This window comes from Methylomonas sp. DH-1 (assembly GCF_046097555.1).
GTDB lineage: Bacteria > Pseudomonadota > Gammaproteobacteria > Methylococcales > Methylomonadaceae > Methylomonas > Methylomonas koyamae.
Window position 1 is genome coordinate 796,577 of the sequence record NZ_CP143089.1, and the last position, 57,671, is coordinate 854,247.

Annotated in this window: 48 protein-coding genes, 2 rRNA genes and 1 pseudogene (2 of these 51 running past the window's edge); 37 read left to right on the forward strand and 14 right to left on the reverse strand. The window is 56.7% G+C overall.

The window, feature by feature from the left end; genetic code table 11:
- A 23S ribosomal RNA gene (locus VXJ35_RS03770) occupies positions 1–2,200 on the forward strand (it extends 694 nt beyond the left edge of the window).
- Between the two features lie 194 nt (positions 2,201–2,394).
- Positions 2,395–2,510 (forward strand): 5S ribosomal RNA (gene rrf, locus VXJ35_RS03775).
- 307 nt (positions 2,511–2,817) lie between these two features.
- On the opposite strand, the gene VXJ35_RS03780 is transcribed toward rrf, so the two are convergent.
- Positions 2,818–3,306: a TlpA disulfide reductase family protein gene (locus tag VXJ35_RS03780; protein ID WP_064020543.1), complete on the reverse strand. Its 489-nt coding sequence runs from the start codon at positions 3,304–3,306 to the stop codon at positions 2,818–2,820.
- A 93-nt stretch (positions 3,307–3,399) separates the two neighbouring features.
- Between VXJ35_RS03780 and serA the strand changes: the two genes are divergently transcribed.
- The 21 genes from serA to VXJ35_RS03885 all read left to right on the forward strand — a co-directional run bounded on the left by serA (position 3,400) and on the right by VXJ35_RS03885 (position 20,994).
- A complete protein-coding gene (gene serA, locus VXJ35_RS03785; RefSeq protein ID WP_064020544.1) occupies positions 3,400–4,983 on the forward strand; it encodes a phosphoglycerate dehydrogenase in 1,584 nt (527 codons plus the stop codon).
- Positions 4,980–5,621 carry an HAD-IB family phosphatase gene (locus tag VXJ35_RS03790; protein ID WP_064020545.1) on the forward strand — a complete coding sequence of 214 codons (642 nt, stop codon included), beginning with the start codon at positions 4,980–4,982 and terminating at the stop codon, positions 5,619–5,621. The genes serA and VXJ35_RS03790 overlap by 4 nt, the downstream gene beginning before the upstream one ends.
- Before the next feature lie 68 nt (positions 5,622–5,689).
- Positions 5,690–6,439, forward strand: a complete 750-nt coding sequence (locus VXJ35_RS03795) for a YebC/PmpR family DNA-binding transcriptional regulator (protein ID WP_064020546.1) — start codon at positions 5,690–5,692, stop codon at positions 6,437–6,439.
- 26 nt (positions 6,440–6,465) lie between these two features.
- Positions 6,466–6,963 (forward strand): crossover junction endodeoxyribonuclease RuvC, encoded by a 498-nt coding sequence (ruvC, locus tag VXJ35_RS03800; RefSeq protein WP_054763221.1) that lies wholly within the window; start codon positions 6,466–6,468, stop codon positions 6,961–6,963.
- Positions 6,960–7,562: a Holliday junction branch migration protein RuvA gene (gene ruvA / locus VXJ35_RS03805; protein WP_054763220.1), complete on the forward strand. Its 603-nt coding sequence runs from the start codon at positions 6,960–6,962 to the stop codon at positions 7,560–7,562. Before ruvC ends, ruvA begins: the two co-directional genes overlap by 4 nt.
- The gene (ruvB, locus tag VXJ35_RS03810) at positions 7,559–8,596 is read left to right on the forward strand and encodes a Holliday junction branch migration DNA helicase RuvB (RefSeq protein WP_064020547.1); all 1,038 of its coding nucleotides are present in this window, start codon (positions 7,559–7,561) and stop codon (positions 8,594–8,596) included. Before ruvA ends, ruvB begins: the two co-directional genes overlap by 4 nt.
- Complete coding sequence (ybgC, locus tag VXJ35_RS03815) at positions 8,593–9,009, forward strand: tol-pal system-associated acyl-CoA thioesterase (protein WP_054763218.1); 417 nt, start codon at positions 8,593–8,595, stop codon at positions 9,007–9,009. Before ruvB ends, ybgC begins: the two co-directional genes overlap by 4 nt.
- Positions 9,009–9,686, forward strand: coding sequence for a protein TolQ (tolQ, locus tag VXJ35_RS03820; RefSeq protein ID WP_064020548.1), 678 nt, complete (start codon positions 9,009–9,011; stop codon positions 9,684–9,686). The genes ybgC and tolQ overlap by 1 nt, the downstream gene beginning before the upstream one ends.
- Before the next feature lie 44 nt (positions 9,687–9,730).
- On the forward strand, positions 9,731–10,141 hold the full coding sequence (gene tolR, locus VXJ35_RS03825; protein WP_231879366.1) for a protein TolR: 411 nt from the start codon (positions 9,731–9,733) through the stop codon (positions 10,139–10,141).
- Between the two features lie 10 nt (positions 10,142–10,151).
- A complete protein-coding gene (gene tolA, locus VXJ35_RS03830) occupies positions 10,152–11,681 on the forward strand; it encodes a cell envelope integrity protein TolA (RefSeq protein WP_064020549.1) in 1,530 nt (509 codons plus the stop codon).
- Between the two features lie 17 nt (positions 11,682–11,698).
- Entirely contained in the window at positions 11,699–12,982 is a 1,284-nt protein-coding gene (gene tolB / locus VXJ35_RS03835; protein ID WP_064020550.1) for a Tol-Pal system beta propeller repeat protein TolB, read from the forward strand.
- 63 nt (positions 12,983–13,045) lie between these two features.
- Positions 13,046–13,609 carry a peptidoglycan-associated lipoprotein Pal gene (gene pal, locus VXJ35_RS03840; RefSeq protein ID WP_064020551.1) on the forward strand — a complete coding sequence of 188 codons (564 nt, stop codon included), beginning with the start codon at positions 13,046–13,048 and terminating at the stop codon, positions 13,607–13,609.
- Positions 13,609–14,445, forward strand: coding sequence for a tol-pal system protein YbgF (gene ybgF / locus VXJ35_RS03845; protein WP_064020552.1), 837 nt, complete (start codon positions 13,609–13,611; stop codon positions 14,443–14,445). The genes pal and ybgF overlap by 1 nt, the downstream gene beginning before the upstream one ends.
- Positions 14,446–14,456: 11 nt before the next feature.
- Positions 14,457–15,101, forward strand: a complete 645-nt coding sequence (gene queE / locus VXJ35_RS03850) for a 7-carboxy-7-deazaguanine synthase QueE (protein ID WP_064020553.1) — start codon at positions 14,457–14,459, stop codon at positions 15,099–15,101.
- Entirely contained in the window at positions 15,085–15,783 is a 699-nt protein-coding gene (gene queC / locus VXJ35_RS03855; protein ID WP_064020554.1) for a 7-cyano-7-deazaguanine synthase QueC, read from the forward strand. The genes queE and queC overlap by 17 nt, the downstream gene beginning before the upstream one ends.
- A gap of 101 nt (positions 15,784–15,884) precedes the next feature.
- On the forward strand, positions 15,885–16,499 hold the full coding sequence (locus tag VXJ35_RS03860) for a hypothetical protein (RefSeq protein ID WP_064020555.1): 615 nt from the start codon (positions 15,885–15,887) through the stop codon (positions 16,497–16,499).
- Between the two features lie 28 nt (positions 16,500–16,527).
- Positions 16,528–17,256, forward strand: coding sequence for an MBL fold metallo-hydrolase (locus VXJ35_RS03865; protein ID WP_064020556.1), 729 nt, complete (start codon positions 16,528–16,530; stop codon positions 17,254–17,256).
- 105 nt (positions 17,257–17,361) lie between these two features.
- Positions 17,362–18,717: a tRNA (N6-isopentenyl adenosine(37)-C2)-methylthiotransferase MiaB gene (miaB, locus tag VXJ35_RS03870; RefSeq protein WP_064020557.1), complete on the forward strand. Its 1,356-nt coding sequence runs from the start codon at positions 17,362–17,364 to the stop codon at positions 18,715–18,717.
- Positions 18,717–19,703 carry a PhoH family protein gene (locus VXJ35_RS03875; protein ID WP_064020558.1) on the forward strand — a complete coding sequence of 329 codons (987 nt, stop codon included), beginning with the start codon at positions 18,717–18,719 and terminating at the stop codon, positions 19,701–19,703. Before miaB ends, VXJ35_RS03875 begins: the two co-directional genes overlap by 1 nt.
- On the forward strand, positions 19,700–20,158 hold the full coding sequence (ybeY, locus tag VXJ35_RS03880; protein ID WP_064020559.1) for an rRNA maturation RNase YbeY: 459 nt from the start codon (positions 19,700–19,702) through the stop codon (positions 20,156–20,158). The genes VXJ35_RS03875 and ybeY overlap by 4 nt, the downstream gene beginning before the upstream one ends.
- Complete coding sequence (locus tag VXJ35_RS03885) at positions 20,155–20,994, forward strand: HlyC/CorC family transporter (protein WP_054761594.1); 840 nt, start codon at positions 20,155–20,157, stop codon at positions 20,992–20,994. Before ybeY ends, VXJ35_RS03885 begins: the two co-directional genes overlap by 4 nt.
- A gap of 4 nt (positions 20,995–20,998) precedes the next feature.
- Here the strand turns inward: VXJ35_RS03885 and VXJ35_RS03890 are convergent, their stop codons facing one another.
- The 6 genes and pseudogenes from VXJ35_RS03890 to glgB all read right to left on the reverse strand — a co-directional run bounded on the left by VXJ35_RS03890 (position 20,999) and on the right by glgB (position 30,300).
- Positions 20,999–23,119 (reverse strand): putative bifunctional diguanylate cyclase/phosphodiesterase, encoded by a 2,121-nt coding sequence (locus VXJ35_RS03890; protein ID WP_408953941.1) that lies wholly within the window; start codon positions 23,117–23,119, stop codon positions 20,999–21,001.
- Positions 23,120–23,194: 75 nt separating this feature from the next.
- Positions 23,195–24,742 (reverse strand): annotated as a pseudogene (locus tag VXJ35_RS03895) (PAS domain-containing protein); the annotation flags it as partial.
- The gene (locus VXJ35_RS03900; protein WP_064020560.1) at positions 24,742–25,779 is read right to left on the reverse strand and encodes an extracellular solute-binding protein; all 1,038 of its coding nucleotides are present in this window, start codon (positions 25,777–25,779) and stop codon (positions 24,742–24,744) included. The pseudogene VXJ35_RS03895 and the gene VXJ35_RS03900, both read right to left, overlap by 1 nt.
- A gap of 120 nt (positions 25,780–25,899) precedes the next feature.
- Positions 25,900–26,688: a secretin N-terminal domain-containing protein gene (locus tag VXJ35_RS03905; protein WP_064020561.1), complete on the reverse strand. Its 789-nt coding sequence runs from the start codon at positions 26,686–26,688 to the stop codon at positions 25,900–25,902.
- Entirely contained in the window at positions 26,678–28,111 is a 1,434-nt protein-coding gene (gene glgA, locus VXJ35_RS03910) for a glycogen synthase GlgA (protein ID WP_064020562.1), read from the reverse strand. The genes VXJ35_RS03905 and glgA overlap by 11 nt, the downstream gene beginning before the upstream one ends.
- 8 nt (positions 28,112–28,119) lie before the next feature.
- Positions 28,120–30,300, reverse strand: a complete 2,181-nt coding sequence (gene glgB, locus VXJ35_RS03915) for a 1,4-alpha-glucan branching protein GlgB (protein ID WP_064020563.1) — start codon at positions 30,298–30,300, stop codon at positions 28,120–28,122.
- Positions 30,301–30,518: 218 nt separating this feature from the next.
- On the opposite strand from glgB, the gene glgC reads away from it, so the two are divergent.
- From glgC to malQ, 3 genes are read left to right on the forward strand one after another with little or no spacing between them, the layout of a single operon-like run.
- Positions 30,519–31,799 carry a glucose-1-phosphate adenylyltransferase gene (glgC, locus tag VXJ35_RS03920; protein ID WP_064020564.1) on the forward strand — a complete coding sequence of 427 codons (1,281 nt, stop codon included), beginning with the start codon at positions 30,519–30,521 and terminating at the stop codon, positions 31,797–31,799.
- A complete protein-coding gene (locus VXJ35_RS03925; protein ID WP_064020565.1) occupies positions 31,789–33,480 on the forward strand; it encodes a glycoside hydrolase family 57 protein in 1,692 nt (563 codons plus the stop codon). Before glgC ends, VXJ35_RS03925 begins: the two co-directional genes overlap by 11 nt.
- A 17-nt stretch (positions 33,481–33,497) precedes the next feature.
- A complete protein-coding gene (gene malQ / locus VXJ35_RS03930; protein ID WP_064020566.1) occupies positions 33,498–34,970 on the forward strand; it encodes a 4-alpha-glucanotransferase in 1,473 nt (490 codons plus the stop codon).
- 18 nt (positions 34,971–34,988) lie between these two features.
- Here malQ and VXJ35_RS03935 read toward each other — a convergent pair whose 3' ends face one another.
- The 3 genes from VXJ35_RS03935 to msrA form a co-directional block, all read right to left on the reverse strand.
- On the reverse strand, positions 34,989–35,849 hold the full coding sequence (locus tag VXJ35_RS03935; protein WP_054761615.1) for a quinoprotein dehydrogenase-associated putative ABC transporter substrate-binding protein: 861 nt from the start codon (positions 35,847–35,849) through the stop codon (positions 34,989–34,991).
- Between the two features lie 91 nt (positions 35,850–35,940).
- The gene (locus tag VXJ35_RS03940) at positions 35,941–37,794 is read right to left on the reverse strand and encodes a methanol/ethanol family PQQ-dependent dehydrogenase (protein WP_064020567.1); all 1,854 of its coding nucleotides are present in this window, start codon (positions 37,792–37,794) and stop codon (positions 35,941–35,943) included.
- 256 nt (positions 37,795–38,050) lie between these two features.
- Positions 38,051–38,686 carry a peptide-methionine (S)-S-oxide reductase MsrA gene (gene msrA / locus VXJ35_RS03945; RefSeq protein WP_064020568.1) on the reverse strand — a complete coding sequence of 212 codons (636 nt, stop codon included), beginning with the start codon at positions 38,684–38,686 and terminating at the stop codon, positions 38,051–38,053.
- A gap of 76 nt (positions 38,687–38,762) precedes the next feature.
- On the opposite strand from msrA, the gene hslO reads away from it, so the two are divergent.
- Both hslO and VXJ35_RS03955 read left to right on the forward strand, forming a co-directional pair.
- Positions 38,763–39,644 carry an Hsp33 family molecular chaperone HslO gene (hslO, locus tag VXJ35_RS03950; RefSeq protein ID WP_064020569.1) on the forward strand — a complete coding sequence of 294 codons (882 nt, stop codon included), beginning with the start codon at positions 38,763–38,765 and terminating at the stop codon, positions 39,642–39,644.
- Between the two features lie 7 nt (positions 39,645–39,651).
- Positions 39,652–40,425 carry a hypothetical protein gene (locus VXJ35_RS03955; RefSeq protein ID WP_064020570.1) on the forward strand — a complete coding sequence of 258 codons (774 nt, stop codon included), beginning with the start codon at positions 39,652–39,654 and terminating at the stop codon, positions 40,423–40,425.
- 48 nt (positions 40,426–40,473) lie between these two features.
- On the opposite strand, the gene VXJ35_RS03960 is transcribed toward VXJ35_RS03955, so the two are convergent.
- Positions 40,474–41,646: a phosphoglycerate kinase gene (locus VXJ35_RS03960; RefSeq protein ID WP_064020571.1), complete on the reverse strand. Its 1,173-nt coding sequence runs from the start codon at positions 41,644–41,646 to the stop codon at positions 40,474–40,476.
- Positions 41,647–41,778: 132 nt separating this feature from the next.
- On the opposite strand from VXJ35_RS03960, the gene VXJ35_RS03965 reads away from it, so the two are divergent.
- From VXJ35_RS03965 to VXJ35_RS03975, 3 genes are read left to right on the forward strand one after another with little or no spacing between them, the layout of a single operon-like run.
- Positions 41,779–43,614, forward strand: a complete 1,836-nt coding sequence (locus VXJ35_RS03965) for a vWA domain-containing protein (RefSeq protein ID WP_064020572.1) — start codon at positions 41,779–41,781, stop codon at positions 43,612–43,614.
- Complete coding sequence (locus VXJ35_RS03970; protein WP_064020573.1) at positions 43,611–44,252, forward strand: hypothetical protein; 642 nt, start codon at positions 43,611–43,613, stop codon at positions 44,250–44,252. The genes VXJ35_RS03965 and VXJ35_RS03970 overlap by 4 nt, the downstream gene beginning before the upstream one ends.
- A complete protein-coding gene (locus VXJ35_RS03975; protein WP_064020574.1) occupies positions 44,249–44,737 on the forward strand; it encodes a hypothetical protein in 489 nt (162 codons plus the stop codon). The genes VXJ35_RS03970 and VXJ35_RS03975 overlap by 4 nt, the downstream gene beginning before the upstream one ends.
- Before the next feature lie 3 nt (positions 44,738–44,740).
- Here VXJ35_RS03975 and glgX read toward each other — a convergent pair whose 3' ends face one another.
- Positions 44,741–46,918 (reverse strand): glycogen debranching protein GlgX, encoded by a 2,178-nt coding sequence (gene glgX / locus VXJ35_RS03980; protein ID WP_064020575.1) that lies wholly within the window; start codon positions 46,916–46,918, stop codon positions 44,741–44,743.
- Between the two features lie 235 nt (positions 46,919–47,153).
- Here glgX and VXJ35_RS03985 point away from each other — a divergent pair, with 235 nt between their 5' ends.
- The 6 genes from VXJ35_RS03985 to radA all read left to right on the forward strand — a co-directional run bounded on the left by VXJ35_RS03985 (position 47,154) and on the right by radA (position 55,233).
- Entirely contained in the window at positions 47,154–47,807 is a 654-nt protein-coding gene (locus tag VXJ35_RS03985) for a DUF4912 domain-containing protein (RefSeq protein ID WP_064020576.1), read from the forward strand.
- The gene (locus VXJ35_RS03990) at positions 47,800–49,386 is read left to right on the forward strand and encodes a glycoside hydrolase family 57 protein (protein ID WP_064020577.1); all 1,587 of its coding nucleotides are present in this window, start codon (positions 47,800–47,802) and stop codon (positions 49,384–49,386) included. Before VXJ35_RS03985 ends, VXJ35_RS03990 begins: the two co-directional genes overlap by 8 nt.
- 65 nt (positions 49,387–49,451) lie before the next feature.
- The gene (locus tag VXJ35_RS03995) at positions 49,452–50,951 is read left to right on the forward strand and encodes an endonuclease/exonuclease/phosphatase family protein (RefSeq protein ID WP_064020578.1); all 1,500 of its coding nucleotides are present in this window, start codon (positions 49,452–49,454) and stop codon (positions 50,949–50,951) included.
- 52 nt (positions 50,952–51,003) lie between these two features.
- Entirely contained in the window at positions 51,004–52,596 is a 1,593-nt protein-coding gene (locus VXJ35_RS04000; protein ID WP_064020579.1) for a phosphatidylserine/phosphatidylglycerophosphate/cardiolipin synthase family protein, read from the forward strand.
- Positions 52,597–52,636: 40 nt separating this feature from the next.
- Positions 52,637–53,593, forward strand: coding sequence for a formylglycine-generating enzyme family protein (locus tag VXJ35_RS04005; protein ID WP_064020580.1), 957 nt, complete (start codon positions 52,637–52,639; stop codon positions 53,591–53,593).
- Positions 53,594–53,865: 272 nt separating this feature from the next.
- On the forward strand, positions 53,866–55,233 hold the full coding sequence (gene radA / locus VXJ35_RS04010; RefSeq protein ID WP_064020581.1) for a DNA repair protein RadA: 1,368 nt from the start codon (positions 53,866–53,868) through the stop codon (positions 55,231–55,233).
- Between the two features lie 69 nt (positions 55,234–55,302).
- On the opposite strand, the gene VXJ35_RS04015 is transcribed toward radA, so the two are convergent.
- Together VXJ35_RS04015 and VXJ35_RS04020 are read right to left on the reverse strand one after the other, a co-directional pair.
- The gene (locus VXJ35_RS04015) at positions 55,303–56,847 is read right to left on the reverse strand and encodes a fused MFS/spermidine synthase (RefSeq protein WP_064020582.1); all 1,545 of its coding nucleotides are present in this window, start codon (positions 56,845–56,847) and stop codon (positions 55,303–55,305) included.
- A gap of 408 nt (positions 56,848–57,255) precedes the next feature.
- Positions 57,256–57,671: the final stretch of a DUF3570 domain-containing protein gene (locus tag VXJ35_RS04020; protein WP_231914842.1), read on the reverse strand. It continues 2,242 nt past the right edge of the window; 416 of the gene's 2,658 nt are visible here — the last part of the coding sequence; its start codon lies beyond the right edge, outside the window — the gene reads right to left on this strand; it ends in the stop codon at positions 57,256–57,258.

Sequence of the window (57,671 nt, forward strand, 5' to 3'; positions counted from 1 at the left end):
AAGGTCAGGTAATACTGACTGGAGGACCGAACCCACTCCCGTTGAAAAGGTAGGGGATGAGTTGTGGATCGGAGTGAAAGGCTAATCAAGCTCGGAGATAGCTGGTTCTCCTCGAAAGCTATTTAGGTAGCGCCTCGTGTATCACTGCTGGGGGTAGAGCACTGTTTCGGCTAGGGGGTCATCCCGACTTACCAACCCGATGCAAACTCCGAATACCAGCAAGTGTCAGCACGGGAGACACACGGCGGGTGATAAGGTCCGTCGTGAAAAGGGAAACAGCCCAGACCGTCAGCTAAGGTCCCCAAATCTATGCTCAGTGGGAAACGATGTGGAAAGGCACAGACAGCCAGGAGGTTGGCTTAGAAGCAGCCACCCTTTAAAGAAAGCGTAATAGCTCACTGGTCGAGTCGGTCTGCGCGGAAGATTCACCGGGGCTAAGCATAGTACCGAAGCTACGGATTCACGCTTTGCGTGAGTGGTAGAGGAGCGTTCCGTACGCCTGCGAAGGTCGATTGAGAAGTCGGCTGGAGGTATCGGAAGTGCGAATGCTGACATAAGTAACGATAAAGGGGGTGAAAAACCCCCTCGCCGTAAACCCAAGGTTTCCTGCGCAACGTTAATCGACGCAGGGTTAGTCGGCACCTAAGGCGAGGCTGAAAAGCGTAGTCGATGGAAAACAGGTTAATATTCCTGTACCAGTATTAACTGCGATGGGGTGACGGAGAAGGCTATATCAGCGGTCGGTTGGAAGTGGCCGTTTAAGCAAGTAGGCAGGCATCTTAGGCAAATCCGGGGTGCTTTATGCTGAGATGTGATGACGAGTGTCTCGAAAGAAACGCGAAGTGATAGATGCCCTGCTTCCAAGAAAAACCTCTAAGCTTCAGGTTAATAGTGGCCGTACCCTAAACCGACACAGGTGGGTGGGATGAAAATTCTAAGGCGCTTGAGAGAACCCAGGTGAAGGAACTAGGCAAAATGATACCGTAACTTCGGGAGAAGGTATGCCCTTGGTACGTGTAAGCCCTCGCGGCTGAAGCGGAAGGGGGTTGCAAAAAATCGGTGGCTGCGACTGTTTAGCAAAAACATAGCACTCTGCAAACACGAAAGTGGACGTATAGGGTGTGACGCCTGCCCGGTGCTGGAAGGTTAATTGATGGGGTTATCTTCGGAGAAGCTCTTGATCGAAGCCCCAGTAAACGGCGGCCGTAACTATAACGGTCCTAAGGTAGCGAAATTCCTTGTCGGGTAAGTTCCGACCTGCACGAATGGCGTAACGATGGCCACACTGTCTCCACCTGGGACTCAGTGAAATTGAAATCGCTGTGAAGATGCAGTGTACCCGCGGCTAGACGGAAAGACCCCGTGCACCTTTACTATAGCTTGACACTGGACTTTGAACCTACTTGTGTAGGATAGGTGGGAGGCTGTGAAGCAGGAACGCCAGTTCTTGTGGAGCCATCCTTGAAATACCACCCTGGTATGTTTGGAGTTCTAACCTCGATCCATTATCTGGATTAGGGACAGTGTCTGGTGGGTAGTTTGACTGGGGCGGTCTCCTCCCAAAGAGTAACGGAGGAGCACGAAGGTACCCTCAGCCTGGTCGGAAATCAGGCAATGAGTGCAAAGGCATAAGGGTGCTTGACTGCGAGACGGACAAGTCGAGCAGGTACGAAAGTAGGTCTTAGTGATCCGGTGGTTCTGTATGGAAGGGCCATCGCTCAACGGATAAAAGGTACGCCGGGGATAACAGGCTGATACCGCCCAAGAGTTCATATCGACGGCGGTGTTTGGCACCTCGATGTCGGCTCATCACATCCTGGGGCTGAAGCAGGTCCCAAGGGTATGGCTGTTCGCCATTTAAAGTGGTACGCGAGCTGGGTTCAGAACGTCGTGAGACAGTTCGGTCCCTATCTGCCGTGGGCGTTTGAGATTTGAGGGAAGCTGCTTCTAGTACGAGAGGACCGAAGTGGACGAACCTCTGGTGTTCCGGTTGTCATGCCAATGGCATTGCCGGGTAGCCACGTTCGGACAGGATAACCGCTGAAAGCATCTAAGCGGGAAGCCCCTCCCAAGATGAGATCTCACTGGGACTATAAGTCCCCTGAAGGGCCGTTGGAGACGACGACGTTGATAGGCACGGTGTGGAAGTCCAGTAATGGGCGTAGCTAACGTGTACTAATTGCCCGTGAGGCTTGACCATATAACACCCAATGCGTTTGGGTTGTCACATGACAATCGCTGAGCCAAACCTGAGAACGATACAAATTCATACAGATTTCCATGAAAGCAGGTGAAAAGTACAAGGCACAACGTGTCAAACTACTTGAAATGTCTAGCAGAGACTAGATTAATCCCTGTGCATGACGGTTGGCTTAATCCAACCAAACCAGTTTGCTTGGTGAACATAGCAAGCGTGAACCACCCGATCCCATCCCGAACTCGGAAGTGAAACCGCTTAGCGCCGATGATAGTGTGGCAGGTTGCCATGTGAAAGTAGGTCATCGCCAAGCTCTTAAATATCAAGCCCGGCTAAGCACGGGCTTTTTTTTTGCCCCTCGCTTTGCCTCCTTCATAACGCCCCAACCACACGCCTCCCGCCGGCAAACCACGCCAACATCACCAAACACTTCACTTACCAGCACGGAGGAGCGAATCATCGCAATAGCGGCCTTTAGCAGCGGCTGCTATCTCGTGCCGGCCTTAAGCGTCTCCTGCCGAGCTTGCAGATTCAAAGCAGGCGCGAAGAATCTCCTCCAACTTCTTCATGCTCAAGCGCCTGTTGCAGCCACGGCGGTCAGTTCACTACGGCCGCGTCAGCTACAACGCGTCTATTTGCGCTCGCCAGTCTGCGAAATCAAATCGACCTACGACCCGAGAAACTACTCTTCCTTCCCGACTAAGCAAAAAACTGCTCGGCGTCAGGGATACGTTGCCATAGGCTTTCGCATGTGTTCCGTCGATATCCAAAGCCACTGCATACGGCAAACTGTGCTTTTCGCTTAACTGCTTGACTCGGCTGGGAATGTCGTAAGGCATCGCTACCGCAATTATTTGCAAACCTTTGCCGGCGAATTGCTTGTGCAAAGCGATTAAATCCGGAATTTCTTCGATACATATGCGGCAGTCGCTTGCCCAAAACGTAACCAATACCGGTTGGCCGCGCAATTCGAGGAGCTCTATCTGCTCGCCCGTTATCGTGATGAATGTAGAATCGGGGGCTTTTATCTCGAATTGAGTTTGTTGCCAAAAAACTATCGCCAACATGCACAAAGCGAAAATTACACCCAGTGCGGATTTTACTTGCATAGGCTTTGAAATCGGTAGGTCTTGATTGGTTTTGAGACGATTATAGCAAAGCTGTTAAAATGGCCGAATTGCCCATTAATCCTGGTTTCGGTTATGAAAAAAATTCTGATTTCCGACAAGCTCGCGGAAGACGGCGTCAATTTTTTGAATGCTCAGGAAGGCATTCAAATTCATATTCAGACCGGACTGGATGAGGATGAATTATGCGAATTGATTCCCGAATACGATGCGTTGTTGATCAGAAGCGATACCCAGGTCACCAGGCGAGTTTTGCAGTGCGCTACCAAGCTAAAAGTGGTTGGGAGAGCCGGCATCGGAGTCGATAACGTCGATTTAGAGGCCGCTACCGAACAGGGCGTTATCGTGATGAATACGCCGGATGCGAACGCGACCACCACGGCGGAATTGGCGATTGCTCACATGTTCTCGTTAAGCCGGAATTTACCCGTCGCCAATTTCTCGGTTCGGCAAGGAAAATGGGAGCGGGCCAAGCTGATGGGGGCTGAGATTGCCCACAAGACGTTATCTATTTTGGGTTTCGGCACTATCGGCCGAATCGTTGCCCAGCGGGGTCACGGTTTGGGTATGCGGGTAATCGCTTACGATCCGTACGTCGCTCCGGATGTGTTCGCTAAACACGGTGCCGAAATGGTCGATCTGGATACCCTGCTTAAACAGGCAGATTATTTGACGCTGCATTGCCCGCTATTGGAAAAGACTAAAAATATCATCGGCCGCCAGCAGTTGGCGATGATGAAAAAGACGGCAAGGTTGATTAATTGTGCCCGCGGCGGTTTGGTCGATGAAGCGGCGTTATACGATGCGCTAAAAGAAGGGCGTATTGCCGGGGCTGCGTTAGACGTTTACGAAAATGAGCCGCCGGCTGACTCGCCTTTGTTGGGATTGGAAAATATCGTATTTACCCCTCACCTTGGAGCCTCAACCAAGGAAGCGCAAATTGCAGTCAGCGTCGAAATTGCCCGCCAGGTGGTCAAATATTTGCAAACCGGTGAAGCGGTTAATGCCTTGAATCTGCCCAGGCTGTCAGCCGAAGAGCTGAACGAGGCGCAGCCCTTTATGAATTTGGCCAATATTCTGGGCAGAGTCTTGGTGGGTTTGATCGATCGGCCGATCGAAAAGCTGGAAGTTGCAGTCTTCGGTAAGGCAGCCCAAGTCAAAATCCGGCCGATCTCGGCGGAAGCCATGGTGGGCATGTTTAAAGGGCGGCTTTCGACTCCGGTTAACCGGGTCAACGTCGAAAATATCGCCAAGCGCCAGGGTATCGCACTGGTCGAGTCGCAAACCGAAGAAGCGGAAGGTTACCAGTCCCTGATTAAGATCACCGGATATTGCGCGGACAAAGAAGTATCGTTGTCCGGGACGTTGCTGGGCCATCAACATCCCCGGTTGGTCGGCATTAATCATTTCGAAATCGAAGTCGTGCCGGAAGGTACTTTGTTGATCACCCGGCATGACGATAAACCCGGTGTGATTGCGGCGATCAGTTCAATACTCGGTATGGCCAATATTAATATCACTCGGATGCAAGTCAGTATCGCCGACCAAAACCAGTTGGCGATGATGGTGATCAGCGTTTCCGACCCTTTAAACGAACAAGTGCTGCGAGGTGTATGCGAAGTGCCGGCAGTTCACACGGCGAGGCAAATCGTATTATGAGTTTTGATGTGGTCTGTTTTGATTGTGACAGTACCTTGAGCCGAATAGAGGGAATAGACGAGTTGGCCCGGCGCAATGGCATATTCGATGAAGTGGCCGCACTAACGGACGCGGCGATGAATGGCGAATTGGCGTTGGAAGAGGTCTATGCCAAACGTTTGGAATTGATAAAGCCGGATAAAGCCTCGATAGACTGGTTGGCCGCTTTGTACATTTCCGAGTTGGTCGACGGTGTTGTGGAAACCGTTGCCGCGTTGCGAGCCAATGCCAAACAAATCCATATTATCAGCGGCGGCTTGCGGCAAGCGATATTGCCCTTGGCGGAGCAGTTGGGTATTCCGGAGCAACATGTGCATGCGGTCGATGTCGAATTCGGCGCCGACGGCGGTTATTTGGATTTCGCCCGCCATTCGCCGCTAGCGGTCAGCGGCGGCAAGGCTAGGATTTGTAGAAGGCTGAGAATGCAGCATTCTTCCTTGGTCATGGTCGGCGATGGCAAGACGGATCTGGAGGCTAAACAGGCCGGAGCTTATATGATCGGATTTGGCGGCGTGGTCCGCCGGCCTTTGGTAGAAAACCAAGCGGATTGCTATGTCGCGGATGCGTCGTTAACGGCTATTTTGCCGCACGTACTGTAACGAGGCTCGATAAGCCGCGTTGGCGATGGTAAAATCAGCGAATTTTTCAGAGGATTCAGAGAGATACAATGGCAGGGCATAGTAAGTGGGCGAACATCAAACATCGTAAGGGTGCGCAAGACGCGAAACGAGGCAAGATTTTTACCAAACTGATCCGGGAAATTACTGTAGCGGCCAAAGGTCCGGGTGGCGGTGACGTGGCCAATAATCCCGCTTTGCGCGCGGCAATCGATAAGGCGCTCGGCGCCAACATGAAGCGCGATACCATTGATAACACCATCAAAAAAGCTATCGGAGCCCTGGATGGGGCTAACTACGAGCAGGTGCGCTACGAAGGTTACGGCCCGGGCGGTACCGCTGTCATGGTCAATTGCCTGACCGATAATCGCAACCGTACCGTCGCCGACGTGCGGCATGCCTTTTCCAAACACGGCGGTAACTTAGGTACCGACGGTTCCGTGGCATATCTGTTTCGCAAGGTAGGCATTATCAGTTTCTCCAACGAGGTGGACGAGGATGCGCTGATGGAAGCCGCAATGGAAGCAGGTGCCGAAGATGTTGTGACTAACGACGACGGTTCTATCGACGTGTTTACCACGCCCGAAGAGTACTTGAATGTCAAGGAGGCTATCGTCGCCGCCGGTTTTGAGCCGGAAAACGCGGAAATCACGATGCATGCCGATACCAAAACCGAGTTGGACGCCGAGGCTGCCGAGAAAATGCTGAAATTGATCGACCGGCTGGAGGATTTGGACGACGTTCAGGACGTTTATTCGAATGCCGACATCAGCGACGAGATCATGGCCGCAATCGGCTAAGTAGACGTTAAGCGACGGTTAAGCGATTGGTCAGGATACTGGGCATAGACCCCGGCTCGAGAATTACCGGTTACGGTGTCGTCGAGACGACACCGCGTGGCATCAAATACTTGGCTAGCGGTTGCATTCGGGTGCAGTCCGATAATTTTCCGGAGCGGTTGCAGCAAATCTTCGACGGCGTCAGTCAGATCATAGAGTTGTACCGCCCCGAGCAGATGGCGATTGAACAGGTTTTTATGCATAAGAACGCCGATTCGGCCTTGAAGCTCGGCCAAGCTCGCGGTGCCGCGATTTGTGCGACGATGAACCGGCGGCTACCGGTGTTCGAATACGCCGCGCGCCAAGTCAAGCAGGCGCTGGTCGGCAAAGGCAATGCGGACAAGCTGCAAGTGCAGCACATGGTGAAGATCTTATTGAATATTCAAGGCGAGTTACAAATTGATGCCAGCGACGCACTGGCAGTTGGCCTGTGTCATAGCCATTACCAGGAAACCGCGAAGCGTCTGCAGCAGGTGGGTTCGTGATCGGTTTCCTCCGCGGCAAACTGATCCACAAGGCGCCGCCGCAATTACTGCTCGACGTGCAAGGGGTCGGCTATGAAGTCGAAGCGCCGATGAATACCTTTTACGATTTGCCGGCTTTGGGCGAAGAAGTCCGATTACATACGCATTTAATCGTGCGGGAAGATGCGCATATTCTGTTCGGTTTCGTCAGCGAAGGCGAGAGAAGCCTATTCAGGACATTGATCAAAGTCAACGGCATCGGCCCCAAATTGGCGTTGACTATTTTGTCCGGCCAAACAACCGAAGAATTTTACCGCTGCATCGACGATAACGATGTCAAAGCTTTGGTGCGCTTGCCCGGAGTCGGACAAAAGACCGCCGAGCGTTTGATCGTGGAGATGCGCGGGCGTTTGCCTGAGCTGCATAAATTTTCCGCCCGCGAGCCGGGCGGTGGCCAAACAGAAGTTGCCAAAGGCTCTGCCAAGCAGGAGGCCGTCAGCGCGTTATGCGCGTTGGGCTACAAACCGCAGGATGCGGCGCGGATGGCGCAGGCGGTTGCCAGCGAGGATAGCAGTTGCGAAGACATCATTCGTGCGGCATTACGCGGAGCGGTTAGATGATCGAAAGCGACCGGTTGGTAACCGCATCCGGTACCAGCGAGGAAGAACGCGTCGACCGGGCAATTCGGCCGAAACGCTTGAAAGACTATGTCGGCCAGCGCGAATTGCGCCAGCAAATGGAAATATTCATCCAGGCGGCGGTCAGCCGTGCCGAAGCGTTGGATCATGTACTGATCTTCGGCCCGCCCGGATTGGGCAAAACCACATTGGCGAATATCGTTGCCACCGAAATGAACGTCAATATCCGGCAGACCTCCGGGCCGGTGCTGGATAAGGCCGGAGATTTAGCGGCGTTGCTGACCAATCTACAGGCTCACGACGTGCTGTTTATCGACGAGATCCACAGGCTCAGCCCGGCTGTCGAAGAGGTGCTGTATCCGGCTATGGAAGACTACCAAATTGATATTATAATAGGCGAAGGCCCTGCCGCCCGCTCTATCAAGCTGGATCTGCCGCCGTTTACGTTGATAGGCGCCACCACCCGGGCAGGGTTGCTGACCTCGCCTCTGCGCGACCGCTTCGGTATCGTCCAGCGACTGGAGTTTTATTCGGTCGAGGAGCTGTCCAGTATCGTCAAACGGTCGGCACAAATGTTGGGCATCGGGATGGACGGCGGTGGTGCGGATGAGATTGCCTGCCGTTCTCGCGGCACGCCGCGCATCGCCAATCGCTTGTTGCGCCGAGTGCGCGATTTTGCCGAGGTGAAAGGGAATGGCGTGGTGACCCGCGAGGTTGCTGCTCAGGCGCTGGAGATGCTGAAAATCGATCCGCAAGGTTTCGATATGCTGGATCGCAAGTTGTTGGCGGCGATGATCGAACATTTCCAGGGTGGCCCAGTGGGCTTGGATACATTGGCGGCCGCCATCAGCGAAGAGCGGGGTACGGTGGAAGATGTATTGGAGCCGTATTTGTTGCAGCAAGGATTCATCATGCGCACGCCGCGAGGGCGTGTCGCCACGCACAAGGCCTACAGCCATTTCGGTTTGCCTTTGCCCAAACGAGCGCCAGGTAGCGACGACATTTTTAGCCTATGACGTTAGAACTGTCCAATGCGGCGGCGTTCAACTGGCCGGTCAGGGTGTATTACGAGGACACCGATGCCGGTGGCGTCGTATTCTACGCAAACTACCTTAAATTTTTCGAACGGGCCAGAACCGAATTCTTGCGCAGCTACGGGTTCGAGCAAGACGTTTTGATGGCCGAGCAAGGCGTTATTTTTGTGGTTCGCTCGGTAAAGATCGATTATTTGAGGCCGGCTCGATTTAACGAGCAATTGGCGGTCAGCGCCAAAGTCATTGAAATTAAAAAAACAAACCTTACTTTTGAGCAGACCGTTACCCGCCAAGAACAAATTCTGTGTACCGGCGAGGTCAGGATCGCCTGTCTCGACGCCCAAACCATGAAACCCAAACCGATTCCCTCCGTTATTTTGGAACAATTAAACTGATGAATACCGATTTATCCATTCTGACACTGGTCAAAGAAGCCAGTTTTGTCGTGCAGTTTGTTATGTTCATTCTGTTGTCGGCGTCGATTGCTTCGTGGACTTTTATCTTCTCCAAGCGCAAAGAACTGAAACAGGCCATCGAAATCACCGACGATTTCGAGGACGAGTTTTGGTCCGGCGTCGGTCTGGCCGAGCTGTACAAAAAAATGTCCAGCGACCGCTTCGAGCCGGAAGGGATCGAAAAAATCTTTCTGGCCGGTTACCGCGAATTTGCCAGAATGCGGCAAAAAGGCGACGTCGAGCCGGTGGTTCAGGTCGAAAGCGCACAGCGGGCGATGCGTATCGAGTTGGCCCGAGAATTGGACCGGTTGGACGAAACCCTGCCGTTTTTGGCAACGGTCGGTTCGACCAGTCCTTACATCGGCTTATTCGGTACCGTGTGGGGCATCATGAATTCGTTTCGGGCTTTGGGCGAGATTAAAAACGCCACATTGGCTAACGTCGCACCGGGTATCTCCGAGGCGCTGATCGCCACGGCGATCGGTTTGTTTGCCGCGATTCCGGCGGTTATCGCCTACAACCGCTTCTCGACCCGGCTAGACCGTTTGGCCGGCCGCTACGAGTTGTTTATCGATGAGTTCGTAGTTCTTCTGCAAAGACAGGCACACAGCAAATGAACGTAGGCGGCAGCAACCGTAAATCGCGCAAACGGCGCGGGCCGATGGCCGAAATTAACGTCGTTCCTTATATCGACGTCACTTTCGTGCTGTTGATGATATTCATGATTACCGCACCGTTGGTACAAACCGGCGTCGACGTCGATTTGCCGCAAGCGGAAGCCGAATCGGTCGATTTGCAGGACCAGACACCGGTCATCGTTTCGATTAAAAAAGACGGCAGCCTTTACGTCGATATCGGTAACGGCGACGAAGACGCGGATACTCCGGTCGATGTCGACACCGTCAAAACCCGGGTGGCGGCGGTGTTCCGCAATAACCCGAAGGCGCAACTGTACGTGCGCGGCGACCACGAGGTCGACTACGGCAGTATTGTCAAGGTCATGGTGGAACTGAAAAAAACCGGTGCGCCGAAAGTGGGTTTGATGACTTCGCCGCCGCCCGAGAGCAAATAACGTCAGAATCATGAGAAATTTCAAACCTTCGTTTGTCTTGGCGGTGGCGCTGCACCTTTTGATTGTGCTGCTGTTCAGCATCAGTTTTCTGGCTGATCGCGATGAAGCGCAAACCGCGCCACCGGCCGAAATCATCGAAGCCACCGTACTCGACGGCGCGGCAATCGATGCCGAAGCCGAACGTTTGAAACAAAACGAAGAAAACAAACGTCAGGCTGAAACTGCACGCCAACAACAACTGGAAGACGCCCGCAAAGCCGAGGAGCAAGCCCTGCAGCAGGCAAAAAAGCAGCGGGTGTTGGAGGAGCAAAAGGCGTTAGAAGCCGCCGAGAAACGTAAGCAGGAGGCCTTGGCCGAACAAAAACGTCAGGAACAGTTGGACGCCAAGCGAAGGGAAGAGGAAAAAAAGTTAGAGGAAGCCAAGGAACGGCGGGTTCTGGAAGAGAAAAAAGCCAAGGAAGCCGCGGAAAAACAGAAGCAGGCGGAATTGGACAAGCAAAAGGAATTGGCCGAAAAACAGAAACAAGCCGAGCTGGAGAAACAAAAGGAATTGGCGGAAAAGCAGAAACAGGCCGAACAGGAAAGGCAGAAGGAAGCCGAGAAGCAAAAACAGGCGGAAAAACAAAAGCAACAGGAAGCGGAACGGGAAGCCAGGCTCAAGGAGCAAAAACTGGCGGAAGAAGCCAAACTGAAACAACAGGAAGCCGAAGCCAAAAAACTGGAGCAGGAAAAGAAACTTCAGGAACAAAAGGCCCTGGAACAGAAAAAACTACAGCAACAAAAGGCCGAGGAAGCCAAACGCGAGGAACTGGCGCAACAAGCCAAGGCGGAAAAAGAAAAGCAGTTGGCTGAAGAAAAAGCCAGGGCCGAGAAAGAAAAACAAGCGGCGCTGGCTGCTGAAAAAGCCAAACAAGCCGCGGAAGCCGAAGCCAGGGCAAAAGCGGAGAAGGAGCGCCAGGCCAAATTAGCGGCTGAAAAGGCCGAGAAGGAGCGGCAGGCGGCAGAAGCGGAAGCCAAGGCCAAGGCGGAAGCCGAGGCTAAAGCCAGGGCCGAAAAAGAACGGCAAGCCAAATTGGCTGCGGAAGCGGCAGCGAAGGCAAAAGCCGAGCAAGAACGCCAAGCGGCTGAGGCAGCCGCCAAAGCCAAAGCCGAACAGGAGCGGCAAGCCGCAATCGCCGCCGCGCAAAAAGCCGAGCAAGAGCGGCAGGCTGCTGAAGCAGCGGCAAAGGCCGAGCAGGAGCGCTTGGCTGCGGCTGCAGCCGAGGAGGCGCGCTTGAATAACTTGATTAAGAGTAAAACCGAAGGTGCCTGGATTCGGCCGATGGGCGCGGCGCAAGGCTTGAAATGCACAATTCAGGTAAAATTGCTGCCTAGCGGCGACGTGATGGATGCGGTCGTTGTCGGCAGTAGCGGCGACCCGATCTTCGACCGTTCGGCGGAAAATGCGGTCAGAAAGGCCTCGCCGTTGCCGGTGCCGCAAGACAAGATCTTGTTCAACCAGAAGTACAGAGTTTTCAATTTATCGTTTAAACCGGAATAAACCACGGAACCCATAGAATGCTTCTAATCAAAAGAGTTTTTATCGGCGGCTTCATAGCCTCATTGCTATCGGTGGCCCAGGCGGCCGGTTTGACTATCGAAATCACCAAGGGCTCGCAAACCGCAGTACCTATCGCGATCGTGCCGTTTGCCCAACAAGGCTCTATCGGTAACGTCAAGTTGTCCGATGTGGTCAGTTCCGACTTGGCCGGTAGCGGTTTTTTCAAAACCCTGGCCGAAGACGATATGTTGACCAAACCTAGCGAGCCGGAACGGGTTAATTTCAAGGATTGGCAGGTGTTGGGCCAAGACTACATGACTATCGGCCAAGTCGTCGGTAACGGCAACAGCTTCAATATCCAGTTTTACTTGTTCAACGTGCACAACGGCCAATTGCTGATGGGCTACCGGCTGACTGCCGGCGCCAACGAACTGCGCCGCGCCGCGCACCATATCAGCGATTTGATTTACGAAAAACTGACCGGCCGCAAAGGTGCTTTCAACACCCGTATCGCTTACGTGACCAGCCTTGCCCGCGGTAACGGCAAACAGTACATGCTGCAAGTCGCCGATGCCGACGGTTATAACCCACGCACGATAGCGGAATCGCCGGAACCGATCATGGCACCGGCGTGGTCGCCGGACGGCAGCAAAATCGCCTACGTTTCGTTCCACACCAAACGTTCCGAGATTTGGGTACAGACCCTGGCCACCGGCCAGCGCGAGAGCGTTTCCGCCTACCCCGGCATCAACGGCGCGCCGGCGTTTTCCCCGGACGGCAGCCGGTTGGCTATTACGTTGTCTAAAGACGGTAGTCCCGACGTTTACGTGCTGAACTTGGCTAACCGGGCCTTGACCCGCTTGACCAGCGGTTTGTCGATCGACACCGAGCCGACTTGGTCGCCCGACGGTTCGACGATCGTGTTTACCTCGGACATGGGCGGCAAGCCGCAACTCTACAGCATGCCGGCCTCCGGCGGCAAAGCCAGCCGCTTGACCTTTCAGGGTGATTACAACGCCAGAGGCCGGTTCTCGGCGGACGGCAGAAGTCTGGCCATGGTCACCGGCAATGGCGGCAGTTACCGGATAGCGGTTATGGATATGGCATCGCGTACCGTAAACGTGCTGAGCGAAGGCAACCTCGACGAATCGCCCAGTTTTGCCCCCAATGGCAGCATGATCCTGTTCGCGGCGACCCGCGGCGGCAAGTCGGCGTTGTCGGTGGTGTCGACCGACGGCGCGATGCAACAAAAATTGGCATTTGAGAGTGGCGGCGTGCGCGAACCGGCTTGGGCGCCTTGATTGCAAGGCCGATAACCCTCAAACTATAGCTACCTGATTTTTATTTATTTTTGGAGAAACTTGATGAGATTTAATAAAACCTATTTGGCTTTGGCGATGAGCGCCGTGTTGATTGCCAGCGGCTGCAGCTCGACCGACGAAGAAGGCAGCTTGGCCGATTCCACTCAAGGTACCGACGCTTCGACCAGCGGTTACAACGACGGCTCGATGGCCGGCAGCCAGTTCGGTTCCGGAAACGGCTACAGTTCCGGCTCCGGTTCGCATCTGGGCCCCGAGTTCAGCGACCCGAACAATCCGTTGTCCAAACAAATCATTTATTTCGAGTTGGACAGCAGCCAAGTCAAACAAGAGTACGTGCCGGTTGTCGCCGCCCACGCCCGTTATCTGGCTTCCCATCCTAACCAACACGTGATTCTGTCCGGCCATGCCGACGAGCGCGGCTCCAGCGAATACAACATCGCGCTGGGTGAGCAACGTGCCAAATCGGTGGAAAGAATGATGCGCTCGCAAGGCGTCACAGCGTCGCAACTGGAAGTCGTCAGTTACGGCGAAGAAAAACCGGCGGTATCTGGTCACGACGAATCCGCTTGGCAAATGAACCGCCGGGTCGAAGTCGGTTACCAATAATGGCAAAGCGCGCACTTCTGGCAATGGGATTGGGGCTGGGGTTGGTCACCTCGGCGTCGGCGGCGCCGGTCAACAACCCCGGTGCTTACCCGGCCGCACCCGGCGATAATGCCATATTCGAAGTACTGGGACGGCTCGAGCAGTTACAGTCGGAAGTGCAGCAATTGCGCGGCATGGTTGAGGAACAATCGCAAACCATCGCCGATTTGCAGCGCAAACAAAACAATATGTATTCCGACTTGGACGAGCGGATGCAGGCGTTATCGGCCGCAGGTCAGCCGGCTGCGGCCCAACCGGCGTCGCAGCCGGACGCCGCCGCGGCGCCCGCTGCTGCCGCACCTGCTGCTCCGGTAGCCGCTTCGGTTCCGCCGGCGCCTTCGGCCGCAGCGGCTCCAACTCCTGCGGTTCCACCCGCGCCGGTTGCCGTCGCCGAGAGCAAACCGGCGCCAGCGGTTTCGGCTAACGAAAAGGAACGTTACCAGGCGGCCTACGATACGTTGCGTAACGGCCATAACGCCCAAGCCGTGAAAATGTTTCAGGATTTGCTGAGGGATTTTCCGGCCGGCGAATTTGCCGACAATTCGCAATATTGGTTGGCCGAAGCTTATAAAATCAATCGCGAATTCGATGCCGCCCGTGCCGCGTTCAACAAAGTGGTCAGCCAATATCCGAACAGTTCGAAAGTGCCGGATGCGTTGTTGAAACTGGGTTATATCGAATTCGATCTGCAAAACGCCGCAAAAGCCCGCGATTATCTGACCCGGGTAACCACCAGTTATCCAGGAACTACCGCCGCGCATTTGGCCGAGAAAAAACTGGCGCAAATGTCGCAATAGCCGGTCGGCGGATGGATCAACAGCTACGCATCACCGAGATTTTTTATTCGTTGCAAGGGGAAACCAACACGGTTGGTATTCCCACAGTATTCGTACGCTTGACCGGATGTCCGTTGCGCTGCTCGTATTGCGATACCGCTTACGCCTTCAGCGGCGGCGAAAAGCGCAGTATCGGCGAAATCATCGCTGAGGTAGGGCGCTACCACACCCGCTACGTGACGGTGACCGGCGGCGAGCCGCTGGCTCAGCCGGGATGTCATCCGTTGATGACTGGCTTGTTGGATGCCGGCTATTCGGTCTCGCTGGAAACTAGCGGTGCGTTGGACATTGCGGCGGTCGATGCCAGAGTCGTCAAAGTCGTCGATTTGAAAACGCCGAGTTCCGGCGAAATGCAGCGCAACCTCTATTGCAACCTCGATTTTTTACTGCCGCACGACCAGGTCAAGTTCGTCATTGCCGATGCCGCCGATTACGAATGGTCTAAACAACAGTTGGAACATTACCGGTTGGTGCAACGCTGCGAAGTGCTGTTTTCGCCGGTCATGGGCGTGATGTCGCCGGCCGAACTGGCCGAGCGGATTCTGGCCGACCAATTGACGGTTCGGTTTCAAATTCAATTGCATAAATATTTGTGGAATGATGCGAGAGGAAAATAATGCCGGCGCTAAACCGGCAGTAATTTTGTTGTCTGGCGGGCTGGATTCGATCACGGTACTGGCCTTGGCCCAGCAGCAAGGTTTTATTTGCCACGCGTTGAGCTTCGATTACGGCCAACGCCACAACGCGGAACTGGAGGCTGCCAGGAACATTGCCAGCCATTATCAAGTCGCCGCCCATAAAGTTATCAATTTAGGTTTGAGTTCTATCGGCGGATCGGCGTTGACCGACGCCAATATCGATGTGCCGACTTCGCCGCAGGCCGGGATTCCGGTGACTTATGTGCCGGCGCGCAACACCATATTCTTGGCTTTTGCATTGGGTTGGGCCGAGGTGTTGCAGGCGCACGACGTGTTTATCGGCGTCAATGCGGTGGATTATTCCGGTTATCCCGATTGCCGGCCGGAATTTATTAAGGCGTTCCAGGATATGGCCAATCTCGGTACCAAGGCCGGTGTGGAAGGCCACAAAATCCAAATCCACACACCGTTGATCTCGTTCAGCAAGGCGCAGATCATCCAGCAAGGTATGGCCTTGGGCGTCGATTACGCCGCCACCGTTTCCTGTTATTCGGCCGATGCCGAAGGTCGGGCCTGCGGCGTATGCGATGCCTGTCGGCTGCGCGCGGCGGGATTCGCGGCGGCTGGCATCGCCGATCCTACCCGTTATTGCCCCCGCTAAATCCGTATCGGCCCGCATTTATCGAAACTGAAATTCGCGCGCTCAAATTTGTCGGCTAAGCTTTGCAAGGTCAGACGGAGAGCCGCAAGAGGTCGCGCCAAATGCAAGTCAAACCAACCAAATCCCAGTTTGTCGCGGTCGCGTCGATTGCCGCCGAACTGAGCGCCGTGATGGAAGTTGCCAAAGAAATATCGTTGGCCGCGGCCAACGCCAAAGCTATCGCTTTTCGCGCCGGCGAAAAAGCCAAAGGTTTCCAGCCCATCACCGATTTCATTAACGAATTGGCCAAAGATACCATCGAACTGGTCAACAACATTAACGATTACGCCTTCCTGCTCTATCGCTTGACGGTCGACGAACAGCGTTTGGCCGAAGCTTGCGGCCGTTTCGAACAGGTCGAACGTCTGGCCCAGGGCGCGCGTTACGCCGCATCGTTGGCGGGGCCATTACAGCAAGCCCGGCATAAAGCCCAGGCTGCGCGCCGCGAGTTTACGATCCACGTTTCCGAATTGCTGGTCAAATTGGCCGAAGTGATGCACCCGGCTCGCGCGGCGCGGGTGATCGCCGCCAATTCCCGGATCGAAGCGTCGCAAGCCGGCGAGTACCTGCAAAGCTTGCAAGCGGTTGCCGAAAGCGTCGATAACGCCGCCCAAATCATTAACGACAAAGTACACCGTTGCCGTAGCGCATTGACCGTTATCAATCTGGCCGATTGAGCGGGGCCGTTGCGAAGAGGAATCCGATATGAAAATGACCAGAATCTACGAAGGCGCGCACCAATGGGTGATGTTTGGCCGCGATCCGCACCGGCCGGAAAAGATTATCGATACCAACCAATACATGGTGCGCACCGCGGATCGTTGTCTGTTGCTGGATCCCGGCGGCATCGAACTGTTCGCGCCGATGCTGGCTGCGGTATTGCACCACGCCCCGGTCGAGGAGATTACCGATTTGTTCGCATCGCATCAGGATCCTGACATTATTTCGTCTCTAGGCCTGTGGGACCAAGCTCTGCCGAACGCCAAATTACACGCGGCGCAGTTGTGGGAGGGGTTTTTACGCCATTTCGGCTGCGAGTCTATCGAATACGTGCCGATTCCGGACCACGGTGGCACGATCAATCTCGGCAGCGTCGAACTGCAAATCGTGCCGGCGCACTATCTGCATTCATCGGCCAACTTTCATATTTACGATCCGCAAGCCAAGATTTTAATGTCGGGCGATGTCGGCGCCGCGTTGGAAGCGCCCGGCGCGCCGGTATTCGTCGATAATTTCGAGGCCCATATCGAAAAGATGCGCTATTTCCACCAGCGCTGGATGCCGTCCAACCAAGCCAAGCGAGCTTGGCTTGAGCGGGTCAGAAAACTGGATGTGCAAATCCTGGCCCCGCAACACGGCCGGATGTTCAAGGGCGACGATGTCAGGCGGTTTCTGGATTGGTTCGAGGCGCTGCAAGTGGGGATTGCCGTATAAAACAAGCATTTGCCGAAAATTGGGTTTATAATCCGGCCGTTACCAGCCCCTGTCGCGAGACGGGGGTTTTTTGTTAGTGAGAGGAGCTGGAGTATCTCATCAAGCATGGCGCAAAAACTTTATATACAGACTAACGGTTGTCAAATGAACGAGTACGATTCCGACAAGATGCGGGACGTACTGCAAGCATCGCACGGTTTGGAATTGACCGATATCCCCGAACAGGCTGACGTGTTATTGCTGAACACCTGTTCGATCCGGGAAAAAGCCCAGGAAAAAGTGTTTTCTGCGGTCGGGCGTTGGAAAAAGATCAAAGACAAACGCCCGGATGTGATTATCGGCGTCGGCGGTTGCGTCGCCAGTCAGGAAGGCGCGGCTCTTCAAAAGCGCGCACCTTACGTCGACATCGTATTCGGGCCGCAAACCCTGCATCGTCTGCCGGAACTGTTGAACAAGGCGCGTAGCGGCGACAAGCATGTGGTCGATATTTCCTTCCCGGAAATCGAAAAATTCGACAACCTGCCGGAGCCGCGCGCCGAAGGTCCGAAAGCCTTCGTGTCGGTGATGGAAGGTTGCAGCAAGTATTGCACTTATTGCGTCGTACCTTACACCCGCGGCGAGGAAGTCAGCCGGCCGCTGAACGATGTGATTGCCGAAATAGAAACGCTGGCCAAGCAAGGCGTCCGCGAGATCAATCTGCTCGGCCAGAACGTCAACGCCTACCGCGGCGCCATGGAAGACGGCGACATCGCCAGTTTCGCCTTGTTGCTGCACTGCGTCGCCGCCGTCGATGGCATCGACCGCATCCGCTTTACTACCTCGCACCCGCTGGAATTCACCGACGACATCATCGAAGCCTTCGCCGAGATTCCGCAGTTGGTCAACCATTTGCATCTACCGGTACAAAGCGGCAGCAACCGGATTCTGGCCGAAATGAAACGCGGTCATCGCCGCGAGGATTACCTGGAGATCATGCGCAAAATCAAAGCGGTGCGGCCGGGAATCAGTTTGTCGTCGGATTTCATCATCGGTTTTCCCGGCGAAACCGAGCAGGATTTCGAAGATACGATGGCGCTGATCGAGGAAGTCGGCTTCGACTTTTCCTACAGTTTTATTTTTAGCGCCAGACCCGGCACGCCGGCTGCGAATTTTGCCGACGACGTCAGCATCGAAGTGAAGGAGCAGCGTCTGCAACGCTTGAAAGAACGTTTGAACCAGATGTTCATGGCCATTTCGGAAGGGATGGTCGGCAGCGTGCAAAGCGTGTTGGTGGAAGGGGTTTCGAAGAAAAATCCGTTGCACTTGACCGGGCGTACCGAGAACAACCGGGTGGTTAATTTTGCCGCCCATCCGCGCCTGATCGGCCAATTCGTCGACGTGTTGATTACCGAAGCGTTGCCGAATTCTTTGCGCGGCCGCGTGTCGGAATCCTCCATCGAAAAAGTCAGACAGACCGCCTAGTGTTGAATACCTCGCATTTTTCTCAAGAAATCACGCTGTTGCCGGACGACGCCCAGCGCCTGTCCAATTTCTGCGGCCAACTCGATAGCCACATCCGCCAAATCGAACAGCGCCTGCATGTGGACATTGCCAACCGCAGCAACCATTTTCGGGTCACCGGCGTCGATGCTGCGGTCAAAGCGGCTTGCGCGGTGATTCAAAAACTGTTCGAAATGACCGAGCGCGAAGAAATTACCCCGGAGCAGGTGCATCTGAGTTTGCAGGATGCCAGCATCGACCAACTGCTGCAGCCTGCGGCCAACCACGAGCCGGTAGCGATTCGCACCAAGCGCGGCGTGATTAAAGGCAGAGGCCACAATCAGCAGGATTATTTGCGCAAGATCCTCAGCCACGACATCAATTTCGGCGTCGGTCCGGCCGGCACCGGTAAAACCTATCTGGCGGTGGCTTGTGCCGTCGAAGCCTTGCAAAACGAGACTGTCCGGCGGATCATCTTGGTACGCCCGGCCGTGGAAGCCGGCGAGAAACTGGGTTTTTTGCCCGGCGACATGGCGCAGAAGGTCGACCCTTATTTGCGGCCGTTGTACGACGCTTTATACGATATGCTTGGCTTCGAGCGGGTCGAGAAACTGCTGGAGAAAAACGTCATCGAAGTCGCGCCGCTGGCGTTCATGCGCGGCAGAACCTTGAACGATTCCTTCATCATTCTCGACGAAGCTCAAAATACCACGGTGGAACAGATCAAAATGTTCTTGACCCGGGTCGGTTTCGGCTCCACCGCGGTGATTACCGGCGACGTGACCCAAATCGATCTGCCCAGCGAAAAAATGTCCGGTCTGAAGCATGTTTTGAAAGTATTGAAAGACGTGGAAGGGATCAGCTTCACCTTTTTCGGCGTGCGCGACGTGGTCAGGCACCCGTTGGTGCAACGCATCGTTGCGGCGTACGACCGCTACGATCTGGAACAGGGCAAAAACACGCCGTGAACTATATCGATTTGCAAATTGCTACCGAGTCGGCCTATCCCGCCGCCGAGCAGTTCCAAACCTGGGTCGACGCCGCCTTATCCGATTTCCAACGCGACAGCGAAGTGACGATTCGTCTGGTCGATACCGCGGAAAGCGCCGAATTGAACAGCCAATACCGGCATAAATCCGGCCCGACCAATATCCTCAGCTTTCCGTTCGAGGCGCCGCCGGGCGTGGAGCTCGACCTGTTGGGCGATCTGGTGATTTGTGCGCCGGTGCTGGCGCGCGAGGCGGCCGAACAAGGCAAATTGCCCGAACACCATTGGGCGCATATCACTGTACACGGCGTATTGCATTTGCTAGGGTATGACCACATCGAAGAGCAAGACGCGGAACAAATGGAAGCGCTGGAAATTGACATTCTAAGCCGATTAAACATAGCCAATCCCTATCTGGAGGATAGTAAGCAATGAGCGATGGTAACCCCCCGAGTAGCCAGCCCCATCAGAAAAGCCTGATCGAACGCATCGGCCATTTTCTGAGTGGGGAGCCGCAAGACCAGGAAGACTTGCTGGAGATATTAAGAGAGTCGCAAGAAAAACATTTACTCGATTCCGACGCGTTATCCATGATGGAGGGCGTCATGCATGTCGCGGAGATGCGAGTCAGAGACATCATGATCCCGCGTTCGCAGATGGTGGTGGTGCCGCGCGAGGCCGAACTGGAAACTATCTTTCCGCTGGTCGTCGAATTTGCCCATTCCCGTTTTCCCGTCATCGAAGAAGACCGCAGCAAAGTGGTCGGCATTCTATTGGCCAAGGATTTGCTGGCCCACGCCTTGCGCAACAAAGCGCTGAAGGTGGAAGACGTGATGCGGCCGGTCAACTTGGTGCCGGAAAGCAAACGGCTGAACGTGTTACTGAAGGAATTTCGTACCGAACGCAACCATATGGCGATCGTGGTCGATGAATACGGCAACGCCGCCGGCTTGGTTACCATCGAAGACGTACTGGAGCAAATCGTCGGCAAAATCGAGGATGAGCACGACGATGACGAGGTCCAGGAATTCATTTCGCAGCGTGGCGAAAAGGAATTCATTCTGAACGCATTAACGCCGATCGAAGAATTCAACGACTATTTTTCCGCCGATCTGGAAGACGACGAATACGACACCATCGGCGGTTTGATCGTGCAACGTTTGGAGCATTTTCCAAAGAAAGGCGAAAAAGTCGAAATCGGCGATTTTTGTTTCGAGGTGTTGCGCGCCGATAACCGCCGCGTGCATCTGCTGAAACTTAAAATCAAGTAAGCGTTCAGTCCGGCCGCTCGGCCGCACTTAAAAACCGCTCGAAATCCTCGGCCGGCAATGGCCGCGAAAAGTGGTAGCCTTGGCCGAAGTCGCAGCCGGATTCCAGCAGCAAGCGGTGCTGGTTTTCGGTTTCCAGGCCTTCGGCGATCACCTGCATGCCCAGCTTGTGCGCCATGACGATGATGGCTTCGCATAACGCCATGTCGCTCGAGTCCGGCGCTAAATTGGCGACGAAGGAACGGTCGATTTTCAAATAATCGATATCGAATTTTTTCAGATAAGCCAATGCCGAATAACCGGTGCCGAAGTCGTCCAGCGATATCTGCATGCCGGCGTCGCGAAACGCTTGCAGGCTGTTTCGTACCACATTGCTGGCATCCAGCAGCAGTCCCTCGGTAATTTCCACGACCAGCCCTTGCCCCGCCAGCCCCAATTCCTGCAGATAGTCGAGCCATGCGTCGTGCGATTGGCTGCCGTAAAATTGCGCCGGAGATTTGTTGATACTGATCTGGAACTCGGGATGGTAATGCTCCCGCCAGCGCCGGGCTTGCCGCGCGGCCTGCTCGAACACCCAGTTGCCGATGTCGACGATCAGGCCGTTGTCTTCGGCAATCGGGATGAACTCGGCCGGATTGATCGGCCCGCGCTCGGGGTGGTGCCAGCGCAATAGGGCCTCGGCCTTCATAATCTTGCCGGAAGCCAGTTCGACGATCGGTTGGTAGTAAAGCCGGAACTGGCCGTTTGCCAGCGCGCTACGCAAATCGTCGGCGATCAACATCCGTTTGTGGGCGGCGGCATGCATGGCCGGCGTGAAATAACAATAGCGGTTGCGGCCCTGATGCTTGGCGGCGTACATGGCCTGGTCGGCGTTTTTGATCAACGCATCGATTTTTTCGGCGTCTTGCGGATACAGGGTAATGCCGACGCTGGCCGATAAATAGGCGACCTTGTTTTTCAGTTGGAAGGGTTCGGCCAACGTCCGCAAAATACTTTGCGCAACCCGCTCGGCGCTGGCAATGTCGTCCAGTTCCGGCAGTATCATAGTGAATTCGTCGCCGCCGAGCCGCGCCACCGTATCCGATTCCCGCACGCAACGGCTCAAACGTAGCGCGGCGTCTTTCAACAGCATGTCGCCCATGTCGTGGCCCAGCGTATCGTTGATTTCCTTGAACCGGTCCAGGTCGATGAAAATCAGCGCCAGCGGCAAGCCGCTGCGTTGGCACTTTTTGGTTTCCTGGTCCAGCCGGTCGTGGAACATGCGCCGGTTGGGCAAGCCGGTCAGCGGATCGAAATTGGCCTGGGTCCAGATCAATTCCTCGGATTGTTTTTTCTGGGTGATGTCCGAGAACATCGCTACGCGCCGGTGCGGGCTGCCGTCGGCGTTGAAAATGGTGTTGATGGTCAGCAATTCGGCAAAGATCTCGCCGTTCTTGCGCCGGTTCCAAAGTTCGCCTTTCCAGTGGCCGCTGCTGCCGATTACATGCAGCATGGCTTGGTAAAACTGCTCGCTCTGCCGATTCGAATTCAAGATGGCGTGGCTTTGGCCGGCTACCTCGGCCAGCGTATAGCCGGTCAGTTCGGTAAAAGCCGGGTTGACCGTGATGATGGCGCAGTCGGCATCCATCACTGCCATCGCTTCGCTGCTGTTCTGGTATACCAGCGACGCCAATTGCAGCGCCTCGGTGCTGCGGCTGCGCTCGACGGCAATGCCGGCCAGGTTGGCGGCCTGCTCTATGGCCAGCAAGTCGTCGGCACTCGGTGCGGCCGGTTTGTGTTGGTAAATTGCCAGGCAGCCGAGCAGTTTGCCGGAAGCGTCGCGGATCGGTTCCGACCAGCAGGCGCCGAGTCCGGCCTGGGCGGCCAGTTCTTTGAACGGTGCCCAATACGGATGCTGCTGGATGTCTTCGACGATGGTGCGCTCGGCGCAATAGGCTGCGCTGGCGTGGTTGCCGGCACCGATCTCGACCGGCAAGCCATCCAGCGCGCTGTCGGCTAAGTCCGGCAAGTGGGGCGCGGCCGCGATATGCAAGCGTTTGCCTTGCTCATCCAATAACAGAATCGAGCAGAGCAGGTCCGGATTCTGGGTTTCGACTGCCAGGACCACGGCGTCCAGAGTGCCGGCCAACGGTGCGCCCTTGGCGACCAGCTCCAGGACGTGGTTGTGGGCGCGTTCCCGGTCCGCGGCATGCTGGCGGTCGGAAATGTCCATGGCGATGCCGATCACGCCGACCGGTTTGCCGTTGATGTCTTGCAGCCGGGTGCGGGTAATCTGTAGGACCCGGCGCTTGCCGTCGGCGAATTTCACCCGTTCCAACGCTTGGTGAACCGGGCCGGAGCCGTTCAGGCAGGCCTGGTCGGCCACGCTAAAGCGGGCGGCCAGTTCCTCGCCCAGCAATTCGGCCAAGTTCGGGTAAGCGACGACTTGCTTTTCCGGCAGGCCCAGATGGCTGCAAAAGGTCTTGTTGGCGAAGGCAAACCGCCGGTCCATGCCAATCAACCAAATGCCGACCGGAGCATTGTCCAGAATGGCGTGCAATTTCGCTTCGGACGCATACAATTCGGCGACCTGGGCGTTCAATTGTTGGGTCATCGACACGAAACTGTTGGCCAGATAGCCGATTTCGTCGCGGCGTCCGGTAGGGGCCGCATCCAGGGGTTGCCCCAGTTGAAACCGGCTGACGGCCTGGGTCATCTGGTTCAGCGGCTTGGCCAGGATTCTGGCCAAAACCAATGAGATCGCGCTGGCCAGCAGGCTGAAGATCGCCGTGATCTCCACGACCTTCCAGCCCAGGGTATGGCTGCCGGCCAACACCTCGGCCAGCGGCGTGTAAACGCCCAACAGCGCGAAACGCCGGTTTTGCGGACCCAGCGGTAACTTGGCGAACGCCGCCAAAGACGATGCCGCCAAGGTTTGCTCGGTTCCGGTGGCAAATACCGCAGACGTGCGTTTGCCGTACAACACCTCGCCGACTTCGGGGATGTCGTCTTGTATCACGAAGCGGCGGCCGCGCTCGAAGCCGAAGGTTTTGGCCTGGTCGGGGTGGATCAGATAATCGCCGCTACCGTTGCTGAGCAACAAGCGGATGCCGGCGGGCAATTTGCCGGCGATCAGTGTGAACAGGCCGTCCAGATCGACGTTGACCACTACCAGCGCGATGTAGCCGTCTGGCGCGGACCCAATCGGTACGGCGACGCGTACGGTCGGTTTGCCGAAACCCTGATGGGCGCCCAGTTCCTGGTTTAAATTGATCTCCGAGACGTATATCTCTTCGGTAGCGGGCAGGCTGAGGGTCTCGAATACATACGGAAAATGGTTTTTTTCCTGCAATTGCGCATCCGCCACGATTTGCACACTGTCGCGGTCGCGGTCGACCCGGACCAGTTCCTTACCATAGTGCTGGGCGTGGATCAGCCGGACCTGGCTGTATTCCGGGTGGCTCTTCAGCAAGGCGGAAAACAGGTCGGCCAGTTGCGCCTTGGCCGCGGCCGGCTCGCTGCCGGGTTTGGCCAAGGCGATTTGCCGGCAAAGCGGTAAATTCGCCAGTGTTTTTGCGTCTTTCGCGGTTGTGGCCAGCGCATCGCCGAAGCGGTGAGACAAGCCCTGGACCGTGCTCAACAATTGGGCCTGTGCGGCGCCGACCAGCAATTGTCGGCTGCGGTCGTAGACGTAGTAACCGGTCAAACCGGTGGAAGCGGTGCCGAGCAACGCTAGCCAGAATCCCAGTTTGATGCCGACGCTCGCCCGCATTAAAACGCCTCGGGCGGTTCGCCGGAAATGATGCGGTCCCAAAGCCGCTTTTGCAGCTCGGGATTGGCGACGGGTTCCAGCCAGACCAGTTTTTGCCGGGTTTCGCCGCCGGGCTGGACGGTAACGGTATTGGCTAGGCCGTGGCGAATGCTGAGGCGTTCGCTGACGGCCGGTTCCAGCGTGTAATCGATCCATTGTGCGGCCAAAGCCGGGTTGCCTGCGTTGCGGGTAACCGCCCAGCAGTCCAGCCAAGCCAGTGCGCCTTCTTGCGGAATCACGTAGCCGACGTCGGCGCCGGCATCGCGCAAGGCCTTCACTTGTTGGTTGCCGTAATTGCCGAACACCAGCGCAACGCCGTGGCGAGTAAACAGTTCCACCGCTTCTTCCGCAGTCGAATAAAAAGTCAGCACGTTGCGGCGCAATTTCGCCAGTTCCCGCGCGGCTGTGGCCAGCTCGCGATCGGAGAGGCGAAACGGGTCGGCGGCCCCCAGCAACAGCCCGACCAACGAGAAATTATGGTTGCTGGTATTGAACGCCAGCACCCGGCCCCGGTAGGCCGGGTCCCACATCGCGGCCATCGATCGCGGCGCTTCGGCCATGGTTTTGCGGTTGTAGATCAAGCCCATTTCCGCGTAGGTGTAGGGGATTGCAAATACTTGCCCCTGCCGTACCAAGCCGGGAATCGCATTCAGATCGCGGAAGCGCGGCAATTGCCGGGCATGATTGGCGAGCCGGCCGGGATCGAGCGCCTGTACCAAATGCCGGTCGATATAACGCTGCAATTCGGCGGTATTGACTGCAAACACGTCGTAGGCGGCGCTGTTGATTTTGTACCACAGGTCGTCGTCGGAATTGGCGTAAGTTACTTCCACTGCGGCGCCGTGGCGAATTTCGAACTCGCGGACGGTATCGGCGTCGGCGTAACCGGCCCAGGCCAAAATTCGCAGAATATCCTGTGCGGCTGCCGGCGCAGGGCAGAGCGCGGCAATAAGCGCAATCGCCGCGATTGCGGCCAAGGATAGAAAACGTGGAGCCATATAGGGTGTGACTTACGCGCGGTTGACGAAGATGCCTAAGTATATTGGCGGATGAGGCCGGGCGTCGGCCGATCGATGCTGAAAACGTCGCCGGCACGGCATTTTGCCGACTAAAACCGATTAATCGGCGGTTTCCACTTTTATCAGTATCCGCAGCCGGTTGTGCCGGCTAGCGTGGTTGAAGCTATCGAAGCCGCTACCCTGGCTATTTTCGTCGTCGACGTTGCCGGCGATTTCGACCCATTCGCCCAGATTGGCGCGTATCGAGGTCTGCGCCGATTGGGTGTCGAGTTGGCCGTTCTGGCGAAAGCGGTCCGACCAGGGGGCGACATCGAGGACCACTTGCTGGCCGACCAAGCGCGGCGTGACGGCGAAACCAGTCGTCGCTTCGACCATTTGGGTGTTGCTGTAGACGGTGGCGCCGTAACCGTACTGGTAGACGTTGTGGCTATGTACCGGCCGCACCTCGCCGGTTCTGATGATGGCCGGCTGGCCTTCCAGGGTACGCAATTGTTGGTGTTGCTGGCGGTTTTCCAAATCGGCCGTGTTGCCGACCATGCCCCGCATCCGAATCGCATGCGGCGACACGGCGATTGCCGCCTCCGCGTTGAGTTCGGCGGCGGTTTTGGTGCTGGTCTGCAACACGCTGATCATAAGATTGCTGAGGCGGGCGTCCAGTTTGCGGACCAGCGATTGGATATTCGCCAGCCGTTCCGGGCTGGTTCTGACGATCAGGCTGCTGCCGTTGTCCACCACCCGGTCTTCGCCGTCCAGTAGCGGCGCCAACAACGGCAGGATTTCGGCAGCCGGTCGGTTGGCGAGCGGAATCACTTCCATCACCGGCTCGCCGGCCAGCGTGGTTTGCCCGGCTAGTAGCACCAGCGCCAGGCAAACCGCCTTATATTTCATCGTACAAGGCCAGGTATTGTGCCGCGCTGTTTTTCCACGAGAAATCCTTGGCCATCGCATTGCGTTGGATCTGGCGCCAGATTTTGGGATTGTGGAACAGGACCAGGCTGCGCTTGATGGCTTCGATCAATGCCGCCGCCGAGGCATCGTTGAAAGAGATGCCGCTGGCCGTACCGTTGGCGATACTTTCCGGCAGGGAGTCGACCACGGTATCGGCCAGGCCGCCGGTTCTTCGGACAATCGGGATGGTGCCGTAACGTTGGCTGTACATTTGGTTCAGTCCGCAAGGTTCGAACCGCGACGGCATCAGGAAGATGTCGGAACCGGCTTCGATCCGGTGCGCCAAACGCTCGTCGTAGCCTATCGTCACGGCCACTTTTTCCGGATAGAGCCGGGCGAATTCCTGCAAGCGGTACTCTATGCTCTTGTCGCCGCTGCCCAGCAAGGCGAATTGCAGCGGTAAGTTCGTCATTTCGGCCAGACAGTTCAACACCAAGTCTATGCCCTTCTGTTCCACCAGTCGGCCGATCAGACCGAATAACGGCACATCGGCCTCGACCGGTAGGCCCAACTCATGTTGCAACGCAGCTTTATTGGCCTGTTTGCCTTCCAACTTGTCCGCCGTGTAATTGTGCGCCAGATAACTGTCGCTGCTCGGGTCCCAAACTGTCGTATCGATGCCGTTAATGATGCCGCTCAGTTGTTGCTGCTTGTGCGCCAGCAAGCCTTCCAGGCCGTAACCGAATTCCGGAGTCTGGATTTCCTGGGCGTAGGTGGGGCTGACCGTGGTGATGCGGTCGGAATAGGCCAAACCGCCCTTGATGAACGACAGCATGCCGTGGAATTCGAGCCCTTCCGGGTGCAACAACTGGCCGGGCAAATTCAGTTGCGAATAGGCGCTGCCGGGAAACAGGCCCTGGTAAGCCATGTTATGGATCGTAAACACCGTTGCCGGCCGATCCTGCTCCAATGACAACAGCGCCGGCGCCAGTCCGGTTTGCCAGTCGTTGCAATGCAGGATGTCGGTGCGCCAGTCCAGGTAGGCCCGGTTCATCGCCACTTCGACGATGATGCGGCAAAACAGCGCAAAGCGTTCGCCGATATTGGCCCAGGGTCGCCCGGCTTCGTCGAGGTAGGGGTTGCCGGGGACGTTGAAAAACGGCGGGTAATCGACTAGCCAGACGATGATGTTGCTGTCCGGCAGCCGGGTTTCCAATAAGTTGACGTCGCAATTGTTGACGCGCACCGTACACAGGTAACGGCCCGGTTCGCAGTTCTTGATGGCCTGGTAGTTGGGCATGATGATGCGCACATCCTGGCCCAAATCGGCCAAGGCTAGCGGCAAACTGCCGGCGACGTCGGCCAGGCCGCCGGTTTTGATCAAGGGATGGGTTTCGCTGCTGGCGAACAGAATTTTTTTCATGTGGCAAATTACATTTTCAAGATGATGCCGGCCAAGGGCGGTAACGTGATCGCAATCGAGTGTTGTTGGCCCATCCACGGTTGCGGTTCGCTAAGCACGGCGCCATTGCCAAGGTTGCTACCATCGTAGTATTGCGAATCGGAATTGAATATTTCGTAGTAGGTGCCGGGATTGGGCACGCCGATCCGGTAACTTTCCCGCGGCACCGGCGTAAAGTTCAGCACCACGATCAAGTCTTCGTGCGCCGACTTGCGGCGGTAACTGATGATGGATTGCTGGTAGTCGTGGCAGTCGATCCATTCGAAGCCTTGGTGTTCGAAATCGTAACGGTGCAAGGCGGCATGGTTGCGGTAAAGTTTGTTCAAATCCTTGACCAGCGTCTGTAAGCCGCGATGGTGGGCGTAATCCAGTACGTACCAGTCCAGGGTACGGTTGCAGCTCCATTCGGTGCCTTGGCCGAATTCGCAGCCCATGAACAACAGTTTTTTACCGGGATAGGTAAACATCATCGTGTACAACAGACGCAGGTTGGCGAAGCGCTGCCATTCGTCGCCGGGCATTTTGTTCAGCATCGAGCCTTTGCCGTGTACCACTTCGTCGTGGGAGAACGGCAGTACGAAGTTTTCGGTAAATGCATAGAGCAGGCCGAAAGTCAGCGAATCGTGATGGTAGGAGCGGTGGATCGGTTCCTCCTGCATGTAATGAAGAATGTCGTGCATCCAGCCCATGTTCCATTTCATCGAGAAACCCAGGCCGCCGGTCCAGGTCGGCCGGGTCACTTGCGGCCAAGAGGTGGATTCCTCGGCCATGATCACGGTGCCGGGGTGCTGCTCGTGAGTGACGGTATTCATGTGGCGCAAGAAGTCGATCGCTTCCAGGTTTTCGTTGCCGCCGTACATGTTCGGAATCCAGTCGTTGGCGTCGCGCGAGTAATCCAGATACAGCATCGACGCCACCGCATCGACCCGCAGGCCGTCCAGATGGAATTCCTCCAGCCAGAAGAAGGCGCTGGACAGCAGGAAGTTTTTCACTTCGTTACGGCTGTAGTTGTAGATCAGCGTGCCCCAATCGCGGTGTTCGCCTTTGCGCGGGTCTTCGTGTTCGTACAACGGGGTGCCGTCGAAGCGGCCCAGCGCGAAGCTGTCTTTCGGAAAATGGGCCGGGACCCAATCCAGAATCACGCCGATGCCGTTCTGGTGGCAATGGTCGACGAAAAAGCGGAAGTCGTCCGGCGTGCCGTGGCGGCTGGTCGGCGCGAAATAACCGGTGGTCTGGTAGCCCCAGGAAATGTCCAGCGGATGTTCGGTGACCGGCAACAGTTCGATGTGGGTAAAGCCCATCTCCTTGACGTAATCGACCAATTGTTCGGCCAGTTCGCGGTAGTTCAGGAAATTGCCGCGATGGTCGCGCCGCCATGAACCCAGATGTACCTCGTAGATCGACATCGGCTGATGCAGCCAGTCGTGTTGCGGCCGTTGTTCCATCCAGGCGCCGTCGCCCCAGGTGTAAGCGTTCTCGTCGACCACGACCGCAGCGGTGGCCGGACGAAATTCGAATTGTTGGCCGTAGGGGTCGGTTTTAACCAGCACCTGGCCGCTGTGGCGATTGAGGATTTCGAATTTGTACAGACAGCCGACGCTCAAGCCCGGAATGAAGATTTCCCAAATGCCGCTGCTGCCCAGGCTGCGCATCGGATGGCCGCGGCCGTCCCAGCGGTTGAAATCGCCGATGACGCTGACCCGTTGCGCATTAGGCGCCCAGACCGCGAAATGCACGCCCTCAATGCCGTCGACCGTAAGCTGGTGTGCGCCGAGCTTTTGGTAAATGTGCCAATGCCGGCCCTCGCCGAACAAATGCTGGTCGAATTCCGGCAACACCGGGCCGAAGCAATAGGGGTCGTAGTGGTGGTGAGTATGGCCGTCCTTGTCCAACCAGGACAATTGGTAGTGCGCAGGAATAACGGCGGTTTTGCCGGGGCGGTATTCGAAGAAATCGCTGTCCGGGATGCGCTGAAATTCGCCGCCGTCGGCTTCGAATTTGACGGATTCGGCGTAGGGCAAAAAGGTGCGGATGATGGTGTCGCTGCCTACGGTATGGCGGCCCAAGACCGAGAAAGGATCGTGATGCTTGGCATCTTTGATTTTGACGAGTTCTGAATCAAGCGAATGTAATTGGCTTGGCTTGTTCATTTTGCAGGGCCTCAGTATAGTTAGGTTTAGCGTTTGGCGGGGACGGCAATTGGGTTAAAACACCGACGTTATTAATAGCAATGCGCTTGGGTTTTTACTTTTCCGTGAAGAGTAACGATAATGGATCAGCGCGGCAAGTGGCAGGTCGAGAAATCTGTGTCAACCCGTCGGTGTCCGTATTTGCAGTAGTGAAGCTTATCAATTGAATGAGGAATTACATGTCAGTCGTCGATACACATCAGCAGGAGAGACGGGTAAACGATTTAACCCGCAATACCATCGCTTTAATTCTGGCTGGCGGCCGCGGTTCGCGGTTGAAGAATATGACGGACTGGCGGGCAAAGCCTGCGGTACCCTTTGGCGGCAAGTTTCGGATTATCGACTTTCCTCTGTCGAACTGCATCAACTCGGATATTCGCAAGATCGGCATCCTGACCCAATACAAAGCCGATTCTTTGATTCGGCACATCCAGCAAGGCTGGGGCTTTCTGCGCGGCGAATTCGGCGAATACGTGGATTTGATGCCGGCGCAGCAACGCCACGACGAACACTCGTGGTATCAGGGCACAGCCGATGCGATCTACCAAAACATCGACATCCTGCGGGCGCGCAATCCTGAATTCGTGCTGGTGTTGGCCGGTGACCACATCTACAAAATGGATTACTCGGTGATGCTGGCCGACCATGTCGCCAACAAAGCCGACCTGACTATAGGCTGTATCGAAGTGTCGCTGGAAGATGCCAAAGCCTTCGGCGTGATGCATGTCGACGACAACCGCCGGGTCAAGGCTTTCGTCGAAAAGCCGGAGAACCCGCCGGTGATGCCGGGCCGGGAAAACACCGCGCTGGCGTCCATGGGTATTTACATTTTTAATGCCGGCTTCCTGTTCGAACAATTGATTAAAGACGCCGACACCAAAGGTTCCAGTCGCGATTTCGGCAAAGACATCATTCCGTCGGTGATCGACAAATACCGGGTCAACGCCTATCCGTTTTTGGATTTGCAAAGCGGCCAACAAAGCTACTGGCGCGACGTAGGCACGATCGACGCCTACTGGACCGCCAATATGGAATTGGTCGGCGTCAAACCGGACCTGAATCTGTACGACAACACCTGGCCGATCTGGACCTACCAGGCGCAGACGCCGCCGGCCAAGTTCGTGTTCGACGACGACGACCGCCGCGGCCAAGCCATCGACTCGATGGTATCCGGCGGCTGCGTAATATCCGGCGCGATCGTGCGCCACTCGCTGTTATTCTCGCAAGTGCGGGTCAATTCCTACAGTACCGTGCAGGATTCGGTGGTGCTGCCGGAAGTGAATATCGGCCGCCATTGCCGGATCAAGAAAGCGATCATCGAAAAAGGCTGCCAGGTGCCGGAAGGCACCGTGATCGGCGAGAACCGGGCCGACGACGAAAGACGCTTCCACGTCAGCGAGGGCGGAGTCGTATTGGTGACCTCCGATATGTTGGGCCAACGCCGGAATTATGTCCGCTAAAAAATTGAAGCTGGTGCTGTGTTGGCACATGCACCAGCCCGAATACCGCGATATGCAGAGCGGCGAGTTCAAGTTGCCTTGGACTTATCTGCATGTGATCAAAGATTACGTGGATATGGTGGCCCATCTGGAGGCCGCGCCGGCCGCGAAGGCGGTCGTCAATTTCGCCCCTATCCTGCTGGAGCAGATCGAAGATTATTCCAACCAGGTCAACGGCTATTTGCATGATCGGATCGCGATCAAGGATCCGTTACTGGCGGCCTTGGTCGAGCCGGCTATCTCGGCCGATCCGGAGCGGCGGTTGAAATTATTGCGCGATTGCAAAAAAGCCAACCGCGAACGCCAGATCGAACGCTACCCCGCGTTCCGCAAGCTGATCGATATGGCGGATTGGGTCCAGGCGCATCAGGATTCGGTCAACTATGTCAATTCCCAATTCGTTTCCGATATTCTAGTCTGGTACCATCTGGTTTGGATGGGGGAAACCGTCAAGCTCAGCGACGGCCGGGTGCAGCGCCTGATCGAGAAAGGCAGCGGATTCAGTCTGCACGACCGGATCGAAATCGTCGAAATCATTGGCGACTTGTTATCCCGCGTCATCTACCGTTACAAATCGCTGGCCAGAAAAGGCCGCATCGAATTGTCTGTGACACCTTACGCCCATCCGATCATGCCGCTGATGTTGCAAATCGATTGCGCCCGCGAGGCCATGCCCGGCATCTCATTGCCCGCGCTGGAGCACTACCCCGGCGGAGAGGAGCGGGTACGTTGGCATTTGCAGAAGGGCGTGGCCACGTTTCGCCATTTCTTCGGCTTCGAGCCGCAAGGTTGCTGGCCGTCTGAGGGCAGCGTTAGCGAGCGGACGTTGCAGATTCTGGCCGAGGCCGGTTTTCGTTGGGCCGCCAGCGGCGGAAACGTCTTGCACAACAGTTTGCATGCCTCGGGCATCGCCGGAAATTGCAGTCCGCACCAACCGTTCAAAGTGCATTCTGCAGATATCGCCTGTTTTTTTCGGGACGACGGTTTGTCCGATTTGATCGGCTTCGAGTATTCCAAGTGGCATGCCGACGACGCGGTGGCCGATTTGATCAAACATCTGGAAAATATCGCCGATTTCGACAGCCGGGAGCCTTTGGTGTCGATCATTATGGACGGCGAAAATGCTTGGGAATATTTTCCGGATAACGGCTATCATTTTCTTAGCGCTTTGTACCGCCGGTTGAGCGAACATCCACGTATCGAGCTGACCACCTTTGCCGAGTATTTGGATAACGCCGAAGCCCGGATGGATGCGCTGCCGAAGTTGGTGGCCGGAAGCTGGGTCTACGGGACTTTCTCGACCTGGATCGGCGATGCCGATAAGAATTACGGCTGGGATATGTTGGGCGACGTCAAGGCGGCGTTCGACCGGGCCGTCGCTAACGGCAAGCTCAACGAGCAGCAACTGCTGCAGGCGCAAAGCCAATTAGGGGTGTGCGAAGGTTCGGACTGGTTTTGGTGGTTTGGCGACTACAATCCCGGTGAAGCGGTCAGCGACTTCGAAAAGCAGTACCGGCTCAATCTGACCAACCTTTACCGGTTGTTGGGAGAAGAGCCGCCGGCTTACCTGGCCTTGTCGTTCACGCAAGGCAGCGGTAATCCGGCAATGGGCGGCGCAATGCGCCGCGGTAATCAAATATAAGAAAATGGAACTAGTTCATGGGTGCTCTCTTGGATAAACGCCGCGCGGGCGTTTTGCTACACATTACATCCTTGCCGGGGCGCGGAGAGTGTGGCGATTTGGGAAGGGAAGCGTTTCATTTTGTCAATTTCTTGCACGACACCGGGGTGACGGTTTGGCAGACCTTGCCGCTCGGCATGCCGCACGGTGACGGCTCGCCTTACCAGTGTTTGTCGGCCCATGCCGGCAATCCGGCATTGATCAATCTGGAATGGCTGACTGAGAAGGGTTGGTTGCAGGCTACCGACCGTTGCGGCGATTGCCATACCAATGCCGAATTTACCAAGAGTTGTCTGGTAACAAAGGCGTTCTACGGCTTCCAGAATCTGGCCGATGCCGAGCAGCAGCTGGATTTTCAGCGGTTTTGCCGGGAAAAGGCCGGCTGGCTCGACGATTTCGCGCTGTTTATTGCATTGCGTAACGTATTCGGCCACAAATGCTGGAACGAATGGCCGGAAGCATTGCGGCAACGCGAACCGAAAGCGTTGAGCGAATCCCGGCAATTATTGAAAGCGGTAATCGATTCGATCAAATTCGAACAATACGTGTTCTTCAAGCAATGGCATGAATTGAAGGATTATGCCGCCCGCCACGGCGTGCTGATGTTCGGCGACATTCCGATTTTCGTTTCCTACGACAGTGCCGACGTTTGGGCCAACCGGGACGTGTTCAAGCTGAACGCGGCTGGCGAAATGGAAGTGGTGGCCGGCGTGCCGCCGGATTATTTTTCCGAATTCGGCCAGCGCTGGGGTAATCCGCATTACGACTGGGAATATTTGCGGAAAACCGGTTTCAAGTGGTGGTTGGAGCGGATCGAATCGCAGTACGAGATGTTCGATGTGCTTAGAATCGACCATTTCCGCGGACTCGAGGCGGCATGGGAAATTCCGGCTAACGAAGATACCGCGATCAATGGCCGCTGGGTCGTGGCGCCCGGGGCCGAGTTATTGGCCGAAATTCAACGCCATTTCGGCTCGCTATCGTTGGTTGCGGAAGATCTGGGCATCATCACTGCGGAAGTCGAAGCTTTGCGCGACGATTTCAGTTTGCCCGGCATGAAGATTTTGCAATTTGCCTTCGGCGACGACAGCCGCAACCCCTATTTGCCGTGCAATTACCATAAGAATTGCGTGGTGTATACCGGTACCCACGACAACGATACTACGTTAGGCTGGTTCGACGGGCTCAACGACGGCGAAAAGCAGCGCATCTACGACTACCTGGGCTGGTCCAGTCTGCCGATGCCGAGCGCGCTGATCCATGCCGCTATGGGATCGGTAGCCAATCTGGCGGTGATTCCGATGCAGGATATTTTGAAGCTAGGTTCGCCGGATCGGATGAATACGCCGGGGACCACCGAGGGTAATTGGCGCTGGCGCTTCGATTGGTCGCAATTGTCCGACGATAAAGCCGGACATTTTGCCCACTTAGTCAGGTTGTTCGGCCGCTGACGCGGCCGAATCCCGCAGTCAATCGTCGTCGTCTTTCTTCGCCGGTTTTTCCGGAATAGGTAGCGACGGAATTTTGTAGTCGGCAATGATCGCCTGGATTTTTGCCTGATTCTTGTCGATCAAGTCGTTAAGCTGTTGCTTGCGCTGATTGTCGCCTTGGCGGATTCCCATCGCAATCGAGAAATCGAAGCGGGTTCCCGCTGAGGATTGCATCGGCATTGCAATATAGCCGTTCTTGGCGCTCTGGTTTTGTACGTAAGCCGCCATCGGGCCCCATAAAATCACCATGTCGATTTTCCCTGCGCGCAGTTCTTTCTCGATCTGCATCGCGACATTATGCTCGCTGTCGCCGGTCATGCTTTGGTAAGGGACGCCGTAATCCAATAGCCCGTTCTGTTGCAGCCAGTCGGTACCGGGGCCGCGGTCGAACATGGCGATTTTCAGTTTCTGCTGCCGTTGCTCAGGCAATTGCGCTAGTTGGTTAGGCTCTTTGATATCGTCCCAGCCGCGGCCTTTTGCAATCAATAAGACGTAGGTCGAATGCAGATAGGGTTTGGTGGTTTCGGTCAATTCGAAGCCGGCCGGTACGCCCATCACCACGTCGCACTTGAAGCCTTCGCCATTGTCGTTTTCCGCTTTCAAAGTATTGCGGATGAAGCCGATACGGTCCGGCAACCAGGTATATTCCAGTTCCTGGCCCAATTGGTCGGCAAACAGTGCGGCGATTTTATTCTCGTAGCCGGTGAGCTCCTTGGTGGAATAGGGCGGATTTACCGGGTCCGCACAGACTTTGAACTTATCCTGGGCTTGGCTGTTGGCCATGGGGGCGACCAAGGCGAGATATAGGGCCCAGGTAGCGAGGGTCGAATTGGCTTTCATGAAAATTCCTGTACTGGTTTTCTTGGCATAAAAAAGCCTTGGCCGATTGCTCGGCCAAGGCTTGCTTTACTGAGGTCCGAAAAGTCGGATATTAGTTAGGCAGAGCGAACACGGTCAGTGTACCACCCAATTTGGTATAAGAACCCAAGCTTCTGTACGCACCAACCGCACCCAGACCTTCCGAGTTGGTTGAGGACGAGCCGTCGTCCAGGCCGGCAGCGATACCGATACCGGCCCAGCCGCCGATACCTGACAGAACGCCGACGTATTGTTTGCCGTTGAATTCCCAGGTGTTGACGTTGCCGATGATGCCGGATGGGGTTTTGAATTTGTACAATTCTTTACCGGTTTTGGCATCGACCGCTTTCAGGTAGCCTTCCAGGGTGCCGTAGAATACGACGCCGCCGGCGGTAGCAACAGAACCTGACCAAACAGAGAATTGTTCTTTGTTTGACCAAACGATTTTGCCGGTTTTTGCGTCAAATGCGGTGAATTGACCCAAGTTGGTGCTATCGTCTTTTTTGCCGGTCAGTACGTCAGCGCCTGCTGGCATCATTGACAGGGTAGCGCCTACGTACGGTTGACCCGCAGTGTAGCTAACTTCAAACGGTTCGTACTCCATGCACAAGTGGTTGCCGGAGATATAGAACAAGCCTGTTTGTGGAGAGTAAGACACAGGAGCCATGTTTTTGGCACCCAACGCCGCAGGGCAAGTACCTACGGTGTTAACGTCTTCGCCGTTGTGCTCAGTTGAGAACTCAGGCACGACTTGTGGGCGACCGGTTTTCATGTCGACGTGGGTCAGCCAGTTGACGGATTTATCGAATTTCTCAGCCACCAACAGTTCGCCGGTTTCGCGATCCAGAGTGTAACCTACACCGTTACGGTCAAAGTGTACGATGGTTTTATGCATTTTGCCTTTGACTTCTTGATCAACCAAAACGGTTTCGTTGATACCGTCGTAGTCCCACTCGTCGTGTGGTGTCATTTGGTAAACCCATTTGACTTCACCGGTGTCGGCGTCGCGCGCCCACAATGACATGGACCATTTGTTGTCGCCTGGACGCTGAGTCGGGTTCCAGGTGGATGGATTGCCTGAACCGTAGTAGACCAGGTTCAGTTTAGGATCGTAAGAGTACCAGCCCCAAGTGGTGCCGCCGCCGATTTTCCATTGGTCGCCTTTCCAGGTCGCCAAGCTGGATTCTGGTCCCAGCGGAGTGACTTTGCCATCTTGCCAGGTGGTGGATTTACCCGGTTTGATCAGGGTGTCCTTGTCCGGACCCATGCTGTAACCTTTCCATGCCAATTGGCCGGTTTTGATGTCGTAGGCCGCCAGGAAGCCGCGGACGCCGAATTCGCCGCCGGAAATACCGGTGATGACTTTATCTTTAACTACGATAGGTGCGTTGGTGTTGGTCATACCCAGTTTCGGGTCGCCGTTTTGCACGCTCCATACGCGTTTGCCGGTTTTGGCATCCAGTGCGGTCAGAACGGTGTCCGATTGTTGCAGGAAGATTTTGCCGTCGCCGTAAGCCAAGCCGCGGTTAACCGTGTCGCAGCACATAACCGGAATGGTTACGTCGGCGTCCATGGTCGGGGTGAATTCCCAGATGACCGCTTTGGTGGTTTGGTCGATGGCGTAAACAGTGTTTGGGAACGGAGTGTGAATAAACATTACGCCGTTAACAACCAGAGGACCGCCTTCGTGACCGCGCAATACACCGGTTGAGAAAGACCAGGCAGGTTGCAGGTTTTTAACGTTCTGAGTGTTGATTTGTGACAATTTGCTGTAACGGGTACCAGCGTAGTCGCCACCCCAAGTTGCCCAGTTGGCGGGGTTTTGAGTTAATTTCTCAACGTCTTCGTTCGCGGTAGATACGGTTGGTGCAGCAAGAATCGTCGCTACAGCCGAAGCAAGCAGCCAGTTGTATACAGGCTTCTTCATATGTTTCCTCCTGGTAATCTGCGGATGAGACAGAATACGGTTTTGTGTTGTTAAGACTAATATTAGTATTAAAGCTCTGTTTGGATGACTGACCTGTTTAGGTCGTTCGGTAAGCGCCGAACGCAGAGGTAGAGCCACACCAGGCGCGTAAATTGAAGGATTTTTTCCTAAAAGTCAACCGGAAAAACTCTGCCTGGAAGGCCTGGAAACGATAATGCCAAGACTTATAACGCCTTAGCATTCGGCGCCGTTTTATTCAGCGCGGGTAACAAATCCCCAGGCCGCCGAGGCCGCAATAACCGTCCGGGTTTTTCGCCAGATATTGCTGGTGCTCCAGTTCGGCATAGTAAAACGGCGGCGCGCCGCGGATTTCGGTCGTGATCGGCGGCAGGCCGGCGCCGGCCAACGCCGCCTGGTATGCAGCCAGGCTGGCGTTGGCGGCGGCAAGTTGCGGTTCGCCGTAGCAGTAAATGGCTGAACGGTACTGGGTGCCGACGTCGTTGCCCTGGCGCATGCCTTGGGTCGGATTGTGCGATTCCCAAAACACGGCCAACAGCGCAGGGTAGCTGACGGTGTGCGGATCGAATACGACCAGTACCACCTCGGCGTGGCCGGTCAGGCCGCTGCAGACTTCCTGATAAGTCGGATTGGGCGTATAACCGCCGGCATAGCCGACTGCGGTGGCATAAACCCCGGCCTGTTGCCAGAACTTGCGTTCCGCTCCCCAAAAACAGCCCATGCCGAACACGGCTTGCTGTAAATGTTCCGGAAACGGCGGATGGTAACAATGGCCGCTGACAGCATGTAGCGAGCCGCTGGCGATAGGCGTGGAGCGGCCCGGCAGGGCTTGTTCCGCCGTGGGCATCGCGGTTTTTTTGAGTAGAAAAGACATAACTGCTTCCCTCGGGTCGAATGATCGGACACTGGGGATTATAATCGCCGACCTTTCTTAACCGGTTAACGAAATCATGAAACAACAAGATTGCTTACGCCGCTTTATCTTCGAGGAGCATGGCGTGCGCGGCGAATGGGTTAGACTGCGGACCAGCCTGGCCGCAGCCAAACAGCACCAGCGGATAGTGGACGATGCGGTCGACGCGCAACTGGGCCAGGCGTTGGCGGCCGCGGTATTGCTGGCGGCGACGATTAAATTCAAAGGTGCAATGATTATGCAAATCCAGGGCGGCGGCGAGCTTAAGGCTGTGGTTGCCCAAGCCAGCAGCGACCGTAAAATACGCGGCCTGGTACGGAGCGCGGACAGCGTCGGCGGCACCAATCTGCGCGAAATGATCGGAGAAGGCGGCCGCTTGGTGCTGACCGTCGAATCCGAAAACGCCGAACCTTACCAAGGCATCGTCGGTGTCGAAGCCGATACGCTGGCCGAAGTGTTGGAAGTGTACTTCAAGCAATCGGAACAACTGAACACCCGTTTGTGGTTGTTCGCCGACCGCGACACCGCAGCCGGGCTGTTGCTTCAGGAATTGCCGGGCGAGCAAAAAGACCCGGCCGACTGGGAACGCCTGGAAATGTTGGCGGCTACCGTTACTGCCGAGGAAATGTTCGCGTTGGATTGCGAAGAGCTGCTGTACCGCCTGTTTCATCAAGAAAAGGTCAGAATTTTCGAGGCGGAGGCCGTGGAATTCAAATGCAATTGCTCGCGGCAAAAAATCGCCGGCACTTTAGCCGCCTTGGGGCGGTCCGAATTGCACGCGATTTTGCAGGAGCGCGACGACATCGAAGTCGACTGCCAGTTCTGCGGTGCCCAGTACCGTTTCGATAAAATCGACGTAGAAAATTTGCTGGCCAATCCGGCGGCAGAAACCGAGACCAACCCGCCGACCCGGCATTGAGGAGGCTATGAAAACATTTACCCGAATTTTGCGCTGGTTGCTGGCTTTTATACTGCTCAGCACGATGACCGGCTGCCTGTATTGGTTGCACGCCTACCAAACTTATTTGCAGATGGACGAGTTCGACCGCTATTTCTCGGTGGTGTCGAAAGACGACTTCACCGTGCATTTCAAGAAACCCAAGTTATTCAGCGAAGACTTCGTCTCGCTGGCCAAACTGCATGCCAGCAGCGAAGAACAGACTGCCGACGGCAAACGCTGGCGCTATTGGTTCCGGAAAATCGATAAGGACGGCAAACAGGTGGCGCCGGAAGTCAGTTTCTACCTGGATCTGGCTTTCAATAAGGAAGATAAGATCACCGACTGGACCTTCTCCAACCTGTTCCTGCAAATCGCGCCGCCGGAGTTTCTGGAAGCGTCGTTCCGTTCATTGGGCGGTGCCGAAATTAACGAAGAGAAAAAGCAGTTGAAGGCCAAGGCCGGCCAATTGGAAAAAATCGCCGCATTGCTGCCGAAGAAATCTCAGGTGGTCAAGCAGTTGGGCGAGCCGTTGGAGATTACCCAAGAAGAGAAGCAGGAAGTTTACCTGTACCACTTCCGCCTGGAAGCGAAGGAGATCGAAGAAGGTTACGAGGATCGGGCGTTGAGCGAGGTCAGGCTGATGTTCGATAAAGAGACGGCGGAAATGGTGAAAATGTCCGGCCGTTTCGCCGGCCTGAAAATTTCGATCAACTACCGCGACTATCAGGACGATAAGGATAAAACCGTGGCCGGTTTGTAAGGCCGTTGCGGCCGGCTGCCACCAGCCGGCCGCATGCGCGACTATCGATTAGCTGCGCGCTTTCAATACTGCAACCGCGGGCAGTTCCTTGCCTTCCAGGAATTCCAGGAAGGCGCCGCCGCCGGTGGAGGTGTAGGACACTTTGTCGGCTATGCCGTATTTGTCGATAGCCGCCAGCGTGTCGCCGCCGCCGGCAATCGAGAACGCCGGGCTTTCGGCAATCGCCAGTGACAGGGATTTGGTGCCTTCGCCGAACTGGTCGATTTCGAACACGCCGACCGGGCCGTTCCAGACGATGGTGCCGGCGGTTTTCAGGATTTCCGCGTATTGCTTGGCGGTTTCCGGTCCAATGTCCAGGATCAAATCGTCGGCTTCGACGTCGGCGACGTTTTTCACGGTGGCAGCCGCGCTTTCGGAGAATTCTTTGGCACAGACCACATCGACCGGTACCGGGATGTCGGCGCCGCGTTCCTTTGCCGACGCGATCAAACGTTTGGCTTCCGGAATTAAATCCGCTTCATATAGCGATTTGCCGACGTTGTAACCGGCGGCCGCAATGAAGGTGTTGGCGATACCGCCGCCGACGATCAGCTGATCGACTTTAGACGACAAGGATTCCAACACGGTCAGTTTGGTGGAGACTTTGGAGCCGCCGACGATGGCCACTAAAGGACGGGCGGGAGTTTCCAGGGCCTTGCCCAGTGCATCCAGTTCGGCCGCCAACAGTGGGCCGGCGCAAGCCACGGTGGCGTGTTCGGCAACGGCATGGGTCGAGGCTTCGGCGCGGTGAGCGGTACCGAAGGCGTCCATCACGAAAATGTCGCACAGCGCGGCCATTTTTTGGCCCAGCTCGGCGCTGTTTTTCTTTTCGCCTTTATTGAAGCGCACGTTCTCGCACAGCACCACTTCGCCGCGCTTGACGTCGACGCCGTCCAGCCAATCTTTGACCAGACGCACCGGTTGGCCCAGCAATTGGGAAAAACGTTCGGCAACGGGTTGCAAGCTGGAGGCTTCGTCGTATTCGCCTTCGGTCGGACGGCCCAGGTGCGACATCAAAATTACCGCGGCGCCGCCGGCCAAGGCCGCTTCGACGGTCGGAACGCTGGCCTGGATGCGCAAATCGCTGGTGACTTTACCGTCTTTGACCGGTACGTTTAAATCCTGGCGGATCAGGACGCGTTTGCCTGCCAGATCCAGATCGACCATTCGTTTGATAGACATAAGTTCTCCTATGGTTGAAATAAAAACATTATAAAGCGTAACACTGGGAGCGGCCTGAATTAAAAATCGTAAATTAGTCAGCCCTTTGGACTATATTTGCTAGCCATTACCTAAACTCTTGCGGACGCAGTTATGTTTAGAATGCTGATATTGGCCGTATTGTGCGCTTTCGGCCCGGCGGGGTTTTCTGTTCGGGCTCAGCCCGCGGCGCTGGCGGGCGGGGACGATATTCAGGTGCTGATAGATGTCTCCGGCAGCATGAAACAAAACGATCCGGATAATCTGCGGATCGAAGCCGGCCGCTTGCTGGTCGAATTGTTGCCGGAGGGTAGCCGCACCGGTTTGTGGTTGTTTGCCGAAAAGACGGTGCCGCTGATCGCCAGCGATAAAGTCGATGCCACCTGGAAACAACAAGCCGGTAAAGCGTTGGCTAACATACATTCCCGCGGCCTCTACACCCACATCGAAGATGCGATCCGCACCGCGCTCAGCCAAGGCTTCAAAAGCTCCGGCCGCAAACACCTGATCCTATTGACCGACGGCTTCGTCGACATTTCCAAGGACATCATGCAAAGCGCCGATTCGCGGGAGCGCATTCTCAGCGAATGGATACCTAAGCTGCAACAGCAAGACATCCAGGTGCAAACTGTTGCTTTGTCCGACCAGGCCGATAAGGAGTTGCTGGAAAAATTGGCATTCGAGACCGGCGGTTGGGCCGAGGTGGCGCAATCGGCCGACAGCTTGCAGCGCTCGTTTTTGAAAATGGCGCAGAAAGCGGCGCCGAAAACCACGCTACCGTTACGCAATAACAAATTCGACGTCGATGCCGGCGTCCGCGAGTTTTCGATCCTGGTCTTCAAAACCGCGCATGCGGCGCCGACCCAACTGGTCATGCCGGACGGCAATAAACTGGCCAAGCAGACCATGGCGGCCAACGTGTCGTGGCTGGAAAGCCGGAATTACGATCTGATTACCGTCAGGCAACCGGCGGTGGGCGAGTGGGGTTTGTTGGCCGAGGTCGATCCGGACAACCGAGTCATGATAGTCACCGACTTGAAACTGCAACTCAGCGAAATTCCGAATTTCGTCGGCGAACACGAGGCGGTGGCGATCGAGGCGCACTTTACCGACCGCGACCGGTTGATCACCCGTGCCGATTTCCTCGGCATGTTGAGCTTGGAAGTCGGTTTGGACCAACAGGCGCCGCTGAAAATGGCGCCAGCCGGGAAACCCGGTTTTTTTCAACAAAACCTGAACGGGTTGGCACTCGGCAAGCACAGCCTGAAAATACTCGCCGACGGCAAAACCTTCAAACGCGAAATCATCAGCGAGATTCAGGTGGTGGCCGCGCCGATTAGCGTGGAGCGCGAGATCGATGCCGCGCAGCGCCGGGTGCGGCTGCTGTTGAAGCCGGATCTGGCGGTGGTGGATCCGGCCGGTATGGTGGTCAATGCTCAGGTCAGCCGCGACGGCAAGCCGCCGGAAACGCATGTGGCTACTGAAAAAGACGGAATTTGGCAATTGGAGTTGGCCGAATTGCCGCCAGCGGCGATCACCAAGGTGGGCTTTAACGTGATGGCCAAGGACCGTAACGGCAAACCGTTGGCACCGGCCGTCAAACCGCTAACCATAGACGATAGCTGGTTCCAACCCGCCGAGCCGCCGGCCGGCGCCGCTGTGCATGCCGCCGAGCATGGGGAGCATGTGCAGCATGATGCGGCCGCGGCGGCTGCAGCCGAGAGCGGCCATGAGCCGGCGGCGGAACACCCATCTGCGGAATCGCCGCCGGCAGCGCATGCGCCGCCGGAGCAACCGCATACGCCGGCTGAACCGACCAATTGGTGGCTGGTCGGCGGAATTTTGGTGGCAATTAACCTGTTATTTGGGGTGGGCGGCTTTTTTATCCATCGTTATCTGAAAAAATCCGAGGCGGAACAGCATCAACGCTTGTTGGAGAGATTGTCATGAATTCGTTCGATTCGGTAATGGTGATATTGGCGGCGGAAGCCTTGGCGGTTTTGACGTTGCTGGCAATTGCGCTGTTTTGTTTTTCCCGCAACCGAAAAGGCAAGGAAATAGCCGAAATCGACCGCTTTATCAACGATCTGGAGGACCACTCCTTCGAAAAGGGCGAACGCCTGCAGCAATTCATCGGCGAAAATTGCAGTTTGAGCGAAGCGGAAATCGAAAGCGTGTTGCAGCAAGTCAGCGCCTCGGAGCGGGCTTTGCTGCAGGATATCATCCGGCTGTTTCTGAAGCGGGAAATGGCTTTGTTGCAGGGGATAGAGCAGCGCATCGAGCAATTGGCCGAACCTTACCAAAATCTGGTCACCAATGCCGGCCACGGCCAGCAACCGCCCGTCAGCCATGAAAACGAAGACCTGGCGCAAAAGCAGGCCGGCCTGGAACGGGTCAACCAGCAACTGGTGCGCCAACTCGATACCGCGATGAAAACCATAGACGAAATGTCGGCCGAATATACCCGCGTGTTCAGCGGCAACCAAACCGCGTTGGAACTGGAAAACAGCAGTAAAAAGATGATGCAGATATTTGTCGACGCCGAACGGGCGCTACGCGCCGACCTGACGGAAATGGAGCGGCGATGAATTCAACCTGGATCATCCTGATTTTGGCCAATACGCTGGCTGTCAGCTTGATCGCGTTGGCCGTGCTGCTATTGGCCCGCGGCCGGGAAAAGAAACGGCGGCAGGCCGAAATCGAGGAATTGCTGGCCGAAATCAAGGATAGGCAGGAGCGGCGCGGCGATAGGCTGCAGTTGGCCCTGATCGAAAAATACCGTTTCGGCGAGGAAGCAGCACATAGCGTCGCCGACGTGTTGATGCTGGCCGAAAAGCAGTTCCTGTACCAGTTCGTCGAACAACTGCTCGGCCGGCAGCCGCTGGCCGGCTGTTACCGGAATCTGTGCGATTTGTTGGACAGCTATCTGAACGGTGCGTTGGCTGCTGCCCATCCGCCGGCAAACGCGGCCGCACCATCGGCCGCCGAGCCGGCGGCCGGCAACGCCGCAGCGGCTGCGGGCGCCGAAACCGAGCTGCCGCCGCCTCCGGACTGGGGCGACGTGTTCGACTGAACCTCAGACCGCGCTGTCGGCGAGTTTGAGGCCGGTGAATTTGCTGAAAAAATGCGCGGAAAGTTTGGACAGGCTATCGCCGCCGGCCAGTTCCTGTTTCGCGTTCTCGAATACCACCACCGAATGCGGTTCGACCGCGTAACGGTTTTCCGCCACCGGTTTCTGCTCGGCCGGATCGATAATATCCTGTCCCGGTTTTTGCGCGGTATCGACCGCCAAACGCCAGACCCGTTCCGGGATTGGCGGCAATGCCATCGCGTGGCGTTGGTCCGACATGTTCAGAATCACGTGCAGATCGGCCTCTTCCTTGGCCAGCGCAGTCAACGTGAAAGCCAGTATCCGCGTCTCCGGATCGTCCCAGAGCGGCGGCTGGTCGACTTGCAAGCCATGCCAAACGATATCCGGCATGTTGCGTTCCTCCAGGATTTCCCCGGTCAAAAATCGCCGCCGCATCAACGAAGTGTGGCGTTTGCGCAAGCGGATCATTTGTTGCACAAAGTGCAGCACGTCGGCGTTTTCCTTGGCTTTTTCCCAATTCAACCAGCTTAGCTCGTTGTCCTGGCAATAACAGTTGTTGTTGCCTTGTTGAGTGTGCAGGATTTCGTCGCCGGCCAGCAGCATCGGCACGCCGTGGCTGAGCAGTAGAATGGCGAAGGCGTTTTTGACGCGTTTGCGGCGCAGGGCTAGGATGGCCGGATCGCGGGTTGGGCCTTCCGTACCGCAGTTGCTGCTTAGGTTGTTACTGCAGCCGTCGCGATTGTTTTCGCCGTTGGCGGCGTTATGCTTTTCGCTGTAGCTGAACAGGTCGTTCAGCGTAAAGCCGTCGTGGCAGGTGACGAAATTGATGCCGCTGATCGGCAGCCGGTGCTGGTGTTGGTACAAGTCGCTGCTGCCGCAGATGCGGGTCGCGACCTCGCTGATGATGCCGGAGTCGCCCCGCACGAAGCGGCGGATCACGTCGCGGTAGCGGCCGTTCCATTCGCCCCAGCGGTAGCCGGGGAAATTGCCGACTTGGTACAGGCCGGAGGCGTCCCAGGCTTCGGCGATCAATTTGGTTCTGGCCAATTGCTCCGATAACTCGATACCCCAGACCAGCGGCGGGTCCTGCAACACGCTGCCGTCTTCGCCGCGGGCCAGCGCGCTGGCCAGATCGAAACGAAACCCGTCGACGTGCATTTCCCTGACCCAATATTCCAGGCAACTGATAATGAAGTTGCTGACCAGCGGATGGTTGGCGTTGACGGTGTTGCCGCAGCCGGTGTAGTCGTGAAAGATACGCTTGTCGTGTTTGTCGGTCAGGTAGAAGCTGTTGCCGGTAATGCCCTTGAAATTGATGACCGGGCCGTCGGCGCCGGCTTCCGAGGTGTGGTTGAACACGACGTCCATGATCACGCCGATGCCGGCCTTGTGCAAGGCCTTGACCAGATCGCGGAACTCGCGGATGTGAGTGCCTTGTTCCGGCGTTACGCAGTAGCCCGGATGCGGGCTGAAAAAACTGTGGGTGCTGTAACCCCAGTAGTTTTTCAGGCCCAAGTCGGACGTATGCGGCGGCACGTCCTGCTCGTCGAAGGCCATCACCGGCAGTAACTCGACGTGGGTGATGCCCAATTTGGAAAGGTAGGGGATCTTTTCGATCAGGCCGGCAAAGGTGCCGGGATGTTTGACCTTTGCCGACGGATGGCGGGTAAAGCCGCCGACGTGCAATTCGTAAATGATGGCTTTCTCGCTGCGGATTGCCAGCGGTGTATCGCCTTCCCAATCGTAGCGGTCGTCGACCACCACCGCACGCATCGCATGGGCGCTGTTGTCGCCGGGCAGGCAGGCGGCGGCGCGTTGCCAGAGCTTGTCGCTGACCGCCCGCGCCCACGGGTCCAGCAGCAGTTTGTCCTTGTCGAAGCGCAAACCGGTTTCGCGGGTATTGCTCGGGCCGTCGATGCGCCAGGCGTACCAAGTGCCGGTCGGCAAGCCCTCGACGAATACGTGCCAGGAAAAAAAGGTGTGGTGCTTGTCTTTGCGCAGGGCAATGACTTGAAACGGTTCCGGACTCTCGTTGCTGGAGAACAACAGTAATTCGACGTGAGTGGCATGCCGGCTGGAGATGGAAAAATTCACGCCGTTTTCGCTGGCTTTGGCGCCATGCGGATAGGGACTCCCTGACTTTAAACTGTATGGTTTGCGCATGCCCTTTGCCGAAAAACTTGGATGCCTTGATTTTACTGCAAATCGTAGGTGCAGGCCTACGCCTTGCGTAAATATTCGACAACGGTTAGAGTCTTATTAGGGCGGCTTTGCGAAGGGCCGCACCAGCGCGCGCCTGCGGTCCGCGCCCAAATTTCCGCTAAACGTATCTTTAACATCGCCAATGGCTTATTCCCGGTCAACTTCTGAGTCTCGCCTGCAGCTTTCTGCCGAGGAGATGCGGGATATCAGCCTGGAGATCAGCCGCGGTTTCGCCCCGCGCCGGTTCAGGGCCGGCGGCAGGGCGGCCACCTCCGGATTTTCGCCGCAGGAGTTGTTCAACATCAGCCAGCAAATCAGCCGCGAATTCGCGCCGCGGGCCGATGCGCGGGCGCCGGGTGCACCCAGTCTGGTGCTGTTGCCGGTCGACCCGCGCCGCTTGCACGCCTATTGGCAATTGCCCGAACCGCCGTTGGTGCCGGCCGATGAGCCCACCGAATCGCCCGCGGCGGCCGAACCGGCCTTGACCCTGCGGATTTACCGGCAAGCGGAAGCCGCCGACAGCGGAAAGGATCAGGCCGAAACCCGGCCGGCGTGGTTCGACCTGCCGGTCAGCGGCCAGAGCAGACAGCAGCGAATCGCGTTACCCGAGCAACTGGCGACTGCCGCCGGTTATTACCAGGCGGCCATCGGCCATCTGGACCAGTATAAGGAGTTTACCGCTTTGGCTTATTCCAATCCGGCCGCCGTGGCCGAAGTTGCTGACGCGGCCGGCGAGTGGCTGCCGCCTGCCATCGCCCAATTTGTGATGCCGGCCGGGGCCGGTTCCTTGCCTTCCCTGGCCGGTTCGTCCGCAAGTTCGGCTGTTTTGGCCTGCTCCGAGCATGAATAACGGCTATCTTGCCATCGTTTTGCACGCGCACCTGCCGTACGTGCACCATCCCGAGCACGACAGTTTTTTCGAAGAAAACTGGCTGTTCGAGGCGATCAGCGAATGTTATCTGCCGCTATTGGCCATGTTGGAGCGTCTGCGCTACGACCGGGTGGCGTACCGGCTAACCTTGTCGCTATCGCCGACGCTGATGGCGATGTTGCGCAATCCGTTGCTGCAAAACCGGTTTTTGCGCTATATGCGCGGCCGGGTGGAACTGGCCGAGCGCGAGGTCGAACGGACCCGGCGCTTGCCGCAGTTCCACGCCCTGGCGCAGCATTATCTGCAATTGTTTCAAGACAACTTGCACGACTACCAGCAACGCTACCAGTGCGATCTGCTCGCGGCGTTTCAGCGCCACCATAGCGGCGGCCGGCTGGAATTGATCACCACGGCGGCGACCCACGGTTACTTGCCGCTGCTGAACGTCAACCCCGCCTCCGTGCGCAATCAGATCGGCGTCGGCGTCGACAGCTTTCGGGCCCAATTCGGTTTTGCGCCGCACGGTTTCTGGCTGCCAGAATGCGGCTACTATCCGGGGCTGGAGCAGACGTTAAAGGCGGAGGGGATCGATTATTTCTTTCTGGAAAGCCACGCGCTGCTCAACGCCGACCGTCGGCCGCAATTCGGCGTATACGCGCCGGTCGATTGCGGCGGAATTGCCGCCTTCGGCCGCGATCCGGCCGCGTCGCACCAGGTCTGGAGTGCCGAATCCGGCTACCCCGGCGACGGCGATTACCGCGAATATTACCGGGATATCGGTTTCGATTTGCCGCTGGAATACATCGCGCCCTACATCCTCGACGGCGAGACCCGGATCAACACCGGCATCAAATATTACCGGATTACCGGCGGCAAGCAGCCGAAACAGGTGTATCAGCCGGAATTGGCCAAGTTGAAATTGCGCCAGCACGCCGCGGATTTCATCGCCAGCCGCCAACGGCAAATCGATGCGTTGGCCGCGGAAATGCAGCAGCCGCCTATCGTGGTAGCGCCTTACGATGCCGAGCTGTTCGGCCATTGGTGGTTCGAAGGGCCGTTGTGGCTGGAACAGGTGTTGCGTTTGGCAGCCTGCGCGGAGAGCGGTTTGCAAACCGTTAGCTGCAGCGATTATCTGCAATTGGGCTTGCCGTGCCAGCAGGCGCTACCTGCCGCATCGAGTTGGGGCGAGCACGGCTATTCGGAATTCTGGTTGAACGAAAGCAACGATTGGATTTATCCGTTGCTGCATAAGGCGGCCGCCGAAATGGAAAAGCTGGCGAGCGACTTGCGCGGCTTGCAGGTCAGCGAGTTGCAACGCCGGGCGCTGAACCAGGCCGCACGCTCCTTGTTGCTGGCGCAGGCTTCGGATTGGCCGTTTATCATGAAGGCCGGCACCACGATCGATTATGCGCGCAAACGCATCACCGACCATTTGGCGCGCTTCAATTATTTGCACGATGCGATCCGTAAGAACCGGATCGACGAGCGCTATTTGACAGCGCTGGAAATCATGGACGATATTTTTCCGGACATCGATTTTCGCGCCTATGCCGCCTAGGCGGCCGGCCGCAAGGCCAAACCGGCGCCGGCTATCGCCGCGCCGGCCAACTCTCGGGAGGGACCATGGATAACATCCAGTTACTGTATGTCGCCAATACCGTTAGCGGTAAGGCCGCTGCCAGCACGCAGACTTTGCAGTTCTTGATCCGGGTGGCCAATCTCGGTTACGGCAAGACCGTAGAGGTGCATTGGGCCGGCGAAGACGGCGTCTGGCGCCGGGTGTTGGCCGATTATTGCGCCAGCGCCGGCGACGGCAGCGAGTATTGGCGGGCCGAGGTGGCGTTTCCGCGCCAGGCCAGGACCGAATTGCCCGGCGACATCCATTTCGTTGCTCGGCTGGAACATGAAGGCTGCGAGTACTGGGATAACAACGACGGTTGCCTAGACTACTTCTGCGCGGCCGGCAGCGGCGGCCGGATGACCGGAGTCATGCCGGTAGTGCCATTGAACCCGATGCAAGGCTTGGGGCCGGCGCAGCGTAACGTTCCGCTCAAATTCGCGGTCAATGCCGCACTGGCGGCGGAGAAAGTGACTGTGCATTGGACGCTGGACGATTGGCGCCACGTGCACAAGACCAGCTGCCGGCTGCAATCCGGGAAGCGCTCCGCGACCCATGGCGGTTACGCCGGGCTGCATCCGGTGCAGCTTTGGAGCGCCAATCTGAAAGTCGAAGGTGCGTTCCGCCTGCAATACAGCATCTGCTGCGAGAGCGGGGAGCAAACCCTCTGGGATAACAATGCCGGCCGCAACTACCGGCTGAGCCGGGCGCCGCTGAAAGTGCTGATCCTGAATCTGCATTGCTACCAGGAAGACGACCAAGACCGCAAATTCTGGCAAATCGCCAAAGCCGTCGACGAACTCCAAGCCGATGTGGTCTGTTTGCAGGAAGTGGCGGAACATTGGAACGACGGCCGCGGCGATTGGGCCTCCAATTCCGCCAATATCATCAACCGCCGCCTGAAAAAGCCGTTCCACCTGTACAGCGATTGGTCCCACCTGGGCTTCGATAAATACCGGGAAGGGGTGGCGATTTTGAGCCGTTATCCGATCGAACGCCAGGAAGCCCGCTACGTCTCCGACAGCAGCGATGCCTACAGTATCCATTCCCGCAAAGTGGTCGCCGCCTGCATCGATGTCCCTTGCATCGGCCCGATCGACGTATTTTCGGCGCATTTGAGCTGGTGGGACGACGGTTTCCCCGAGCAATTCCAACGTTTGTCGGATTGGGCCGACAGCCGGCGCGGCGGCGAGGTTGCGGCGACTTTATTGTGCGGGGATTTCAATATCGCCGCCGGTTCGCTAGGCTATCGCCTGGTCGTCGACGGCCACCGCTACGAAGACCAGTACCTGGCGGCCAATGCCCCGGCCTTGTTTCAGCAGATTTTCCGGGTCGACGATGCCCATTGGCGCGATCAGTTGGCGGACGACTACCGGATCGATTACGTATTTATGAACAAAGACAGCGGATTGCGGGCGACGTCGGCGCGGGTATTATTCACCGAGCAGGATTACGGCCGGGTGTCCGACCATTGCGGCTATCTGCTGGAGTTCGAGCCGCTGTGACCGGCTCGGAGGTTAACCATGGATTTCAACGTGTGCGATTAGGCGAGCGAACATGCAAGTAGCAGAACATTACGCCAGGCCGGTATTCGGCAAATTGGGCGGCTGTTTCCAACGCAGCAACGATTTCAGGGAGAGTTTCGACATCCGCTGGGGCAAGATCGATTTCGAATTGCACCACGGCGTCGCGGCCAATTTGAAGGTGGTACTAAAGGTATTCCGCGATTCGATCTGCGAAACCTACATCGTCGATACCGACGCCTACGATGTCGAATGGGATCGGCACAAACGTTCGACCCGGGATTTCTACGTTCTGCCGTATTCGGCCCAGTTCGGCCGTATCCATTGCATCAAGTTCGGGTTTATCGTCCATATCGGCGAGCATTCGATTGCCTCGCGCCACGAATACATTTTCATGGATGCGCCGCAATTACAGGATAACCAGCCGACGCAGCGCCAAATTAGCGAGCAATGGGCTACGCCGAACCATTACCGTACCCACGAGATCGATGCCGGCAAATTGCAGGCCGACGTGGATTGGTATAACCGCCATTTCGAGTCGCTGCATCTGACGCCGAAATTCACCAAGGGCCAGCAGCACCATCCTTACCACCCGAAGCGCTTCATCCACGACCATATCGACAAAACCATCGCCGCCAAGCGGACGCAACCCGACCGGCTGTGCACGATCAAGGTCAGCGTCGATTGCATCGACGACAACGACTTTATCAACCATTTGATCCATGCCAGCCACCAGGGCGTGCTGGTGCAATGCATCGTCGATTGGCGCAAGATGACGCTGACCAACAGCCAGAACTACGCCCGGCTGAAACGTTCCGGCATCGAGTTGGTCGGCGTGTTTTGCACGCCGAAGCACCATTTGATCGAAGTCGAGCCGGACATGCACACCAAATTCGTCATCTTCAACGACGAGGACGCGATCATCGGTTCGTTCAACATTACTTTCGATCGCTGGTGGGCCAACTGGGAGTCGGGCATGAGCTTTCATTCCCAGGGCGTGTGCCGGTTGCTGGACAACATCTTCCAAAGCCAGCGCGGCGGCGTGATCCAGAAATACGGCATCGACCCGCTCAGCCCGTTCAATTTGCTGTACACCTTCGGCCGCCAGACCATGGCCAACGGCAAGCTGTACCGGCCGCACCATGCGATTTTGGCCGAGATCCACCGCGCCCGCCGTTCGCTGAAGCTTTGCCTGTTTTTGATCGGCGATCTGCTCGGCGACCATAACGACAGCGTCGTTACCGCCTTGATCCAGGCCCGCGACCGCGGCGTGGACGTACAGTTGTTGTTCAACGGCCATTTGGCGCGGCAGGGCAAGATCGGCGTCGAACGGCCGATGTCCGAAGAACTGGCCCGGCCGTTGTTGCCAGCCATTCAACGCTTGAAAGACGCCGGCATTCGCGTCGGCCTGGTCTACGGCCAGGACGACTTGCCGGTGCCGTATTCGCCGATCCATTGCAAATATTGCGTGATCGACGAATACATCGTCATCGAAGGCAGTTTCAACTGGTACAACACCTCGGTTTTTTCCCACGACTTGGTCGTCGTCGCCGCCAACCGCGACGTGGCCCGGCCGTATCTGTACGAATTCGAGCAGATACAGCGTTTGTTCAGAGTGTTTTATTAACCGTATCGGTTACAGGAATTTTTATTTTGGAGTATCGAGCATGAATTTGCGCCAGGGCTGGTTGCTGCTTTTTTCTGTGCTGTTTATCAATATCGGACATGGCGAAACGTTGCCCGGCAAAACGGGACAGGCAGCTTTGTCGAAATCGAAACCCGCGCCGGTGCGAAAGGTGCGAAACCGGGCGGCAAAGCATTTCCGCGATTGTGCCGATTGTCCGGAAATGGTGGCGCTTCCCGGCGGCGTGTATCTGATGGGGTCGCCGGTGACCGATCAGGAAGGGCAGGATTATGAAAAACCGCGCCACGAGGTCAAAGTTAGCGGTTTTGCCATCGGTAAATACGAAATCAGCAAATCGCAGTTTGCCGCGTTTGTCGAGGCGGCCAACTACAATCCGGGTAACGAATGCTGGACGATGGAAGCCGGCAAGGGCGAAATGCGCAGCAACCGCAGTTGGGCGGACCCAGGCTACCCGCAAGATAGCGATCATCCGGCCACTTGCGTCAGCGTCGACGACGCCGAGGCTTATATCAAATGGTTGAATCAAAAAACCGGCAAACACTATCGCCTGCCTACCGAGGCGGAGTGGGAATACGCCGCTCGGGGCGGTAGTGCTGCTGCCAGGTTCTGGGGCGATAACCCGGATGGCGCCTGCAAATATGCGAACGTTGCGGATCTAAGCCTGCAAAAAGCGGATTCGAAAGCCATCCCGCACAACTGCGAGGATGGGTACGTGTTTACCGCGCCGGTCGGCAGTTACTCGCCTAACGCGTTTGGGCTTTACGACATGTTGGGAAATGTCTGGGAATGGACCTGCGGTGCGGATAGCGGATACGGTTCCAGCGAAGAGGAAAAATGTACCGGCCTGTTATCGCGGCGCATCTACCGCGGCGGTTCGTGGATCAATACCGCGGACTATGTCCGTTCCGCCTCTCGCTACGGCTATATTCCGTCATTTCGGTTCAATAACGTGGGATTTCGCTTGGCGCGCGATAATTGAGTTATGTCCGGCGCTGGCCCGGCATATAGCATCGCCTGGAACGCGCCCGCATTCGTTAGTTGCTGCCGGATCAAATTGAACGCGGTTTGGCCGATTTGGCGGCCGGCCGGAATCGCGGCGCCGGCGAGACCTTGAATGCGCTGCGGCGCAATAGAACCTAGCGTAACGTCCCGAACAAAACCTTAGTTTTGGAAACGCCCGGAAATATCGCACTACCCAGGCTTTACCCCGATTGACGCCCCCTACCTTTAACGTTACGACCGGCAATTGCAATGGCTAAAAAAACCAAATCCGCTTTCGTCTGCACCGAGTGCGGTGCCGATTTTGCCGGCTGGGCCGGCCAGTGCAACCAGTGCGGAGCCTGGAACACGATCAAGGAAGTCAAACTCGGCGGCGGCAAAACGGAGCGCGAGCGTTCGGGCTACGCCGGCAGCCGCAGTGCGGTGCAATTGTTGTCCGAAGTCAATCTGGCTCAGGCCGAACGGATTTCCACCGGTCTAGCCGAGTTCGACCGCGTGCTCGGCGGCGGCATCGTCAAGGGCAGCGTGGTGTTGATCGGCGGCGCGCCTGGGGCCGGCAAGAGTACGATTTTGCTGCAAGCCGTCGCCCATATCGCCCGGCAACTGCCGGTGCTGTACGTGTCGGGCGAGGAGTCGTTGCAACAGATCGCCGAACGCGCCCATCGGTTGCAGCTCAACAGCGCCGGCATCAAGATGTTGGCCGAAACCTCGGTGCAGCAGATTTGCCAGGTGTTGGACGAAGAGCAGCCGCAGGTTGTCATCATCGATTCGATTCAGGTCATGTACACGGCGGATTCCGACTCGGCGCCGGGCTCGGTGTCGCAGGTGCGGGAGTCGGCCAGTTATTTGACCCAATACGCCAAGCGCACTGGCGTATCGTTCTTTATGGTCGGCCACGTCACCAAGGACCAGTCGTTGGCCGGGCCGATGACCTTGAGCCATATCGTCGACGCCCAGGTGGTGCTGTCTTCGACCGACGATGCGCGGTTTCGGGTGCTGCGGGCCGACAAGAACCGTTTCGGCAGCGTCGGCGAGCTGGGTTTTTTTGCGATGGAAAGCAGCGGCTTGAAGGAAGTGAAAAACCCGTCGGCAATGTTTTTGTCGCGGGCGGAAAAACCGGCGCCGGGCAGCGTGGTGACGGTGTTATGGGAAGGCACCCGACCGCTATTGGTGGAGATCCAGGCGTTGGTCACGGAAAGCCAGTACGGCAATCCGCGCCGGCTGGCGGTGGGTCTGGACCAAAACCGTTTGGCGATGTTGCTGGCGGTGTTGTCGCGCCACGGTGGCATTTTCACCGGCAACGACGAGATTTACGCCAATGTGGTCGGCGGCATCAAGGTCAGCGAGACCAGCACCGATTTGGCGATCTTGGTTGGCGTGGTGTCCAGTTTGCGCGACCGCATCGTGCCTTACGATGCGGTGTTTTTCGGCGAAGTGGGTTTGAACGGCGAAATCCGCCCGGTCGCCAACGGCCATGCCCGCCTCAACGAAGCCGCCAAACACGGCTTTAAAAAAGCCATCATTCCGAAAAGCAACAAACCCAAGGACGGCGTCAAAAATCTGGAAATTCACGCGGTGGGTAATATTCAGGAAGCGTTGGCGGTGGTCAACGAACTGTAGGCGGGGCGGCCATCGGCCTTGGCAAAGCTGTCGCCGGTTCGGGCTCGGCCGGAGGCCGGCGTTGAAGCGTCAACGCACCATCAGTTCCGGGCCGAATGCATCGATCACGACCCGGCGGTAATTCTCGGCTTTGGCAATTTGCAGATGTTCCAGCGGATTATAGTTGTCGGTAATGATCGTGCCGCCCGCGTTGTCCAGGGGCAGTCTGCGTTGCGCCAACCAAGCCTGTTGCGCTTCCGGCAAGCCCTGGGCAGCGATATCGATAGGGTGGTTAGTCGCCAGAAAAATAAAATCGTTGAAGTTTTCGCCCGGTTCGGACACGAAAAACAACTGGTGCGGAAAGACTTGTTCAAGCGTGCGCGAAACGCTGGCTAGAGAAGGATTACGGCCGCCGTCGTAGAACGCGACGAAATTGAGCGCCATGATGCCGTGGTCCGACAACAAGCCGCGCAGTTGGGTCAGCGTTTCGACGGTCAACAGGTGCGAGGGCTCGGAGCCCCCGGTAAAACAATCGTGAATGATCAGATCGTAGGGGCCGGTCAAGTGGCGAATTTCGTAACGGGCGTCGCCGATGATGTTTTTGCCTCGCGGTTTAAAACCGAAATAATCGGCGGCCGCGTCGGCCACCGCCGGGTCGATTTCGAGGGTATCTGTGGCAATGCCGTAGCGCTCGTGCAGCGTGTTCGCCATCTTGCCGGCACCGAGGCCGACCACCAGGGCGCGGCGGATGCCCGGCGCCAGCGAGGGCAGGGCGTCGACGATGTTTTGGTAGGTCAAACGGTTCTCGCCGTTGGAAATGGTTTCCGCGCCTATCGCCGAGGCATCCGAGGTCATGACGCGCAGGTCGTTGGCCGGATGGTCGATCACTCTGACCCAGCCGTACAGGCTTTCGCGTTCGGATTGAATGTGAAATTGGTCGTTGCCGCTGCTACGGCCGACAACGATGGCCGGCAATAAACCGGCGGCCAGCGCCGCCAAAAATAGGCAGGGCAGCAAGCGGCTGTTGCCGACATACTTTTTTTCGACAACCGCGATCGCCAGACCCAGCATCAGCAGTAATACGCCCAGTCCGACCAGAATTTCCCGCGAGCCGACAAATGGAAATAAGAAAAAGCCCAAGACCAAAGTACCGACAACGCTGCCCACCGTGCTGACGGCATAGATCGAACCGGCGCTGGAACCGACGCCGTCGATACGCGCGGTATAAAGTTTGATGGCAAATGGGCTCACCATGCCCAGCATGGTCAGGCTGGGCAGGAACAAGGCGAGTGCGCTGGCAAAAGCCCCGGCGCGTAACCCTAGCGGATCGGTCGCCAACAATACCGGGCGCGTCAGCCAGGGGATGGTCAAGGTTAACAGCCCGGCCAGCGCAATGACCAACGACAAGCCGGTCCGCTCGGCCCGGTCCGCCCAGCGGCCGCCGACGAAATAACCCAGTGCCAGCGCAATCATGGTGATGGAAATCAACGACGACCAGACATAAAGGCTGGCGCCGTAAAACGGCGCGATCATGCGCGTGCCGAGCAATTCGATGACCATGACGGCTGCGCCCGTGACGAAAACGGTTAGGAACAGTCCGGCGCGGCCGCCGCCGGCAAGTGGTGGGTGGTTCATGTTATTGGTTCCGCAAGGTAGTAAAAATTCTTTGTGGCCGTAGGGTTGCAGGATAAGACCGTTCGCAGCGAATTCGCCGATACTCGAGCATTAGAGCTGCGTTTAAGCGCATTTCGCTGTTTGCCGGAGCAAGGGCCTTCGCGACACCTTCCAAAAAAGCCGGCAGTGGCGGCATTGCTCAGCCGATCCCACCGCTTAGGCCATCTATGCGTTTTTCGGTTGGCGGCGCCTCGGGGTATCCGTGGGGCAGCGGAGGATTTCCGGCGCCCTGAAGCCGTTTATGGCGAGGGTTTCTTAGGTCCTTGCGGCTTGGTTTCCGGCTTAGACGTGGTTTCAACTACTAATACGAACCACGCCATTTCTGGAAGGGAAACGCAACGCTATCGGTTACACAGCAGCCGAACTCCACTAAAACGCGTAAGTCCAGGTCGCCGCCAAAGCCGCGTCCCGCTCTAATTGGTAGCCGTTTTGCTTGGTCGCCACCGGTTCCAGCCATTCGAAACTCAGGCTATTTCCGGCTAAATCGCCGCTCAGTACGCGGGCGTTTACGCCAAAGCCGACATCCCAATATTGGCCGCCGTAGTTTTTCGGAAAATCGGACGGTGCCATGGTTTGAATCAAGCCATCGAACTGGCCTCTGACTGCGCCCTGAGCGGTATAGACGCCCCGCACCGAGGTAGACAGCCAGTCCAGCCACTGGTAACTGCCCCAGGCGGTGGATTGGATGATATCGCCCAGTGCGTAACCGGACGCGTTTTTGTTGTCCAGACGCTTGGTACCGTTGACCTGTGCCCCCCAAGACCATTCGCCGTATTGTCCGGTAT

What these genes read in the sequence shown, in the direction of transcription:
- ruvB (WP_064020547.1), top strand. Translation starts at nt 7,559, where the DNA reads ATGATCGAAAGCGACCGGTTGGTAACCGCATCCGGTACCAGCGAGGAA.
- VXJ35_RS04015 (WP_064020582.1), bottom strand. Translation starts at nt 56,847, where the DNA reads ATGAACCACCCACCACTTGCCGGCGGCGGCCGCGCCGGACTGTTCCTA.
- msrA (WP_064020568.1), bottom strand. Translation starts at nt 38,686, where the DNA reads ATGTCTTTTCTACTCAAAAAAACCGCGATGCCCACGGCGGAACAAGCC.
- VXJ35_RS03905 (WP_064020561.1), bottom strand. Translation starts at nt 26,688, where the DNA reads ATGAAATATAAGGCGGTTTGCCTGGCGCTGGTGCTACTAGCCGGGCAA.
- VXJ35_RS03780 (WP_064020543.1), bottom strand. Translation starts at nt 3,306, where the DNA reads ATGCAAGTAAAATCCGCACTGGGTGTAATTTTCGCTTTGTGCATGTTG.
- VXJ35_RS03975 (WP_064020574.1), top strand. Translation starts at nt 44,249, where the DNA reads ATGAATTCAACCTGGATCATCCTGATTTTGGCCAATACGCTGGCTGTC.
- VXJ35_RS03900 (WP_064020560.1), bottom strand. Translation starts at nt 25,779, where the DNA reads ATGGCTCCACGTTTTCTATCCTTGGCCGCAATCGCGGCGATTGCGCTT.
- malQ (WP_064020566.1), top strand. Translation starts at nt 33,498, where the DNA reads ATGGGTGCTCTCTTGGATAAACGCCGCGCGGGCGTTTTGCTACACATT.
- VXJ35_RS03865 (WP_064020556.1), top strand. Translation starts at nt 16,528, where the DNA reads ATGAAAATGACCAGAATCTACGAAGGCGCGCACCAATGGGTGATGTTT.
- VXJ35_RS03970 (WP_064020573.1), top strand. Translation starts at nt 43,611, where the DNA reads ATGAATTCGTTCGATTCGGTAATGGTGATATTGGCGGCGGAAGCCTTG.
- miaB (WP_064020557.1), top strand. Translation starts at nt 17,362, where the DNA reads ATGGCGCAAAAACTTTATATACAGACTAACGGTTGTCAAATGAACGAG.
- VXJ35_RS04005 (WP_064020580.1), top strand. Translation starts at nt 52,637, where the DNA reads ATGAATTTGCGCCAGGGCTGGTTGCTGCTTTTTTCTGTGCTGTTTATC.
- VXJ35_RS03990 (WP_064020577.1), top strand. Translation starts at nt 47,800, where the DNA reads ATGAATAACGGCTATCTTGCCATCGTTTTGCACGCGCACCTGCCGTAC.
- VXJ35_RS03995 (WP_064020578.1), top strand. Translation starts at nt 49,452, where the DNA reads ATGGATAACATCCAGTTACTGTATGTCGCCAATACCGTTAGCGGTAAG.
- VXJ35_RS03965 (WP_064020572.1), top strand. Translation starts at nt 41,779, where the DNA reads ATGTTTAGAATGCTGATATTGGCCGTATTGTGCGCTTTCGGCCCGGCG.
- tolQ (WP_064020548.1), top strand. Translation starts at nt 9,009, where the DNA reads ATGAATACCGATTTATCCATTCTGACACTGGTCAAAGAAGCCAGTTTT.
- queC (WP_064020554.1), top strand. Translation starts at nt 15,085, where the DNA reads ATGCGAGAGGAAAATAATGCCGGCGCTAAACCGGCAGTAATTTTGTTG.
- hslO (WP_064020569.1), top strand. Translation starts at nt 38,763, where the DNA reads ATGAAACAACAAGATTGCTTACGCCGCTTTATCTTCGAGGAGCATGGC.
- tolR (WP_231879366.1), top strand. Translation starts at nt 9,731, where the DNA reads ATGGCCGAAATTAACGTCGTTCCTTATATCGACGTCACTTTCGTGCTG.
- ybgC (WP_054763218.1), top strand. Translation starts at nt 8,593, where the DNA reads ATGACGTTAGAACTGTCCAATGCGGCGGCGTTCAACTGGCCGGTCAGG.
- tolA (WP_064020549.1), top strand. Translation starts at nt 10,152, where the DNA reads ATGAGAAATTTCAAACCTTCGTTTGTCTTGGCGGTGGCGCTGCACCTT.
- VXJ35_RS03985 (WP_064020576.1), top strand. Translation starts at nt 47,154, where the DNA reads ATGCGGGATATCAGCCTGGAGATCAGCCGCGGTTTCGCCCCGCGCCGG.
- VXJ35_RS03940 (WP_064020567.1), bottom strand. Translation starts at nt 37,794, where the DNA reads ATGAAGAAGCCTGTATACAACTGGCTGCTTGCTTCGGCTGTAGCGACG.
- VXJ35_RS03790 (WP_064020545.1), top strand. Translation starts at nt 4,980, where the DNA reads ATGAGTTTTGATGTGGTCTGTTTTGATTGTGACAGTACCTTGAGCCGA.
- ybgF (WP_064020552.1), top strand. Translation starts at nt 13,609, where the DNA reads ATGGCAAAGCGCGCACTTCTGGCAATGGGATTGGGGCTGGGGTTGGTC.
- serA (WP_064020544.1), top strand. Translation starts at nt 3,400, where the DNA reads ATGAAAAAAATTCTGATTTCCGACAAGCTCGCGGAAGACGGCGTCAAT.
- VXJ35_RS03885 (WP_054761594.1), top strand. Translation starts at nt 20,155, where the DNA reads ATGAGCGATGGTAACCCCCCGAGTAGCCAGCCCCATCAGAAAAGCCTG.
- VXJ35_RS03925 (WP_064020565.1), top strand. Translation starts at nt 31,789, where the DNA reads ATGTCCGCTAAAAAATTGAAGCTGGTGCTGTGTTGGCACATGCACCAG.
- radA (WP_064020581.1), top strand. Translation starts at nt 53,866, where the DNA reads ATGGCTAAAAAAACCAAATCCGCTTTCGTCTGCACCGAGTGCGGTGCC.
- tolB (WP_064020550.1), top strand. Translation starts at nt 11,699, where the DNA reads ATGCTTCTAATCAAAAGAGTTTTTATCGGCGGCTTCATAGCCTCATTG.
- glgC (WP_064020564.1), top strand. Translation starts at nt 30,519, where the DNA reads ATGTCAGTCGTCGATACACATCAGCAGGAGAGACGGGTAAACGATTTA.
- glgA (WP_064020562.1), bottom strand. Translation starts at nt 28,111, where the DNA reads ATGAAAAAAATTCTGTTCGCCAGCAGCGAAACCCATCCCTTGATCAAA.
- glgX (WP_064020575.1), bottom strand. Translation starts at nt 46,918, where the DNA reads ATGCGCAAACCATACAGTTTAAAGTCAGGGAGTCCCTATCCGCATGGC.
- pal (WP_064020551.1), top strand. Translation starts at nt 13,046, where the DNA reads ATGAGATTTAATAAAACCTATTTGGCTTTGGCGATGAGCGCCGTGTTG.
- VXJ35_RS03795 (WP_064020546.1), top strand. Translation starts at nt 5,690, where the DNA reads ATGGCAGGGCATAGTAAGTGGGCGAACATCAAACATCGTAAGGGTGCG.
- VXJ35_RS03860 (WP_064020555.1), top strand. Translation starts at nt 15,885, where the DNA reads ATGCAAGTCAAACCAACCAAATCCCAGTTTGTCGCGGTCGCGTCGATT.
- VXJ35_RS04000 (WP_064020579.1), top strand. Translation starts at nt 51,004, where the DNA reads ATGCAAGTAGCAGAACATTACGCCAGGCCGGTATTCGGCAAATTGGGC.
- VXJ35_RS03935 (WP_054761615.1), bottom strand. Translation starts at nt 35,849, where the DNA reads ATGAAAGCCAATTCGACCCTCGCTACCTGGGCCCTATATCTCGCCTTG.
- queE (WP_064020553.1), top strand. Translation starts at nt 14,457, where the DNA reads ATGGATCAACAGCTACGCATCACCGAGATTTTTTATTCGTTGCAAGGG.
- glgB (WP_064020563.1), bottom strand. Translation starts at nt 30,300, where the DNA reads ATGAACAAGCCAAGCCAATTACATTCGCTTGATTCAGAACTCGTCAAA.
- VXJ35_RS03955 (WP_064020570.1), top strand. Translation starts at nt 39,652, where the DNA reads ATGAAAACATTTACCCGAATTTTGCGCTGGTTGCTGGCTTTTATACTG.
- VXJ35_RS03960 (WP_064020571.1), bottom strand. Translation starts at nt 41,646, where the DNA reads ATGTCTATCAAACGAATGGTCGATCTGGATCTGGCAGGCAAACGCGTC.